This window comes from Streptomyces sp. NPDC037126 (assembly GCF_055605965.1).
The window spans coordinates 37,760-92,984 of the sequence record NZ_JBVJTD010000022.1 but is presented as its reverse complement, the minus strand read 5'-3'; the positions used below and the strand labels follow the sequence as shown (position 1 = coordinate 92,984).

Here is a 55,225-nt window from a genome sequence, read left to right as displayed (position 1 = left end):
ACGGCGCACGCGGCACGTATCTGTGGGCCAACGGTCAAGTCCCCACGGAGGAACCGTGACCACCACGCTCGCAGGCGGACGTGCCGCCCGCCGACAGACGATGCGCCGCATCCGCCCGCGCCGCAGCCCGGCCGTTCCGCTGCTGCTCGCCCTGTGGGCGGGCGCCGCGGCCGTGCTGTGGCTCTGGTGGCACAACACGCCGTCCATCGCCGACGACACCAGCAGGATCCTCAACGCGGGCCGCATCACAGGGCTGTTGGCCGGCTATCTCATGGCACTCGTCGTCCTCCAGATGGCGCGCGTCCCGGCGCTGGAGCGGCGGGTCGGCTCGGACCGGGTGGCCCGCTGGCACGCGATGAGCGGCCGCTACACGCTCTGCCTGATCGTCGCGCACGTCTTCCTCACCATGTGGGGGTACGCGCGGCAGGCGGGCAGGTCGCTCGGCGACATCGTCCAGCAGACCATCGACTCCATCAACCAGCTGCCCGACGTGGGCAAGGCGGCCATCGGCACGGGCCTGTTCGTGGTCATCGGGCTGACGTCGGTCGGCGTGGTCCGCCGCCGGCTGCCGTACGACACCTGGTACCACGTCCACCTGCTGACGTACGCGGCGGTGTTCCTGACGTTCTGGCACCAGATCACCACCGGCAACGACTTCGCGGTCGAGCCCGCCGCCAAGACCTTCTGGTACGGCCTGTACGGCGTGGTCACCGCGCTGGTGCTCTGGTACCGGATCCTCACTCCCATCCGGCTGAACCTCACGCACCGGATGCGGGTGGAGGCGGTCATCGAGGAGACGCCGGGCATCGTGTCGGTGCTGATCGGCGGGCGCAAGCTGCACCGGATGGGCGCGGAGGCGGGCCAGTTCTTCCGCTGGCGCTTCCTGGCCCCGGGCATGCGGTTCAGCTCGCACCCCTACTCCCTGTCGGCGGCGCCCCGCCCGGACATGCTGCGGATCACGGTGAAGGCGATCGGCGACCACAGCGCCCGGCTGCGCGAGCTGGCGCCCGGCACCCGGGTGTGGGCCGAGGGACCCTACGGCGCGCTGACCGCGCAGCGCCGCAGCCGGGGCAAGGTGCTGCTGGTCGCGGGCGGGGTCGGCATCACCCCGATGCGCGCGCTGTTCGAGACGCTGCCCGGCGCGGCCGGGGACATCACCCTCCTCTACCGGGCCAACACCACCCAGGACCTGGCCCTGTGGGACGAGCTGGCGAAGATCGCCGACGAGCGGGGCGCCCGGCTGATGTACGCGGTGAACAGCCCCGACGGCGAGCGGCCGGACATCTCCGCGGAGAACCTCGAGAAGAAGATCCCGGACATCGACCGGCACGACGTCTTCATGTGCGGCCCGCCCGGGTTCGCGCAGTCGGTGTACGAGGCACTGCGCGGCGCGGGGGTCCCCGCCCGCCGCATCCATCACGAGTCGTTCGAGATGTGACCGGGAGCTACGGACAGATGAGGAAGAGCCACCCCATTCGGCGGGTCGTGCTGGCCAGCGCGGCGACCGTGACCGGCGTCGTGCTGATGCTGGCGCTGAAGCCCGCGTCGAGTCCGGCCGCCGCGTCGGCGGCCGGCGCGGCGCCGCAGCAGACGGCGGCCGGGCAGGAGTCGCCGCAGGGCGGTCAGCAGGGCGGCGCCCAGGCCGCCGGCGCCGGCACGGTGACCGGTGACGCGACCCAGACCCAGTACGGGACGGTCCAGGTACGGCTGAGCGTCAGCAACGGCAAGATCACCCAGGCCCAGGCGGTCCAGGCGCCCAAGGGCGGACTCAGCGACCAGAAGACCGCCATGGCCGTCCCCAAGCTCAACCAGGAGGCCGTCGCGGCGCAGAGCGCGCACATCGACTCGGTGTCCGGGGCGACGTACACGAGCGCCGGGTACAAGAAGTCGCTGCAGTCGGCACTGGACAAGATGAAGAAGTCGGCGTCCGCCGGTGCGTCGTCGTCCGGTGCGTCGTCCGGTGGGTCTTCGTCCGCCGGCTCCGCCGGCTCCTCGGGGGCCGGCCAGGCGCGTACGATCACCGGAAAGGTGGCGCAGACCCAGTACGGGCCGGTCCAGGTGCGGATCACCGTCAGCAACGGCAAGATCACCCAGGCCCAGGCGGTCCAGGCGCCCAAGGGCGGACTCAGCGACCAGAAGACGGCCATGGCCGTCCCCAAGCTCAACCAGGAGGCCGTGGTGGCCGGCAGTTCGAAGATCGACGCCGTCTCGGGCGCCACCTACACCAGCACCGGCTACCGGCAGTCGCTGCAGTCGGCCCTGGACCAGGCGGGTGGCTGACGCGGTGACCGAGCCGGCCGAGGCTCCCGCCGCGGTGCGTCACGCGGAGGAGGTCATGGGGACCGTCTTCTCCATCGACGTCCGCGGCGGGGAACCCCGTGCGGTACGGGCGGCGCTCGCCGAGGCCGTCGCCGGACTGCACCGGGTCGACGCGGTGTTCAGCACCTACCGCGAGGACAGCGAGGTGTCCCGGCTGGCCCGGGGCGAGCTGACCGTGGACCGGTGCGCTCCCGAGGTGGCCGAGGTGCTGGACCTCGCGGCCGAGGCGGAGCGGGTGAGCGAGGGCTGGTTCAGCACGCGCTACCGGGGCTCGCTGGATCCCACCGGCATCGTCAAGGGCTGGTCGGCCGAGCGGGCGGCCCGGCTGCTGGCCGCGGTGCCCGGGGTGCGCGGGGTCAGCGTGAACGGCGGCGGGGACGTGCAGCTGCTGGGCACGCCGGAGCCCCAGCGGCCGTGGCGGGTCGGCGTGTCGGACCCGCTGCGCCCCGGCGGACTCGCGGCGGTGGTCTCGACGGCGGGGGTGAGCGAGCTGTCCGTCGCCACGTCCGGCACGGCCGAGCGGGGCGCGCACATCGTGGACCCGCGCACGGGACTGTCGGCGGTCACCGACCTGGTCTCGGTGACGGTGGTGGGACCCCGGCTGACCTGGGTGGACTGCTGGGCCACGGCCGCGTTCGCGATGGGGTCGCGGGCGGGTCTCGCCTGGCTGGAGTCGCTGCCCGGGGTGGAGGCCCTGCTGATCACGGCCGGGGACGAGGTGCGGTGCACCGGGGGCCTGGCCGCACGACTTGGCTGAAATTCGCACGACTTGGCTGAAATCTAAATTTTTTCCCGGAAAAAGCCATCCCGGTTCCGACCTGAGACGTATCCCATGTGAAGCAAGTTTCGGGAGGAAAGCTATGGCTATCTTCAGCAGGCTCATGCCCGCCATGCGCCGGGACCACGGCCGCGGTGGCGGCTCGGGGCACGGCCACGGCGATTTCGGTCGCGGCGACTTCGGTCGCGGCGACTTCCGCGGTGGCAGCGGTCACGGCGACCGGCACGGCCACGGTGATCACGGCCACGGTGATCACGGCCACGGCGGTCACGGCGGCCACGGCGGCTACTGATCGACCACGCAGGCCGAGCGGACCGGACACGGAGGAACCGGTCCGCTCGGCCGCTCCCCTGAGAAACGCGTCCCATGGTGCAAGTCCTGCGGCGGCTGCTGTCGGTGGGCGAGACCACCGACGCCGTCGTCGCGGCCGCGCCCACGGTGTCGCCCCGCGACGTGTTCCTGCGGTTCTGGCCGTACACCCGGGGCGGCCGCCGCTGGCTCGTCCCCCTCCTCGCCTTCAGCCTGGCCGGCCCGGCCGTCGACGCCGGGGAACTGTGGCTGTTCAAGACGGTCGTCGACGAGGTGCTCGTCCCCCGGGACGTGCGCCCCTTCCTGTGGATCGCACCGGCCTACCTGGGCCTCATCGTCTGCTCCGGCGTCCTGCGGTTCGCGGACGAGGTCACCTCCACCTGGGTCGGCGAGCGCTTCCTGCTCTCCCTGCGCACCGACGTCTTCCGGCACGTCCAGGGGCTGTCGCTCGGCTTCTTCGAGCGCCGGCGGCTCGGGGACGTGCTGTCCCGTGTCACGGGCGACGTCGACGCGGTGGAGACGTTCCTGCTCTCCGGCGTCGCCGACGCCCTGTACTACGTGATCAGCCTGAGCGTCTTCCTCGGGCTCCTGTTCTACCTGAGCTGGGATCTGACCCTGCTCGCCCTGGTCATCGTGCCCCTGTTCTGGGGAGCCGCCCGGCACTTCTCGCGGCTGACCAAGGAGGCTTCGCGGGAGCGCAGGCGGCGCAGCGGCTCGCTCAGCGCGGTGGCCGAGGAGGTCCTGGGCAACGTCGCGCTGGTGCAGGCGTACAACCGGCAGGGCTGGGAGGAGCGCCGGTTCGAGCGGGAGAGCCTCGGCAGGTTCCGGGCGGTGATGGCCTCGGCGCGGATCAGGGCCGTCTACGGCCCGATCGTCGAGTTCGTCGAGGTGGCCGGCGGCATCGCCGTGCTGTGCCTGGGCACCTGGAAGCTGAGCCAGGGCCAGCTGACCCTGGGCGGGATGCTGGTCTTCCTGGCACTGATCGGCAAGCTGTACGGCCCGGTCCACGGCCTGTCCGGGCTCGGCACCACCTTCTACGCGGCCTCCGCCTCGGCCGAGCGGATCATCGAGCTGCTGGACCAGCGGCCGCAGGTCACCGAGGCCACGGGCGCCCGGCCGATCTGCCGGGCGCGGGGGGCGGTGGAGTTCGACGGCGTCTGGTTCCGCTACCCCGAGGCCTCCTCGTGGGCCCTGTCGGACGTGTCCTTCCGGGTGGCGCCCGGGGAGACGCTGGCACTGGTCGGCGCCAGCGGGGCCGGCAAGTCGACGATCGCCAAACTCCAGCTGCGCTTCTACGACCCCGAGCGGGGGGCGGTCCGGCTCGACGGCACCGATCTGCGCGACCTGCGCCTGTCCGACGTGCGGGAGAGCGTCGCGGTGGTGCTCCAGGAGACCCTCGTCTTCCACGGCACCGTCCGGGAGAACATCGCCTACGGCCGGCCGGAGGCGTCGGAGGCGGACATCGTCGAGGCGGCACGCGCGGCGGACGCGCACGAGTTCATCGAACGGCTCCCGGACGGGTACGACACGCTGGTCGGCCAGCGCGGCCGGACCCTGTCCGGCGGGCAGTGCCAGCGCCTGGCGATCGCCCGCGCGATGATCAGGGACGCGCCCGTGCTGCTGCTGGACGAGCCGACGACCGGGCTCGACGTACGGTCGGGCCGGCGGATCATGGACCCGCTGCGCCGGCTCATGGCCGGCCGGACCACCGTCGTCATCTCGCACAACCTGCTCACCGTCCGCGACGCCACCCGCATCGTGGTGCTGGACCGCGGCCGGGTGGTCGAGGACGGCCCGCACGGCGAGTTGCTGGGGCGCGACGGGACGTACGCGCGGCTGCACCGCCTCAACTCGGGCGCGGTGCTGTCGTGAGCGCCCCGGAGCCCCTCGCACCGGGCGCGAGACCCGTGCCGGGATACGAGATCCTGGCGCATCTGGCTCGCACCGGCTGGCTGGACGTCCACGACGCCTGGAGCGAGGAACGGGACTGCCGCTGTGTGATCAAGGTGGTGCGCCCGGACCGCTCCGGCGAGGAGCGGCTGGGCGAGCGGCTGCTGCGCGAGGGCCGGTGGCTGCGGGACTTCGCCCATCCGCACCTGGTCCGCGGCTACGAGGTGCTGGAGTCGCCCGAGCCGCTGGTCGTCCTGGAGACGCTGACCGGTGAGACCCTGTCCCACCTGGTGGGCCGGCTGCGGCGCCGGCCGGCCGCGGCCGACGTGGCGCTGCTCGGGGTGCAGCTGTGCTCGGCGGTCCACTACCTGCACGGCCGGGGCGTGCTGCACCTGGACCTCAAGCCGGCCAACGTGGTGGTGGACCGCGGCCTCGCCAAGGTGCTGGACCTGAGCACCGCACGGCCTCCGGGACCGGCGCCCGCGGGCGTGGGAACGGTCCCGTACCTCTCCCCCGAGCAGGCCCGGGGCGGCACGCTCACGGCCGCCGCCGACGTGTGGGGCATCGGTGTCACGCTGTTCGAAGCGGCCACCGGTGAGCCGCCGTACGAGTGCGCGGGGCAGGTGACGGAGACAGAGACCCCCACCACCGGGGACGGTGCCGCCGAGTGGTGTCCGCAGCTGGAGCTCGCGGCCCCGCCGGTGGCGTCCCGACGGCGCCTGCCGCCCGCTCTCGCCGCGGCCGTCGACGCCTGTCTGCGGGCCGACCCGTCGTCCCGGCCCACGGTCGCCCAGCTGTCCGCGGTCCTGCGGGGGACGCTGCCCGGCTGAGACCGTACCCGGAGGGCGCTCACGCCTCCCGGACCAGCATGTGCGCCTCACGGGTCAGCACCCGGCCGGTCTTCAGGTGGGCCGTCGCCAGGACGGTGCCGTCGGCCCTCGTCAGGCGGGCGCCGGAGAGCGCGTGCGGGTCGACGGCGGTGGCGGCGCCCCACTGGCCGCGGCCGTTGCGCACGGGGAAGTCCCCGATGCGCACGCTGGTGCCGTCCGCGTGGTCGAGGAGGCAGTTGACCCGGCCGTTGAACCCGGAGCCGTGCCCGGTCGCGTCGACGGTCACGAAGATCCAGCCGGGGGTGCCGGGGCGGGCGTAGACCTCGCCGACCGGACGGGCGCCCGGCGTCGCCGGGGTCATGTCCCCGACCAGCATCGGCTCGGACTCCACGGCGGGCGGGGGCGAGGCGGTGACCGCCTCGACGGCGTTCCCGATGCCCCAGCCCGCGAACCCGGCGGCGATCGCGCAGGCGGCCGCGAGCGACGCGAGGCGCACCCGGGCCCTGCCTGCGCGGCCGCGCAGGCCCAGGCGGCCGAGGCCCCGCAGCTGGGCGGACCTGCGTCCCTCCGGTGCCGCGGCCTGCTGGGCCAGGCTGCGCGCCACCCGGCCCTCGAACCCGGGCGGCGGCTCCTGGTCCGGCAGCAGACCGATCAACCGGTCGCCGACCAGGGTCAGTTGCCGAACGGACTCCCGGCAGTCCGCGCACTGGTCGAGGTGGGCGATCGCCTCCGCCCGCTCACGGCCGGGCAGCACGCCCAGCGCCAGCTCGGCGCCGATCTCCCTCAGCTTCTCGCAGTTCGCGTCACTGGTCATGGTCGCCTCGGTCCGGAGCCGCCAGTGTGGTGCGCAGTTTCGCCATCGCCGCCCTGATCCGTGTCTTGGCGGTGCCGAGCGGGATCTGCTCGGTGTCGGCCACCTGCTGGGCCGTCATCCCGTAGATGCCCGCCATCATCAGAGCCCGTGCCTGTTCTCTCGGCAGCCGGGACACCGCGGCCCGGAGCTGGGCGGAGGCCTCGTCGGCCAGCGCCCACTGCTCGGGGGTCTCGGTGACGACGCCCAGGAGGCCATCGAGGTCCTCGGGTGCCACCGGCTCCGTACGCCGTGCGCGTACGGCGTCGATGGCGAGGTTGTGCGCGATCGTGCTCAGCCAGGTGGTGACCGAGCCGCGGCGCGAATCGTAGATCTGCGCATGCCGCCAGGCGCGTTCGAACGTCTGCTGGGCGACGTCCTCGGCGAGCTGCTGGTCCCCGGTGACGGCCATCGCGACTCCGAAGACCCGGTGCTGGAACCTCCGTACGAACACGACGGCCAGTTCCGGATCTCCGGTGGCCAGGCCTGACAGCAGGGCTTCGTCCGGGAGCCGGCCCACAGGTGAACGCAGACCAGACACACTTCTGTATACGGCCGACGGCCTCCAGGAGATTGCCCGTCCGCCTGCCCGCCCGTCGCGGAAGATCACATTCCTATTCTCCGCCGACGGGCCGGGCCCCGCATGCCGGTCAGTGACCGTTCTGCGCGAGCCGGAGCAGATGGTCCGCCAGCGCCTGTCCTCCGCTCGGATCGCGGCTGATCAGGAGGAGGGTGTCGTCACCGGCGATGGTCCCGAGGATGTCGTGCAGTTCGGCCTGGTCGATGGCCGAGGCGAGGAACTGGGCGGCCCCCGGCGGGGTGCGTAGCACGACCAGGTTGGCCGAGGCCTCGGCGGAGATCAGCAGCTCCTGGGACAGGCGCCGCATCCGCTCCTCCTTCGCCGACTCCCCCAGCGGGGCGCGCGGGGTGCGGAAGCCGCCCTCGCTCGGCACCGCGTAGATCAGGTCCCCGTCGGTGTTGCGGATCTTGACGGCGTTCAGCTCGTCGAGGTCCCGGGAGAGCGTCGCCTGGGTGACGCTCAGCCCGTCGTCCGCGAGCAGCTTCGCCAGCTGGCTCTGCGACCGCACCGGCTCCCGGTTGAGGATGTCCACGATCCGGCGGTGCCGTGCGGTGCGGGTCTGCGGTACGGCGGGCCCGGCACCTGTCAGCTGATCTTGGTCCTGCGCCTGGCTCATCGTCGTCTCATTCTCCGGATCGTCCGTCCCCGCCTGCGTCGAGGATGCCCGGCAGCGCCCTGAGGAAGGCACCCACCTCGGCGTCGCCCAGGTTCAGCGGCGGCATGAGCCGTACGACGTCGTCGGCGGGCGCGTTCACCAGGAACCCGGCCTCCTGGGCCGCCTGCTGCACCTGCGGCGCGTGCGGCCCGGTGAGCACGATACCCAGGAGGAGGCCCGCGCCCCGGACATGGTCGATCATCGGGTGGTTCAGCGCCTCGATCCCGTCGCGCAGCTTCTCGCCCTGCCGCTTGACGTTCTCCAGCAGTCCCTCGCCCGCGATGGTGTCGAGCACGGCGAGGCCGGCGGCGCAGGCGACCGGGTTGCCGCCGAAGGTGGTGCCGTGCTGTCCCGGCCGGAGCAGGTCGGCCGCGCGGCCGAAGGCCACCGTGGCACCGAGCGGCAGTCCGCCGCCGAGCTGCTTGGCGAGGGTGACGACGTCGGGCAGCACACCCTCGTGGGCCTGGTACGCGAACCAGGTCCCGGTGCGGCCGACGCCGGTCTGCACCTCGTCGAGGACCAGCAGGGCGCCGGTGGCGGCGGTGATGGCGCGGGCGGCCTTGAGGTAGCCGGCCGGGGGCACCACGACCCCGTTCTCGCCCTGGATCGGCTCGATGACGACCAGGGCCGTCTCCTCGGTGACCGCGGCGGCCAGGGCCTGCGCGTCACCGTAGGGCACGTGGGTGACGTCGCCGGGCAGCGGCCGGAACGGCTCCTGCTTGGCGGGCTGCCCGGTGAGGGCGAGGGCGCCCATCGTGCGGCCGTGGAAGCCGCCGTCGGTGGCGACCATGTGGGTCCGGCCGGTCAGCCGGCCGATCTTGAAGGCGGCCTCGTTGGCCTCGGCGCCGGAGTTGCAGAAGAACACCCTGCCCTCGCGGCCGAAGAGCTGGAGCAGCCGTTCGGCGAGCGTCACGGTCGGCTCGGCGATGAACAGGTTGGAGACATGGCCGAGGGAGCCGATCTGCCGGGTGACGGCCTCGACGATCGCCGGGTGGGCGTGACCCAGGGCGTTGGTGGCGATGCCGCCGACGAAGTCGAGGTAGGAGCGCCCTTCGGCGTCCCACAGCGTCATGCCCTCACCGCGTACGAGGGGCAGCCGCGGGGTGCCGTAGTTGTTCATGAGCGCGCCCTGCCACCGCGCGGTCAGTTCCTCGTTGCTCATGACGCCCCCTGTTCGTCCGGCCTGTCGTCGGGCACGACCATCGTGCCGATGCCCTCGTCGGTGAAGATCTCCAGCAGGATCGAGTGCTGCACGCGGCCGTCGATGACACGGGCGGTGTGCACGCCGTTGCGCACGGCGTGCAGGCAGCCCCGCATCTTCGGCACCATGCCGGAGCTCAGCTCCGGCAGCAGCTTCTCCAGCTGGGAAGCGGTGAGGCGGCTGATCACCTCGTCGGAGTTCGGCCAGTCCTCGTAGAGGCCCTCGACGTCGGTGAGGACCATGAGGGTCTCGGCCCCCAGTGCCGCAGCGAGTGCCGCAGCCGCCGTATCAGCATTGACGTTGTAGACATGTCCGTCGTCCTGACTACGGGCGATGGAGGAGACGACCGGGATGCGGCCGTCGGCGAGCAGGGCCTCGATCGCGCCCGTGTCGATCTCGGTGATCTCGCCGACCCGCCCGATGTCGACGGGTCGGCCGTCGATCTCGGGCTGGTGCTTGGTGGCGGTGATGGTGCGCGCGTCCTCGCCGGTGAGGCCGACGGCGAGCGGCCCGTGCTGGTTGAGCAGGCCGACCAGCTCGCGCTGGACCTGCCCGGCGAGCACCATCCGTACGACGTCCATGGCGTCCTCGGTGGTGACGCGCAGGCCCGCCTTGAACTCGCTGACGATGCCGTGCCGGTCGAGCGCTGCGCTGATCTGCGGGCCGCCGCCGTGGACGACGACCGGTTTGAGCCCGGCGTGCCGCAGGAAGACGACGTCCTGGGCGAAGGCGGCCTTCAGGTCCTCGTTCACCATGGCGTTGCCGCCGAACTTGATGACGACGGTCTTGCCGTGGTGCCGGGTCAGCCAGGGCAGCGCCTCGATGAGGATCTGCGCCTTGGGCAGGGCGGTGTGCTTGCGCGTGATTCCGGTGCTCATGAGGAGTAGGCGCTGTTCTCGTGGACGTAGTCGGCGGTCAGGTCGTTGGTCCAGATCGTCGCGGTCGCGGAGCCCGCGGCGAGGTCGGCGACGACGTGCACCTCGCGGTAGCGCATGTCGACCAGCTCGCGGTCCTCGCCGACACCGCCGTTCTTGCACACCCAGACGCCGTTGATGGCGACGTTGAGCTGGTCCGGCTCGAAGGCGGCGCGGGTGGTGCCGATCGCGGAGAGCACCCGGCCCCAGTTGGGGTCCTCGCCGTGGATGGCGCACTTGAGCAGGTTGTTGCGGGCGATGGAGCGGCCCACCTCGACGGCGTCGTCCTCGGTCGCCGCGTTGATCACCTCGACCTTGATGTCCTTGCTGGCGCCCTCGGCGTCCCGGATCAGCTGCTGGCCGAGGTCGTCGCAGACGGCGCGCACGGCCTCGGCGAACTCGTCGTACCCGGGGGTGACGGCGGAGGCGCCGGAGGAGAGCAGCAGCACGGTGTCGTTGGTGGACATGCAGCCGTCCGAGTCGACGCGGTCGAAGGTCACCTTCGTGGCCGCGCGCAGCGCCCGGTCCAGCGCCTCGTCGCCGAGGTCGGCGTCGGTGGTGAGGACGACGAGCATGGTGGCGAGGCCCGGGGCGAGCATGCCCGCGCCCTTGGCCATGCCGCCGACGGTCCATCCGTCCTTGGTGACGACGGACGTCTTGTGGACGGTGTCCGTGGTCTTGATCGCGATGGCGGCCTTCTCGCCGCCGTGCTCGGAGAGCTGGGCCGCGGCCGTCTCGATGCCCGGGAGCAGCTTGTCCATGGGCAGCAGCACGCCGATGAGGCCGGTGGAGCAGACGGCGACCTCGACGGCGCCCCGGCCGAGCACCTCGGCCGCCTTCTCGGCGGTGGCGTGGGTGTCCTGGAAGCCCTGGGGTCCCGTGCACGCGTTGGCACCACCGGAGTTGAGCACGACGGCGGAGACCTGGCCGCTCCTGAGGACCTGCTCGGACCAGAGCACGGGCGCGGCCTTCACACGGTTGGAGGTGAAGACGCCCGCGGCGGCACGGCGGGGCCCGTCGTTGACCACGAGGGCCAGGTCCGGGTTGCCGTTCTCCTTGATCCCGGCGGCGATCCCCGCCGCCGTGAATCCCTTGGCTGCCGTGACACTCACGGTGCGACTCCGATCGTGGAAAGTCCGGTGGACTCGTCGAGCCCGAGGGCGATGTTCATGCTCTGCACGGCACCGCCCGCGGTGCCCTTGGTCAGGTTGTCGATGGCGCTGATCGCGATGATGCGGCCCACGGCCCCGTCGTACGCGACCTGCACCTGAACGGCGTTGGAACCGTGGACGGACGCCGTGGCGGGCCACTGGCCCTCGGGGAGCAGGCGGACGAAGCGCTCGTCGCCGTAGGCCTTCTCGTAGGCGGCGCGCACGGACTCGGCGGTGACGCCCTCCTTCGCCGAGGCGCTGCACGTGGCGAGGATGCCGCGGGGCATCGGCGCGAGGGTCGGCGTGAAGGAGACGGAGACCCGCTCCCCCGCCACGGCGCTGAGGTTCTGGATCATCTCGGGCGTGTGCCGGTGGCCGCCGCCGACGCCGTAGGGCGACATGGAGCCCATGACCTCGCTGCCCAGCAGGTGCGGCTTGGGTGCCTTGCCCGCGCCGGAGGTGCCGGACGCGGCGACGATCACGGCCTCGGGCTCGGCCAGCCCGGCCGCGTAGGCCGGGTACAGGGCGAGGGTGACGGCGGTGGGGTAGCAACCGGGCACCGCGATGCGCCTGGACCCCTCCAGCGCGGAGCGGGCACCCGGAAGTTCGGGGAGGCCGTAGGGCCAGGTGCCGGCGTGCGGGGAGCCGTAGAACCGCTCCCAGTCGGCCGCCTCCCGCAGCCGGAAGTCGGCGCCCATGTCGACCACGAGGACGTCGGGGCCGAGCTGCTCGGCGACGGCGGCGGACTGCCCGTGCGGTAGTGCCAGGAAGACGACGTCGTGGCCGGCCAGTACCTCGGCCGTGGTCTCGGTCAGCACGCGGTCGGCCAGCGGCAGCAGGTGCGGCTGGAGCGCGCCGAGCCGCTGCCCGGCGTTGGAGTTCGCGGTCAGGGCACCGATCTCGACCTCGGGGTGCGCGAGGAGCAGCCGCAGGATCTCTCCGCCCGCGTACCCGCTCGCTCCGGCCACCGCCGCACGTACCGCCATGTCCATCCTCCTCTAGATGGCACGACTATACGTATCGCTGCATGTTTATGCAATCGTCTCGGGCTCGGCTCCGGGCAGCATGACCCAGCGGGACACCACGAAGGTCACCGGGATCGCGGCCGCCGAGGCGATGAGGGGGGCGAAACGGCTTCCGGCGTGGAGGACGTCGACGATCACGTAGACCCCGACGGTGGTGATGAGGAAATTGGCGGCGTTCGTCAGCGGGAAAAGCAGGAATTTCCGCAGGGTCGGGCGGATCCGGTAGGTGAATCGCGCATTGAGGAAGAAGGATCCGCACATGCTGATCAGAAACGCCAGGACATGCGCGCCGAGATAGGGCAGCCACATCAGGAACAGCAGGTAGAGACCGTAGTAGGTGGCCGTGTTGACCACACCGACGACGGCGAAGGTGATGATCTGTCGCGATATCAAGGAATGAGGTCTTTCGTCCGTTCGACGTTGGTCGCCTTCACCAGGAAGTGCGGACGACCCTTCACCTCGTAGTAGATGCGTCCCGTGTACTCCCCGATCACTCCCAGCATGACCATCTGCACACCGGCGAGGGCGGTGACGGCGGTGATGATGGTCACATAGCCGGGCGTCTGGACCCCGTGGACGAGCGCGGCGACCACGATCCAGGCCGTGTAGACGCCGGCGCACAGCAGCAGGCCCATGCCCAGCCACAGGGCGGCGCGCAGCGGCCGGTTGTTGAAGGACAGCACCCCGTCGAGGCCGTAGTTGAGCAGGCCGCGCAGGTTCCAGGAGCTGCGGCCGGCCTCGCGCACGGCGTTCTCGTACTCGAAGGTGGTGCTCGGGAAGCCCACCCAGGCGAACAGGCCCTTGGAGAAGCGGTTGTACTCGGTGAGGGCCAGCACCGCGTCCACCACGCGGCGCGACAGCAGGCGGAAGTCCCCGACGCCGTCGACGAGTTCGACATCGACCAGGCGGTTGACGAGACGGTAGTACAGGCGTGCGGTCACGGTCCGGGACAGGCCGTCGCCGGTGCGGGTGCGGCGGGCGATGACCTGGTCGTGGCCCTGTTCGCGCAGCTGGACCATGCGCCTGATCAGCTCCGGCGGATGCTGGAGGTCGGCGTCCATGACGACCACGGAGTCGCCGGAGGCGTGCCGCAGACCGGCGAGCAGGGCCGCCTCCTTGCCGAAGTTGCGGCTGAAGGAGACGTACCGCACCCGCGCGTCCAGCCCGGCGAGGTGTTCGAGGACGGTGAGGGTGCGGTCACGGCTGCCGTCGTCCACGTACACGAACTCCATGTCGTGGCCGAGCGGCAGCAGCTCCTCGGCGACCTTCTGGATCTCCTCGTGGAAGCGCTCCAGGACGGCTTCCTCGTTGTAGCAGGGCGCGACGATCGATATCAGCATGGCGGGTCCCCCCAGGGGCGCGGTCAGTGAGCGGCTGTCACGCGCTCGCGCGGTGGTGTGGTCGTGGGCGGCGCCGGGGCGCGCCTACGGCGGACGGCGGTGAGGGCGGTGAGCAGGACGAGGGCGACGAGCGAGAGGAGGCCGACGGTCGTGCCCAGCCGCAGGCCGGGTGGGTGGAAGGTGCAGGTCAGGCTGGTCGAGGTGCCGTCCAGTGGGACGGCGAGGAGGCCGTGGTACTGCCGGGCGGGCCGCTGTGTGCCGTCGCCCGTGGCGCACCGCCAGCCGGCGATGCGGGGCGTGGCGACGACGGCGATCCCCCTGCTTCCCGCGGGCAGCCGGGCACTCAGGGTGCCGTCGGAGACGGTCACCTCGGTGGCCCCGGTGGCTTCGAGGCGGGCGGCGGCCGTGCCCAGCCGGGCGGTGTCCAGGCAGCCGACCGCACCGGGCGGGATGCGGCCCGCCCGGTCCGGGGTCAGTGCGATGCGCACCTGTCCGGAGGCGGGGGTACGGCCGAGCGGTTCCATGGCGGCCCGGTTGCGGCCGTACGCGAACCGGAAGGGCACGCCGGCGCCGCCGCCCGCGAGCCGCGCGCTGCCGGAGAAGTCCGGTGCCCACAGGTTCACCTGGGTTCCGGCCGGGCAGCGCGCCGTGACCGCCGGCGCGGCCGCGGTGTTCCCGGAGCCCACGGAGCGGCCCGGGACGGGCTTTCCGGAGTCGTCGCGCACGACGGTGCCGGGCACGGTGTAGACGCGGCTGCCGAGCAGCAGTTCCTGGTTGCGGTAGGGCGAGGGCCCGAACGGGGTGTCGTCGGGCGTGGCCCGCACGGTCACCAGGGGCGGCACGCTGCGCCGGGTGACGGTCGGCGGGACGTCGTCCTGCGGCAGACGGGTCTGGTGCGGGTCCGGCGGGTTGTGCAGCCGGGCGCCGACGGAGAAGAGCACGTCCGTGACGGCGTTGTCCAGGCTCTGCACGCTGCGGCCGCGCGAGGTCCAGCCGCCGCCGAGCGCGGTGAGGGTGCGGCTGAGGACGTCCGAGGTGAGGCTGCTGTAGTACTGGGCGCCCTGGCCGCCGACCAGCAACGGGTCGTTGCCGACGGTCTGTTCGCGGCCGGGGTCCGTGCGGTAGCGGGGCCAGCCGTCGGCGCGGGCGATCGCCGCCGCCTGCCGGTCCTGCCGCTCGCCCCAGGGCGCGTAGTCGTCCAGGTGCCCGAGGCGCAGTCTGGTGGCCGCGGCGGAGGTGGCGGCGGTCTCGCCGACCTGCGCGCCGAGGAGGAGCACGACGGCCAGGCCGGCGAGGCGTCCGCGCTGCCCGGTGCGGGCCAGCAGGTACAGCCCGGCCAGGGTGCCGCCGACGGCGAGCAGCAGCACCGGCCAGGTGTGCGGGCGCACCAGGTCGCTGCGGCTCGCGACGGCGGTGACCAGGGCGAGCAGCGCGGTCGCGGCGCCGAGGGCGCGCCGGTCGGGAAGGCCGTACGCCAGGGCGTGCCAGGCGCCGATGACCAGCAGCCCGCACAGGACGAAGGCCTGCCGGTAGGAACTGCCCTGCGGGGTCGCGAAGGCGTGCCAGGCCAGGCTGGTGGGCGCCCACTGCATGGACAGGGCGACCGCGAGGGCCGGCGCCGTCCAGCCCGCGCGGACCCGGGCCGGGACCGCGCGGTGGAAGGGCAGGGCGAGGGCGAGCAGCAGGGCCGTGGTGCCCACGTAGAGGGCCGGGGTGCCGAAGCCGTACGTCGTCGGCAGCAGCCGGGCGAGCAGGTCCTGACTCGGTACGGGGCTGAAGTGCCCCTCGCGGCCCGGGTAGGCGTGCCGGGTGCCGAAGTAGACGACGGTCACCAGGGGGGCGGCGAGGCCCACGCCGAGGACGGTGGTCAGGGCGGCGCGGCCGGCGGCCGCGAGCGCCTGCCCGCGGGACGGGCGGGCGAGCAGCAGGCGGACCAGCAGCACGACGCCCGCGCCGAGGGTGGCCATGTAGGCGGTGTAGAAGTTGGCGGTCCAGGCGAGGGCGACGAGCAGCACGGCGGGGAGCCGGCGCCGGCCCGCGAGGGCCCACTCGCCGGCCAGGCACAGCAGGGGCAGGGCGATCAGGCCGTCGAGCCACATCGGGTTGTAGTCGGCGTCGGCGACGGTCCAGCCGCACAGCGCGTACGAGGCGCCGAGCAGGCCCGCCGCCCACCAGCGGCCGGGGCGCAGGGTGAGCAGCAGCCAGGCCATGGCGGCCGCGGCGCAGGCGATCTTGAGGACGGTGATCACGTACACCGCGAGGTCGATCTCGTCCCGGGGGAAGAGGGCGACGAGCAGCGCGAAGGGGCTGCCGAGGTAGGTGCCGAGGTCGGGCAGGAAGCTGGAGCCGTATCCGGACTGCCAGTTGACGAGGAGTCCGCCGTCGGCCCTGCCGTGCAGCAGGTCCCACAGGTGGGCATGGAAGGGCACGTACTGGTTGCCCAGGTCGTTGACGCTGCGGGTGCGGGGGCCGAAGGGGTAGCTGCGGGCCAGGACGTCACCGGCGCACAGGGCCGTGACGGTGACGGCCGCCGCCAGCAGGGCTGCGGCCCGGCGTGCCGCACCGGGCGTGGTCGAGCGGTCCATTTATCGGAAGGCCCCCAGCGAATTCACTCCGTCGATTTTCGCCGACTTAGACGGGGCGCGTTTCCGATTGGTTGTGTGCTCACCGAAAAGTGACGCGGTTCATTACCGGCCGACCGTGGAATTATGGATTTCATGGACTCCGGGGAAACCGGAGCTTTCCGGAAAGTGATTCCGAGGTTAATCGGCTCGGCGGTGCGACACGGCAGCGGGATACGATCATGTCGACGGGCGCGGAGAGGAGCACCGATGGACGACGGCTGCCGGCCGGTGGCCGACGTGCTGGCGTACCTGGCCGGGCGCTGGCGCGTGGAGCGGGACGTACGGGATCTGGCGAGCGGTGACCTGGGGCGCTTCGAGGGCGTCACCGTCTTCGGCGCGCTGCCGGACGGCGGGCTCCTGCACGAGGAGTCCGGCACCTTCGCCTGGCAGGGGGTGGCGCGGCCCGCGAGCCGGACGCTGCGGTTCCTGCCGGGGGCCGCGCCGGGCACGGCGGACGTGCGGTTCGCCGACGGCCGGCCCTTCCACCCGCTGGACCTGACCTCGGGGCGGTACGTCGCCGAGCACCCCTGCGCGGCCGATCTCTACCGGGGCGAGTTCACCGTCCGGGACGCCGGCCGCTGGCGCTCGGTGTGGCGGGTGGGCGGCCCGGCGAAGGACCTGGTACTGACCACCGACTACGTGCGCGAGGGCTGAGCGGCGCCACCGTCGAGGCGGAGGTTCCAGCGGCCCCCGCGACCGGTGACCGTGGTCGAGGACAGCGGGCGGACGTCGATGTTCCAGTAGCTCGCGGGCGGTGCCTTCAGGGCGTACACCAGCGCGGCGCGGACCACGGACGGCTCGGCGACCGCGACGATCCGGCCGCCGTCGCCCACCGGCCGGGTGTCCAGCCAGGCGCCGACGCGGGAGATGAAGGCCAGCAGGGACTCGCCGCCGTGCGGGGTGGCGCGCGGGTCGGCGAGCCAGGTGTCCACCGCCTCCGGCTCCCGGGCCATCGCCTCGCCCAGGGTCAGCCCCCGCCAGCGGCCCATGTCGCAGTCCCGCAGCGCGAGCTGGACCAGCGGCGCGTACCCCAGCGCGTCGCCGGTGGCACGGCTGCGCGGGGTCGGCGAGCAGTAGCGCAGCTCGGCCGCCGCCAGCGGCAGCAGGCCCCCGGCGGCGCGCTGCACCTCGTCCCAGCCGGCCTGGTCCAGCGGCCGGTCGTCCTCGAAGCGCTCCGCGAGCAGGGGGGCGCTGCGCGCGGCGGCGACGAACGTCACCCTCAGTGGCATGCGGTGATGGTGTGCCGCCCGTGTGCCGAGGTCAAGGGCTGCCGGTTGTGAGCTACCGGGGGTGAGCGGCCGCTCACAGGATGCGGAGGCCTTGGTTCCGCCGAGCCGACCGCGGCGCCGCCGGTGGGACCTGGCATGCTGCCCGCATGACCGGGATCACCACGGCCGCCGACTACGGGTGGCTCGACGAGCGGTACGAGGACCTCCTCCAGGCCTACTGCGTCACCCTGGTGCGGGGGATCACCCCCGGCCGGCTGCTCGGGGAGCTGGGCGCGGAGCCCGACGGGACGGTGACCGGCGTGGCGGAGCTGTCCGAGCCGTCGTACGACGCGTGGGACGAGTACGACGGCGACGAACTGCTCGTCGGTGTCGCGGCCGTCGGCGACTGGACCCTGATGGTCGAGTACAACGGCTACGTGGGCAGCACCACGAAGGTCATGCTGCCGCTCTCCCGCGGCCGTACGGTGGTCTCCCACTTCCGCAACGTCAACGCGGTCGACCACTTCCGCTGGTTCGAGGACGGCACCGAACGCCTGCACTTCGAGCCGCTGTTCCCGGCGCAGCGGGACGGCAGCGCCCCGGACGCCCTCGTCACCGAGATGCGGGAGGCCGGCTTCGACCTGAGGGCCGAGGACGAGCGGGACATCACCGGGCACACCGAGGCCGTCTTCGCGCTCGCCCAGCGGATCACCGGGGTGCGCCTGACACCGGAGTTGTTCGAGTCTCTGGAGTTCACCTGCGCCCTGGTGACCCTGCCCTAGAGCACCTCGTCGCAGGCCGCCCGCAGCCGCCGCACCCCCTCGGCGATCTCCCCGGTGCCGGCGACCGCCGCGAAGCTCAGGCGCAGGTGGGGGGCCGGGGGTTCGGCGCTGAAGTAGGGGCGGCCGGGGGTCAGGGCGACCCCCGCGCGAAGGGCGGCCGCGGTCAGTGCGGACTCGTCGGCGCCGTCGGGCAGGCGGAGCCAGAGGTGGTAGCCGCCGGAGGGGATGTGCGGCAGGGCCAGCTCGGGCAGGTGCCGGGCGAGCGCTGCCGTCATGGTGTCGCGGCGCAGCCGCAACTCGGCGGAGAGGGCCCGCAGATGGCGGGGCCAGGCCGGGGAGCCGACGAGTTCCAGCGCGGCCTCCTGCAGCGGGCGGGGGACGAAGAAGCTGTCCACCACCTGGATGGCCCGCAGGCGTTCCAGCACCGGCCCGTGCGCGGCCAGGGCGCTCACCCGGAAACTGGGTGAGGTCGCCTTGGTCAGCGAGCCGACGTGCACGACCACGCCGTCCGGGTCGTCGGCGGCCAGCGGGCGGGGCAGCGGGCCCGCGCCCTCGTGCACCAGGCGCCGTACGAAGTCGTCCTCGACGACGAACGCGCCGGCCTCGCGGGCGATGCGCAGCACCTCGGCGCGCCGGTCCGGGGCCAGGACTGCGCCGGTGGGGTTCTGGAACAGCGGCTGGCAGACGAACACCCGGGCGCCGGTGGCGTGAAAGGCGTCCGCGAGCAGGCCGGGGCGTACCCCGTCGGGATCCACCGGGACCGGGACCGGGCGCAGGCCGGCCGCGCGGGCGAGCGCCAGCATGCCCGGATAGGTGGGCGACTCGACGAGGACCGGGGCGCCGGGCGGGGCGAGCGCGCGCAGCGCGGTGGCCAGCGCGGCCTGGCCGCCCGCCGCGACCAGCACCTCGGCGGCCGTGACGGATCCGCCGACCCCGCGCGCGAACCACTCCCGCAGCTCCGGCAGCCCCTCCAGCGGGGGCCGCGCCCAGGCGCCCGGCCGCCGTCCGGCCCGGGCGAGCGCGGCGGCCATGGCCCGCTCGGGCTGCAGGGAGGGGTGCAGATAGCCGCCGTTGAACTCCAGCACCCCGGGCGGCGGCACGGCCAGCGAGACGGTGACCCCGGAGGCGTCCACCGTGCGCGGTACGAGGTCGGCGGCGCCGTCGGCGCTCAGTGCGACCTCCTGCCAGGAGGTGTCCCCGGCCGGCTCGGGGGCCGTGCGCGGCCGGGCCCGGAAGGCGCCGGCGCCCGGCCGGGTCACCACGAGTCCCTCGGCGGCCAGCTGGGCGAGGGCCCGGGAAACGGTCACCGGGCTCACCCGGAACCGCTCGACCAGCGCCCGACTCGACGGGAGCTTTCCACCCGGTGAGTAGCGGTTGAGCTCTTGCCTGAGCTGTTCTGCCAGTTCCCCGACACTGCTACGCTGGTTCATGAGAGCACACAGTAGCGCTACTACCACCAGGCCGATAGCGGTCACCGCTCCCCGGGAGCGGCACGGACTCGGCACCGGGCTGGCCGCCCTCGGCGTCGCCTCCTTCTCCCTGACCTTCCCGGCCACCGCCTGGGGCCTGCAGGGCTTCGGCCCCTGGTCGCTGGTGGCCGTGCGCAGCGTCCTCGCGGCGCTCGTGGCGGGCGGCTGCCTGCTGGCCCTGCGGGTACGGCTGCCCGAGCGGCGCCATCTGCCGGGACTGGCCGTCGTCGCGTCCGGCGTGGTGCTCGGCTTCCCGTTGCTGACCACGCTCGCCCTGGAGACCTCCAGCACCGCGCACGCGGCCGTCGTGGTCGGGCTGCTGCCGCTGACCACGGCCGTGTTCTCGGCGCTGCGCACGGGCCACCGCCCCTCGCGCCGGTTCTGGCTCGCGGCGGTGGCGGGCGCGGTGGCGGTGCTCGCGTTCACCGTCGCCCAGGACGGCGGCGCGCTCACGGCGGCGGACGGCTTCCTCTTCGCGGCACTGCTGGTGTGCGCCGCCGGGTACACCGAGGGCGGCCGGCTGGCCCAGGTGATGCCGGGCTGGCAGGTGATCGGCTGGGCGCTGGTGCTGTGCCTGCCGCTGAGCCTGCCGGCCGCCGCGGTGGCGCTGGCGCACGAGCCCGTGCACCTCACCTGGCACGGCGTCGCGGGCGTGCTGTGGGTGGCGCTGGGTTCGCAGTTCCTCGGACTGGTCGTCTGGTACCGGGGCATGGCGGCCGTCGGCGTCCCCCGCGCGAGCCAGTTGCAGTTGGCCCAGCCGCTGCTCACACTGGTGTGGTCGGCGCTGCTGCTGGGCGAGCACTTCACGGCGGCCGCTCCCCTGACCGCCGTCGCGGTGCTCGTGTGCATCGCCGTCACGCAGCGGTCGTGATCGTGAGGAGGGCCTGCAGATGCACGCATCCAAGGGGGACCGTCTTGTCCAGCACGGCAGGGTGGTCGGGCAGCACGACCAGGTCAGCGAGATCGTCGAAGTGATGGGCCAGGAGGGCAACCCGCCCTACCGGGTCCGCTTCCAGGACGGGCACGAGGCGATCATGTCGCCGGGCCCGGACTGCCAGGTCAAGCATAAGGACGACAAACAGCGGTAGGTCACCGCGGTGGTGCCGCCGGGCGCTCGTAGTGGTCGGCGACCACGCGGGCCATCGCCCCGACGGGGTCCGCGGCCACGTCCCCGGCGGCGAAGAACACATGCCCGCGCACCTGCGGGTGGCGGGCGGCGAGGGTGAGGTGCCGGGAGAGCTCGACCGGGTCCTGCCAGGCCGAGGGCTCCTTGGCGCCCCCCGCCCGGTACAGCGCCTCGCCGATGTAGAGGTGGGTCCGGCTGCCCTCGGCGACCGAGGCCCACCAGTCGACCAGAGTCGCGTAGTCGGCGCCGGGCGCGCCGATCTCCCAGTACAGCTGGGGCACGATGTAGTCGATCCAGTGCTCGCGGACCCATCTGCGGGTGTCCGCGTACAGGTCGTCGTAGGTCTGCACGCCCGCGTCCGTGTCGGAGCCGAGGGGGTCGGTCGAGGCGTTGCGCCACACCCCGAAGGGGCTGATCCCGAACCGGGTGCCGGGCCTGACCCGGGCGATGCCCGCAGCCATCTCCTTCACCAGCTGGTCGACGTTGTGCCGCCGCCAGTCCGCCCGGCCGGTGAAGTCGCCGCCGTAGCGGTCGTAGGCGTCGTCGTCGCCGAAGGTCTGCCCGGCCTCCGGGTAGGGGTAGAAGTAGTCGTCGAAGTGGACGCCGTCGACCGGGTAGCGGGCGACCGCGTCGAGCATCGCCCGCTGCACGAAGGCGCGGACCTCCGGCAGGCCGGGGTTGTAGTAGAGCCGGCCGCCGTAGGACACCACCCAGTCGGGGTGCTTCCGGGCCGGGTGCGTCGCGGCGAGACGGCCCGGGTCGGTGTGGTTCGCGATCCGGTACGGGTTGAACCAGGCGTGCAGGTGCAGGCCCCGCGCGTGGGCCTCGCGCACGGCCGAGCCCAGCGGGTCCCAGCCGGGGTCCCGGCCCTGGGTGCCGGTGAGGAACTGGGACCAGGGCTCGTACGGCGACGGCCACAGGGCGTCGGCGGTGGGCCGCACCTGGAGCAGCACCGTGTTCAGCCGGTCGCGGGCCGCCCGGTCGAGGAGCGCGACCAGCTCCTTGCGCTGGGCGGCGGCGCTCAGGCCCGGGCGCGAGGGCCAGTCCCGGTTCTCGACGGTCGCCATCCACACCCCCCGCATCGCGCTCACCGCGGGGGCGCCGTGCGTCCCGGTGGTCGCCGCGCCGCCCGCCGCGCCGGCACCCCGCGTCCGGCCGGCCCCGTGGGCCCCGCTCGCCGGCGCCGGCCCCGTCCCGCACGCGCCCGTACCCAGGGTCGACAGCGCCGCCAGCGTGAAGGCCCGCCGTGACATGCGTCCCATCCGCACTACCCCATATGCTCCGGATCCGCACGGTCACGGATCGTTACGAGCCCATGGATTCCCCCACCCGAACGATCGATCATCGATACTTGGCGGTAACGTGCACGATCGGAGCAGGCGCCCGACCCGGAGGTCTGCCGAGCGAGCCGAGAACCAGCGAAGGGGACGATGTGACCGACATCGAGCGCGTCGGAGTCGTGGGCTGCGGCCAGATGGGTGCGGGCATCGCCGAGGTGTGCGCCCGCGCGGGACTGGACGTCAAGGTCGCCGAGACCACCGGCGAGGCCCTGGAGATCGGCCGTACCCGGCTGCTCAACTCCCTGGCCAAGGCCGCCGAGCGCGGCAAGATCAGCGAGGAGGAGCGGGACGCCACGCAGGCGCGCCTCACCTTCACCACCGACCTCGGCGAGTTCGCCGACCGGGACCTCGTGATCGAGGCGGTCGTGGAGAGCGAGGCGGTGAAGACCGAGATCTTCCAGGTGCTGGACCAGGTGGTGACCCGGCCGGACGCGATCCTGGCCTCCAACACCTCCTCGATCCCGCTGGTGAAGCTGGCGGTGGCCACCTCCCGCCCGGACCACGTCGTCGGCGTCCACTTCTTCAACCCCGCCCCGGTGCAGATGCTCGTCGAGCTGATCCCGGCGCTCACCACCTCCGAGGGCACCCTCAGCCGTGCCCAGGCCTTCGCCGAGAAGGCGCTCGGCAAGCACGCCATCCGCGCCCAGGACCGCTCCGGCTTCGTGGTGAACGCGCTGCTCGTGCCCTACCTGCTGTCCGCGATCCGGATGTTCGAGTCGGGCATCGCGAGCCGCGAGGACATCGACAACGGCATGGAGATGGGCTGCGCCCACCCGATGGGCCCGCTGAGGCTCTCCGACCTGATCGGCCTGGACACCATCGTCTCCATCGCCAACTCGATGTACGCCGAGTACAAGGAGCCGCTGTACGCCGCTCCCCCGCTGCTCCAGCGCATGGTCGAGGCGGGCCGGCTGGGCCGGAAGACCGGCTCGGGCTTCTACACCTACGGCTGATTACCGTCGGCGACGCCCGCGGGCCCGGCACCGGACACCGGTGCCGGGCCCGTCCGTTTCACACTCCGTGTGCGCGCCGGGCACGCATATGCCCCTCGCACACGCTCCCCACGCGCCCACCAGGCGAGTTCACTCTTCATGCGCATGCAAGGGATGCGGAACAATCCCGTTCGACTACGGAAAGGAGTGGACCCGTGACCGCCGATCCGGAGCATCCCGTGGTCCATGGAGAACTCGCAGAGTTACGGCGCCGCCTCGACGTGGCCTACGCCCGCGTCGAGGGCGGACTGGCGCTGCTCAGTCACCGCACCGAGGAGACCGCCAAGGAGCTGGACGAGCTGAACTCCCGGATGGTCTCGCTGGAACACGCTCGCTGGCCGCTGCCCTCGCTCGCGGCGCTGACGGCGCTCGGCGCGCTCGTGGTGACGGTCTGGCAGGCGCTGGCCGCCCACTAACCCTCGGCGAGCCTGAGGTGGTGCAGCAGGAGTAACGCGGCCGCCATGTTGGCGGCCGGGACCTCCCCACGGGCGATCAGGTCGGGGACGAGCTTGAGGGGGACCCATTCCCGGCGGTCCGACTCGAAGTCGTCCACGGGGTGCCCGAGGTACTCGCCCCGCTCGGACCAGTAGATGTGGTGCCGGGCGTCGGTGAGGCCGTTGGACGGCTCCACGGTCATGAGGTGGTGCAGGGGTCCCGGCCGCCAGCCGGTCTCCTCCTCCAGTTCCCTGGCGGCCGCGCTCGCGATGTCCTCGCCGTCCTCGACGACGCCCGCGGGGAGTTCCCAGCCCCAGCTGTCCGTGATGAAGCGGTGGCGCCACAGCAGGAGGACCTCGTTGGCCTCGTTGACCACCGTGGCCACGGCCACGGGCCGCAGCCGGATCAGGAAGTGGTCGAGGTGCCGGCCGTCCGGCAGCTCGACATCTGCGAGATTGACGCTGAACCAGCGGTTTTCATACACAGTTTGTTCGTTCTGTTTCGTCCACTGCACGGTTCTGCCACCTTCCGCCGAGTAAGTGGCAATATCGCAGCAGCGACTGTGCGGTCACAGGGGGCCCTACAGCGGTACGCGCAGCGCCCCGTCGATGAGTTCCGCGGCCTCGGTGGTCCCGGCCGAGCCGCAGCGCGCGAGGTGCTCGCGTACCGCGCGAAGTCTGTCGCGCAGCCGCTGGGACTCCATTCCGCGCGCCTGTTCGGCCATCTGCACGGCCGTGGCCACGGCTTTGTCCGCGTTGCCCTGGCGCAGTTCGATGGTGCTGAGCATGGCCAGCCGGTGCACCCGCCCCCGGTCGTGGGCGGGGTTGTCGACGGCGGCCGCCGCGTGCTCCCGGGCGGCGGCGAGCTCGCCGAGGCTCAACAGCGCCTCGGCCACCTGCACATTGACCAGACCGGGCTGGACGTAGCCCGTCTCGTCCGGTTCGTATCCGCGCCGGATGCGTTCGGCGGCGCTCTCCGCACGCCGGATGCACGACAGGGCGCTGCTCGAGTCGCCGAGGTGGGCGTATGCCTTGGCCTGCATCGCGTACAGGTCGGAGGCGAGCGCCGGGGTGATGTGCTTGCCCGCGGCGCGCAGCGCGGCCTCGGCGAAGGCCACCGCCTGCCGGTACTCCCGCATGAACAGCGACTGGTTGACCAGCAGGGCTATCACGTAGGCGCCGAGTCCCCGGTCTCCGCTGGCCTTTGCGAGCCGGAGCGCCTGGTGGAAGTAGCGCTGGGCGAGGCCGTGCGCGTCCGAGTCATAGGCGCAGATGCCGGCGACGGCGACCAACCCGCCGGTGGCTCGGTGCAGTTGGCGTCCGGTGGCGTCGGTGTAGCTGCCGCGCAGCAGCGGCGCAGCCTCGGCGTTGAGGAAGCCGACGATGCGGGTGCGGGTGGCGATGCCGCCGGCCTTCCGGTACATCTGCTCGTAGTGCGCACGGGCCGCGCGCAGCATGGCGATGTCGGTCGCCGTGACCCGGTGCCGGCCGCCGCGGGAGACGTCGACGTCCTCGGGCGGGTTCTCCCACTCCCACACCGGCATCACGGCCGGGGTGCCGGTGACGGCGGGGGCGCCCAGCACGTGCGGGCGCTGCTGTTCGTCGGAGCGCCACAGGGCGGTGGCCCGCTCCACGAAGCCGGACAGCGAGCCCGCGTGCGCGACGCTGGGCTCCCCCGGCACCCCGAGGCCGATGTCGTCGAGGGTCACCGGCCGGTGCAGCCGCCCGGCCAGCACCTCGCAGATCAGGTCGGGCACCTGGCCGCGGGGCCGCTGGCCCTTCAACCAGCGGGCCACGGCCGTGTGTTCGTACCGGAGCGCGAGGCCCCGTCGCCGGCCCGCCTGGTTCACGTGGGCCGCGAGACCCGCGTGCGAGATCCCCGCCTCGTCCAGGATGGCGTCGAGCAGAGTGTTGGGCTGCATGGGATGCCCCCCGAGTGCCTGGTGCCGTCAGCGTAGTGCTTCCGCCTTCACACGGGGTGTGAACGGAGTGCCCGCATCCGGGGTGTGCGCGCGCTGTTGCGCAGAGTGTCGGGCCGGTTGACTGAACTGCCTCGTATGAGGCCCCGCCAAGCCACCGGCTCCCCCTCGAAAAGCGGTGGCTTGGCGGAGTTGACGCCCGAACGTGCGGCTAGCGGTGGCCGGTCGGCTGCGGGTGGATCGTGGCGGGTCGGGTGGCGTCCCGCGCTCCGGGTCTCGGTCCCCGGTCGTTGCGCAGCACGAGGAGCGCGACGTCGTCCGCGGGTCGCCGGCCGGTGTGATCGAGAAGAGCGGTGAAGACGGTCCGCAACACCGTCTGCGGGGTGACCGGATGGTTGCTACGACCTCCCTCAGCACCCTCGGCAGGGAGAAGAAGCGGCCCCTGGCGTCCCTCGCGTCCTCCACCCCGTCCGTGAAGAGGACCAGCGACTCGCCCGCGAGAAGGCGCCCCCGCGCGTGGGGCGCCAGGTCCGCCGGGAGCGGGAAGGGGCCGAGCGGCGGCAGCGGGTCCGCGCGGGTCAGCGGCTCGACGGTGGTGCCGCTGAGCAGATAGGGCCAGGGATGGCCGCAGTTGAGGGCCCGCACCTCGCCGTCCGCGCCGATCTCCAGGAGCAGGACGGTGACGAACTCCTCGGCGATCGGGTGGTCCGGGTCCCGGGCGCCCGTCGAGGGGTGTTCGGCGCGGGCCCGCTCGCGCAGGTGCCGGCCCAGGGCGCGCTCCAGCCGGCGCAGCACACCGCCCAGTTCGGGCTCGTCGTGGGCGGCCTCGCGGAAGCTGCCGAGGAGCGCCGCGACGGTGCCGAGGGCGGCCAGGCCGTGCCCCCGCACGTCGCCCATCACGACCCGGACGCCGTGCTCGGTGGCGATCGCCTCGTAGAGGTCGCCGCCCACGCTCGCGCCCCGGTCGGCGGACAACTGGGCCGCGGCGGCGTTCAGTCCGTCCAGGCGCGGCGGCACCGGCCGCAGCACGACGCTCTGCGCGGCACGCGCCGCGCGCCGGGCGAGCCGCAGCTCCCGCAGCAGGGTGCGGCGGACGTGGTGTATGAGACCCGTACCCACGGCGAAGAACACGGCGCTGGTGACGATGTGCGCGCCGAGCCCGCTCTCCCGGGCCAGCGGGCAGCCGAACTTGTAGGTGACCGCCACGGCTCCCCAGACCGTGGGCAGTACGGCTTCTCGCCCGGTGGGCGCCCGTGCCTTGATGCGGATCATGCCTCTGGTCCCCCATATGGGCCCTGACACAGCAGACGGACCGACCCCGAAAGGCCGGTCCGATTCTGTCTAGCGCACGGTCCGAGAAGGCCTGATCACCTCGGATGACCACCCGAATGAGTGAGCATCCGCAGGTCAACCTGCATTTATGCGGCTCGGGGAGGGGGAGGCGCCCCCGGCCGGGGACGCCTCCGCCGGGGGTCAGCCCCTGAGCACGGCCCCGGTCCGCTCGCCCGCCAGAGCGACCGCCGCGTCCCGGGCCGCGGACGCCTCGTCCACGGTCAGCGTCCGGTCACCGGCGCGGAAACGCAGCGCGTACGCCAGCGACTTCCTGCCCTCGCCGAGCTGCTCGGCGTTCTCGTACACGTCGAACAGCCGGATGGACTCCAGCAGTTCGCCGGCCCCCGCACGAAGCGCCGCCTCGACCTCGGCCGCCGGAACGGGCCTGTCCACGACGAGCGCGACGTCCTGCGTGGCGACCGGGAACGTGGAGATGCCGGGCGCCTGCACGGTGCCGTCGCCGCCCGCCTCCAGCGCGTCCAGGTTCAGCTCCATCGCGCAGGTGCGCTCGGGCAGGCCCAGGGCCTTGAGGACCCGCGGGTGCAGCTCTCCGGCATGGCCCACGACCGTCTCCGTGCCGTCGGCCACGACCACCAGCTCGGCGCAGCGGCCGGGGTGCCACGGACCGTACTGGCCCTTGCGGACGACCAGTTCGGCACCGGCCTCCCGGGCGACCGCGCGGCCCGCCTCGACGGCGTCCGCCCAGTCGGCCGGACGGCCCTTGCCCCACCAGCCGGCCTGCTCGTGGGCGCCCGCGAGGACGACCGCGACGTGGCGCGGCTGCTCGGGGAGCACGGAGTTCAGCTCCGCGATCTCCTCGTCGGTGGGACGCCGGTCGACGGGCAGGTGCGTGGCGGACCGCTGCTCCGCACGCGGGTGGAAGACCAGACCCGTCTCGAACAGGGCCAGATCGTGCGAGCCCCGGCCGTCGTTGCGCCGCAGGGCGCCGAGCAGGCCCGGCAGCAGCGTCGTACGCAGCGCGGGCTCCTCGTCGCTGAGCGGGTTGACCAGCTTCACGACGCGGCGGGCCGGGTCGTCGGCCGCAAGGCCGAGCTGGTCGAAGACCTGCTCGCCGACGAACGGGTAGTTCGGCGCCTCGACGTAGCCCGCGCCGGCCAGCGCGCGGCCGACCCGGCGGTGCAGCCGCTGGCGGTGGGTCAGACCGCGGCCCGAGGGGAGCTTGGGCAGCGTGGAGGGCAGGTTCTCGTAGCCCTCAAGGCGGATGACCTCTTCGGCCAGGTCGTTCGCGTCGGCCAGGTCGGGCCGCCAGGAGGGGACGGTGACGACCAGCTCGTCCTGCCCGATGACGTCGCAGCCGACCTGCTGGAGCCGGCGTACGACCGTCTCGCGGCCGTACTCCACGCCCGCGACCCGGTCCGGGTGGTCGGCGGGGACGGTGATGGTGTGCGGCGCGGACGGCGCGACGACCTCGGTGACGCCCGCCTCGGCGCTACCGCCCGCGAGCAGCACCAGCAGGTCCACGGTGCGCTGCGCGGCGGCGGCCGCGGCCTGCGGGTCGACACCGCGCTCGAAGCGGCGGGACGCCTCGGACAGCAGCTTGTGGCGGCGGCCCGTGCGCGCGACGGTGACGGGGTTGAAGTGGGCGGCCTCGATCACCACGTCGGTGGTCGCGTTCGCCCCGTCCGCGGCCGTGTGGTCCGCGATCTCCGTGTTGGCGCCGCCCATCACACCGGCCAGGCCGATGGGGCCACGGTCGTCGGTGATGACCAGGTCCTCGGCGTGCAGCTTGCGCTCGACGCCGTCGAGGGTGACGAGCTTCTCGCCCTCCCCGGCCCGGCGCACCCCGATCGTGCCCTGGACCAGGTTGCGGTCGTAGGCGTGCAGGGGCTGGCCCAGCTCCATCATCACGTAGTTGGTGATGTCGACGGCGAGCGAGATCGGGCGCATGCCGACCTTCTGCAGCCGGCGCTGCAGCCAGATCGGGGAGCGGGCCTCGGGGCTCAGGCCGGTGACCGTGCGGGCGGTGAAGCGGTCGCAGCCCGCGGCGTCGGAGACCTTGACCGGGTAGCCGTAGGCGTTCGGGGCCGGCACGTCGATCAGGGCCGGGTCGCTCAGCGGCAGGCCGTAGGCGATGGCGGTCTCGCGGGCGACACCGCGGATGGACAGGCAGTCGCCGCGGTTGGCGGTGACGGCGATGTCCAGGACCTCGTCGACCAGTTCCAGCAGCTCGACGGCGTCCTTGCCGACCTCGGTCTCGGGCGGCAGCACGATGATGCCGTGCGTGCCGTCGTCGCCCATGCCCAGCTCGTCGGTGGAGCAGATCATGCCGTGGGACGTCTTGCCGTAGGTCTTGCGGGCGGCGATGGAGAAGCCGCCGGGCAGCGTGGCTCCCGGGAGGACCACGACGACCTTGTCGCCGACCGCGAAGTTGCGGGCGCCGCAGACGATCTCCTGGGGCTCGCCGGTGCCGTTGGCCTGGCCGACGTCGACCGTGCAGAAGCGGATCGGCTTCTTGAAGCCCTCCAGCTCCTCGATGGTCAGCACCTGGCCGACGACCAGCGGGCCCTTGAGGTCGGCGCCGAGCTGCTCGACGGTCTCCACCTCCAGGCCTGCCGAGATGAGCTTGGCCTGGACGTCACGGCCGGTCTCGGTCGCCGGCAGGTCGACGTACTCCCGCAGCCAAGAAAGCGGGACCCGCATCAGATCTCCATCCCGAACGGCCGGGTGAACCGGACGTCACCCTCGACCATGTCTCGCATGTCCTCGACGTTGTGGCGGAACATCAGCATCCGCTCGATGCCGAACCCGAAGGCGAAGCCGCTGTACTTCTCCGGGTCGACGCCGCAGGCGGTCAGCACCCGCGGGTTGACCATGCCGCAGCCGCCCAGCTCGATCCAGCCCTCGCTGGAGCAGGTGCGGCAGGGACGGTCGGGGTTGCCGACGGACTCGCCCTTGCAGACGTAGCAGAGCATGTCCATCTCGGCGCTGGGCTCGGTGAAGGGGAAGAAGTTCGGCCGCAGCCGGGTCTTCATGCCTTCGCCGAACAGCGACTGGACCATGTGGTCCAGGGTGCCCTTGAGGTCGGCCATGGTCAGGCCCTCGTCCACGGCGAGCAGCTCGACCTGGTGGAAGACGGGCGTGTGCGTGGCGTCCAGCTCGTCGGTGCGGTAGACGCGGCCCGGGCAGATCACGTAGACCGGGAGCTCGCGCTCCAGCAGGGAGCGGATCTGCACCGGCGAGGTGTGGGTGCGCAGCACCACGCCGGACTCGGTGCCACCGCCCGTGCCCTGCACGAAGAAGGTGTCCGCCTCGCCGCGGGCCGGGTGGTCCGGGCCGATGTTGAGGGCGTCGAAGTTGAACCACTCCGCCTCGACCTGGGGGCCCTCGGCCACCTCGTAGCCCATGGCCACGAAGATGTCCTCGATGCGCTCCGAGAGCGTCGTCAGGGGGTGGCGGGCGCCGGCCGGTACGCGGTCGTACGGCAGCGTGACGTCGACGTCCTCCTCGACGAGCACCCGGGCGTCGCGCTCGGCCTCCAGCTCGGTCTGGCGGGCGGCGAGCGCCTTGTTCACGGCGCCGCGGGCCATGCCGACGCGTTTGCCGGCCTCGGCCTTGGCGTGCGGGGGCAGGGCGCCGATCTCGCGGTTGGCGAGGGCCAGCGGGGAGGCGGGGCCGGTGTGGGCGACCTTGGCCTCATGGAGCGCGTCGAGGGAGCCCGCGGCGGCGAAGGCGGCGAGCGCCTCGTCCCGCATGCGCTCGATCTCTTCCGGTTTCAACGCCTCGACCTCGACAGGGTCGTACGACTTATTGGGTGCCGACATCTCTTCCCGTGCTTCCGATTGTCCCCCAGCTGACGCTGGGGGGTGCCCCCTGGCGGATGGGTCCCCGTCACCGACTCCGAGTGCCGTGTGAAGGACACAAAGGTGCCAAAGGCCGAGTCTAACGGGGTGGGGGTGGACGAATGGCCCGTGGGCCGCTAGGCGAGATACGCCGGCGCGCTCACGGGCAGGGTAAATCGGAACTCTGCGCCGCCGCCGGCGGCCCGGCCGACCGTGATCGTGCCGCCGTGGGCCTCGACGATTCCCTTGACGATGTACAGCCCGAGCCCCGTGCCACCGCGCTTGCTGCCCCGCCAGAAACGGGTGAAGACGCGGTTCATGGACTCCTCCGGGATGCCGGGCCCCTCGTCGCTCACCGTGACCGACGTGCCGGTTTCCTCGCCCTCGCGGGGGGACGCCGTGGGCGTGACGTCAATGGTGACGGTTCCCTCGCCGTGCCGCACGGCATTTTCCAGCAGGTTGCTGAGCACCTGGTCGATCTTGTCGGGGTCGGCCCACAGGGCGGGCAGCGGCTGCTCCAGGCGCAGCAGGAAGCGGTCGGCGGGCTGGCCGGCGGCGACGTAGGCCTGGATGTGCCGGGACACGGCGGCGCCTATGTCGACGGGCTGCCGGCGCACCTCGAGCCGTCCGCTGTCGATCCGGGAGATGTCGAGCAGCTCGGCGATGAGGCGGGTGACGCGGTCGGCGTCGGCGTCGACGGTCTCCAGCATCAGCCGCTTCTGGTCGTCGGTGAAGCGTTCCCACTTGGCGAGGAGCGTGGCGGTGAAGCCCTTCACGGAGGTCAGCGGGGAGCGCAGCTCGTGGGCGACGGTGGCGATCAGTTCGGCGTGGCTGCGCTCGGTGCGGCGGCGCGCCTCGGTGTCCCGCAGCGAGACGACCACGCGCCGCACGGGCCCGAGGGGTTCGGCGCGCACGTAGCGGGCGCAGACCAGCACCTCCCGGCCGCCGGGCAGCAGCAGGTTGCGCTCGGGCTGCCGTACCCGGATGGCGAGTCCGCCGTAGGGGTCGGTGAGCTGCCACCAGCGCCGCCCCTCCAGGTCCTCCAGCGGCAGCGCCTTCTCCAGGGGCTGCCCGAGGGCGTCCGCGGGCCGTACGGCGGTGATGCGCGCGGCGGCGGCGTTGAAGCAGACGACACGGCCGCGCTCGTCGGCGACCACCAGGCCGTCGGGCAGCTGGTCGGGGTCGATGCCGGTGTCCTCGCCGCACCGGGGCGCGGGCGCACGCCGCGCGTCCCGTCCCTCCGGCGCGGTGCTCGTGCCGGCCACACTCATCCCCGTACCCCACCTCTCAGACGGCGCAGGGCCCCGAGTTGGTCACCCTACTACGGCAGGCCCTAGCTCTGGGTGACGGAGCGGCACCCTCCGGGGGCGCGCTGCGCCCGGGCCGACGCGTAGAGACATACGGCGGCGGCCGTGGCGAGGTTCAGGCTCTCGGCCTTTCCGTGGATGGGGACGCGGACGACGGCGTCGGTGAGGGCGCGGGTCTCCTCCGGCAGCCCCCAGGCCTCGTTGCCGAACACCCAGGCGGTGGGTCCGCCCATGGTGCCCCTGTCCAGTTCCTCGTCCAGGTCCCGGTCGCCCGCGCCGTCCGCGGCGAGGATGCGCACGCCGGCCTGCTGGAGCCCGGCCACGGCCCGCTCGACGGGCACGCCCACCGCGACGGGCAGGTGGAACAGCGATCCCACGGAGGCGCGGACGGCCTTCGGGTTGTACAGGTCGACGGAGGCGTCGGTGAGGACCACGGCCTCGGCGCCGGCCGCGTCGGCGCACCGGAGCACGGTCCCGGCGTTCCCGGGGTCCCGTACGTGGGCGAGCACGGCGACGAGCCTGGGCCGGGCGGCGAGGACGTCCTCGAAGGGGGTGTCCAGGAACCGGCAGACACCGACGAGCCCCTGCGGGGTGACGGTGGTGGAGATGTCGGCGATGACGTCCTCGGCGGCGAGGTGCACCCGGGCCCCGGCGTCCCGGGCCGCCCCGACGATGTCGGCGTACCGCTCCGCGGCCTCGACCGTCGCGAACAGCTCGACGAGTGCGGGGCCGCCGTCCACGCGGTGCCCGGCGGCCTCCCTGACGGCCTGCGGCCCCTCCGCGAGGAACAGCCGGTCCTTGCCGCGGAAGTTCCGCTTGGCGAGCCGGCGCGCCGCGGCGACGCGGGCGGACCGGGGCGAGATGAGCTCGGGGGAGACGGGGGGCATCCTCAGACCTTCGAAAACTCGTGGCCCCCCGGAAGGGGCGCGGGGAACTGCGCGACGGGCCACGACGGACGCGCGGCCGGACGAGCGCCCGGGGGTCGGCAAACGACTGGACCCGCAAGCCGTTACAGCCTGCGGGTCCAGTGAGCGTCGGCTAGAGCCAGCGCGGCGTCACGCGGCCTTCGGGGCGTTGACGTCGCTCGGCAGCGCCTTCTGCGCGACCTCGACGAGCGCGGCGAACGCGTTCGCGTCGTTGACGGCCAGCTCCGCCAGGATCTTGCGGTCGACCTCGACGTTCGCGGCCTTCAGACCCTGGATGAAGCGGTTGTAGGTGATGCCGTTGGCGCGGGCAGCGGCGTTGATGCGCTGGATCCACAGCTGACGGAAGTCGCCCTTGCGCTTCTTGCGGTCGTTGTAGTTGTAGACCAGCGAGTGGGTGACCTGCTCCTTGGCCTTGCGGTACAGGCGCGAACGCTGACCGCGGTAGCCGGAGGCCTGCTCGAGGATCGCCCGGCGCTTCTTGTGGGCGTTGACTGCCCGCTTGACGCGTGCCACTTGTTAACTCCTTGTAGCGGGGTCGTGGGGGTACTCACACGACCCGGAAACGTTTGGGTCCCGGTCCAGACGTACGGCGCTCGAGGAAGCGCCGGGACGTCACTTGCCGAGAAGCTTCTTGATCTTCGCGGCGTCGCCCGGGGCCATCTCGGCGTTGCCGGTGAGGCGACGCGTCACGCGGGACGACTTGTGCTCGAGCAGGTGGCGCTTGCCGGCGCGCTCACGGAGCACCTTGCCGGAGCCGGTGACCTTGAAGCGCTTGCTGGCACCGCTGTGCGACTTGTTCTTCGGCATAGCGCCGTTCTCTCCTCGTCGGTGGCGCTCCGATGCCCGGTCGCGAAAACCGGGCACGGTGGAGCGTCGCTCTAGTTTCGGTTACATCCACGGGGACGCGGGGTCCCCCGGGATCACGCCTCGGCAGGCTCCTCGGACGGCGCCTCAGCCTCGGCAGGGTTCTGCGACTTACCGGGGTTCGCCTTCGCCTCGGCCTTGCGGGCCTCCTGCGCCTGACGGGCCTCGGCCATCGCCTCGGTCTTCTTCTTGTGCGGACCGAGGACCATGATCATGTTGCGGCCGTCCTGCTTCGGATTCGACTCCACGAAGCCGAGGTCCTGGACGTCCTCCGCGAGACGCTGCAGCAGTCGGTAGCCCAGCTCGGGCCGGGACTGCTCGCGACCACGGAACATGATCGTGATCTTGACCTTGTCGCCCTGCTTGAGGAACCGGACGACGTGACCCTTCTTGGTGTCATAGTCGTGCGGGTCGATCTTCGGCCGGAGCTTCATCTCCTTGATGACCGTGTGCGCCTGGTTCTTGCGCGCCTCACGGGCCTTCATGGCCGACTCGTACTTGAACTTCCCGTAGTCCATGAGCTTGCACACGGGCGGACGGGCGTTCGCCGCGACCTCGACCAGGTCCAGGTCGTACTCCTGCGCAAGCTCCAGTGCCTTGGCCAGCGGGACAATGCCCACCTGCTCGCCACTGGGACCGACAAGTCGCACCTCGGGAACGCGAATCCGGTCGTTGATGCGGGGCTCGGCGCTGATGGATCCTCCTCGGTAGCACCACGCGACCGCCTGGCGGACAGCCGCGTAACGTCTCTGTTAGTGAGACCTAACCGCGCCGAAGCAGAAAAAATGCCCCGGCCGATCACAGGCGGGGCTCCAATGACACCGGAGCACCGCCGCGGTGAACGCGGGGCGCACTTTCGGGCGACTCCATCGTCCGTACGGAACGATGGTGGCCGCCTGACCGGGTGACCCGCCGTCCCGGGGGACGGTCAGGTGGGAGATCGGAGCCTCCACTTGTGGGCCGGGCACAGCGTGTCCGGCCGGTCGTCAACAAGGTTAGCAGGATCGCTTGACAAGGCCTAATCGAGAAGGCCATGGGATGACCGCTTATCGTGTGGGGCATGAGTGAGACCCCTCCTGAGAACCCCGACTTCGACGCGATGACCCGGGACATCGCCGAGGTCCCCGCCGTCGAGGTGATCGTCACGGTCGCCGTCAACCTGATGAGCGCCGCCGCCGTGAAGCTCGGGCTGAGCGAGGAGGGCGAGAAGTACAAGGACCTCGACGAGGCGCGCAAGCTGATCACCGCCCTCGCCGGCCTGCTCGACGCGGGCGTGACCGAGATCAGCTCCTTCCACGCGTCCCCGCTGCGCGACGGCCTGAAGTCGCTGCAGCTGGCGTTCCGCGAGGCGTCGATCGTCCCGGACGAGCCGGGCCAGGGGCCGGGCGAGAAGTACACCGGCCCCGTCTACGGCTAGTTCACCCGCGCACGTACAAGGGCTCGCCCGGAGGCGTGGTCCCGGCCGGCAGCAGTGCCAGGTCGAGGCCGCGCACCAGGCGGGCCCTCAGTGTCTCGTCGGCGGCCAGCCGCTCGGTGACCGCGCGGGCGGCCTCGGCGGGCGGGGCGGCCGGGTCCAGGACGAGGGCCAGGGTCCCGTCGGCCCGGCCGGGGCCGAGATGGGCGCGCAGCACGGCGGGTTCCGCCGCCACGGCGGACCGTACCGCCTCGACGACGGCGGGGTCGGTCAGCGGGTCGGTGCTGGTGCGGCCCTCGGCGAGCGCGAGCAGCACCGGTCCGGTCAGCTCGAAGGGCACCGGTCCGGCGAGGTCGAGCACGACGGTGTCGGCCTTCTCGTGGGCGGCCGCCTGGAGCGCCTGGTGCAGGGGGACGGCGACCGGCCGGGCCTCGGGATCCCAGCGGGCGAGCGAGTCGGTCGAGGTGAAGGCGGGCAGAGCGGTGCGGTCACCGGCCTTCAGGGTCGGGACGGCCATGTCGCTGGTCTTCTCGCGGCGCAGCCCGTTCTCGTCCTCCTCGACCTCGCCCAGCACGGCGACTACGGGCACGAGCAGCCGGGCACCCCTGAGCGCCTCCAGCACGGGTGCCAGGGCAGCGCGGTCCTCGGCCCAGGCGGCGAGCGCGGCGCTCAGCCGGGGGTCGGCGGAGCCGTCGTCGTCGGAGAAGCCGGGGTCGGGAATGTTCTTGTTCGCCACGGTCACCGACCCTATAGGGGGAAGCGGCGGTGCTCGTCGCGGGCCCGGGCCCGCGGGCGGCACGCCTTCACGGGAATCTCAGCGATCCCTCAAGGCCCCTCTCAGCTCCGTCCGACGCGGCGCACAGTTCCCGCCCCGAGCATCGCGGCCATGGAGTCCCCCGGGGCCCGATCCCGCCGCCGTGCGCGCCCGTCCCGGCGCCCGCTTCTCCGCACCGCGCTCGCCGTCGTGGCCGTGGCCGGGGTCACGGCCGGGGGCACCGTACTGTGTGACGGCGCGGGCGCGCCCCGGGACAGCGGCCGTATCGTCGTCGGCGGCGACCTCGGCCACCTCCTCGGCCGGGGCGGACGAGGAGGCATCGGTGGAACCCGTGACCGAGGCCGCGGCGGTGGACCGTACAGCACTGCTGGCCGCGGCGATGGCGTCGCTGACCGTGCCGTCGGGAGCGGAGGTGTCGGCGGCGGTGCTGGCGCCCGGCTCCGGCGAGAGCGCGGTGTACGGCGCGGCCGCGTTCGACACGGCAAGCATCGTCAAGGTCGACATCCTGGCCACGCTACTGCTCCAGGCACAGGACGCGGGGCGGACGCCGACGGCGGCGGAGCGGGCGTACGCCACGAAGATGATCGAGAACAGCGACAACGCGTCCGCGACGGCGCTGTGGCACACGATCGGGCGGGCGGCCGGGCTGGACGCGGCGAACCGGCGCTTCGGGCTCACGGGCACCTCGGGTGGCTCCGGCGAGCTGTGGGGGCTGACGCAGACGACGGCCGCGGACCAACTGGTGCTGCTGCGACAGGTGTTCGGCGAGGACTCGAAGCTGAGCGCGGCCTCGCGGGCCTACGTCCGGGGGCTGATGGAGTCGGTCGAGGCGGATCAGCGGTGGGGGGTCCCGGCGGCCGCGGACGGCGGTTCCCCGGCGCTGAAGAACGGGTGGCTGCCGCGCAGCACGACCGGGCTGTGGGACGTGAACAGCATCGGCCGGGTGACGGTGGGCTCGCGCGCGTACCTGCTGGCGGTGCTGTCGAAGGGGACCGTGAGCCAGGCGGAGGGCATCTCGCTGGTCGAGGCCGCGGCCAAGGCCGCGGTGTCGGCGTTCGCCACGACGCCGTAGGGGCGCGGAGGTTGAGGCCGCGCGTCGGGGTTCGCCGCAGCGTCATGGGGGCGCGGAGGCCGTATGTCCGCGTTCGACGCACTGCCTCGTAAGGGCGTGCGGCGGTCGGGGTCGCGTGTCCGGGTTCGGCACCGTGTCGTAGGGGCGTGTGTTCGTCGGCCGGTTCCGCGCGGTCGGGGCGGGTGTCAGATGCCTCGTCTGCGGCCCCGCCACAGGATCACGCCGGCCACCAGGAGGACGCCGCCCACGCTGCCCGCGAGGGGGCCCGCCCAGTCGGACGCGCTGCTCGTGGTGGCGGCGTCCGGTCCCGGCCCGAAGTACTTCTTCGCGTACGCCGCCGGGCGCAGCGTCTGCGGCCTGAGTCGGTCGGCCGCCTTCAGCGCCGCCACCGGGTCGATCATGCCGAAGCCCCGGGAGTCGTCACGGCCGCCGGCCGGCGCGTCCCGGGCGGTGTCCTCCAGGAGCTTCTTGATCTGGGCCGGGCCGAGGTCCGGGTGGGCGGACTTGATCAGTGCCGCCGCGCCGGAGACGAACGCGGAGGCCGCGCTCGTGCCCCAGCCCTCGTAGTACTTGTGGTCGGGGTCGGCGATGACGACGTCGACGCCGGGCGCGCTGACCGCCGCGTACCAGCGGCGGGTGGAGAAGGAGGCGCGGGTGCCGTAGCGGTCGACGGCGGTGGCGGCGATGACGCCGGGGTAGGCGGCCGGGTAGGAGACGTGGTCGCCCTTGTCGCCGCCGTTGCCCGCGGAGGCGACGACGACCACGCCCTTCTTCAGGGCGTACTGCACGGCCTCGTCCTCGCTGGGTTCGGGGTGCGCGGAGTCGGAGTCGTCGCCCAGGGAGAGGTTGACGACGTCGGCGCCGTGGTCGGCGGCCCAGCGGATGCCGTCCGCGAGGGCGTTGCCGCGGGTGGTGCGGGCCTTGGTGCGGGCGGAGTCGCCGTCCTCCAGGATCACGCGGACCGGCAGGATCTTCGCCTCGGGGGCGACGCCGACGACACCGTCCGAGTCGCCCGGGCCGTGGCCGTGTCCGGCGATGATGCCGGCCATGGCGGTGCCGTGCCGGGCCCAGTCGCGGTCGCCCGGTCCTGCGCCGAAGCCGATCATGTCCTTGGCGGGCAGGACGTTGCCGGCCAGGTCGGGATGGTCGGCCTCGACCCCGGTGTCCAGCACGGCGACGGTGACGCCGCGGCCCTTGGTGGTCCGCCATGCCTCGTCGAGGTTGAGGGCGGACAGGCCCCACTGCTGGGCGCGGATGCCGTCGGCGTGGGCGGCGGACGGCAGCAGGGCGAGGGAGCCGGCGAGCAGCAGGCTCGCCGCGGCCCCGGACACGCGCGCGCGGCGGGGGCGGCGTATCGATCGCCTCATGAGGGCTTCTCCGTGGCCGAGCCGGTGGTGCGGTGCAGGCTCCGCTCGATGCGGTCGGCCAGGCCCTGCGCCTCGTTGCCGAGGCCCGCCTGGGCCGGTGCCGTGGTGACGCCGGCGCGGACGGCGTCCGCGGCGGGCTGGGGGGTGGCGACGCTGCGGCCGTCGGCCCAGCCGGAGACGGCGTACACGACGACGGGGGCGTCGGTGAGGACGGAGATGGTCCAGGACGCGCGCTGGTCGTCGCCGAACCCGGCCGCGGCGGTGCCCTTGGCGGCGTAGGGCCGGGGCATCAGGTCGGTGCGCCGGTCCAGCCGCTCGGAGCGGAAGCGGGCGGCGAGCGCGGACATGGCGGCGGGGTCGGCCTTGGTGAACAGCAGGCCGACGGTGGTTACGTAGCTCTGGGTCGCGTCGGTGTAGGTCGCGCGCAGGAGCCGCTGGCAGCCGACGGGGGCGAGGACCTTGTGCAGCAGCGGGTCGAAGGCGTCGGCGCAGCCGCTGTCCGGGGCGACGGCGATCCGGGTCCAGGTGCGGTCGGCGCCGCCGGGGCCGGCGCCCGGGCCCACGACCGTGGGCGGGAACAACTGGTCGACGGGCACGCTGTGCCAGAACGTGGCGGCGGCGCTGAACCCGTGTCCGGGGGTGTCGCCCCCGTCGTCGCCGGTGAGCCAACTCCCGGTGACGGCACCGCCGATGAGACCGAGACCCAGCACCAGGCAGGCGGCCGCGACGGCGGTACGCGGCCGCACCCGAAGCCCCCTCCGCTCATGGAACACCTCGGGCTCCCCGAACGACACGACAGGCCGCACACCCGCGGTGGCACTCCAGGACAGAGCCGGATCGGGCACGGCGGGGTCGGAGGCCGGAGAACTCAGGACCCGAGCCGACGGCACCGGGGACGACGCAGGGGCCGTGGGGCGGGCCGGGGCCCCGGGGGGCGGGGACGGCGGGCGCACGGGGTGAGCCGCGGCGCCGGAGTCCGGCGACGGCGGGGACACGGGGTGCGCCGGGGTCCGGGACGACGGCGGGCTCGCAGGGCGGGGCGGGGCGCCAGGGGGCCAGGCTGCCGTCCGGCGTGCGGGCCGCGTCGGGCCGCCGGACTCCGCGGCGGAGTCGAGGCCGCCGCGCGGGTCACCGGCCGAGCCGGCGGTCGCCGTCCGCCCGGTGGCGGGGCCTGCGGTCGCGGCTCGCCGCGGTGCCGAGGCCGGGCGGATCGGGCGGAGCCGGGCCGTCGTCTCGGAGGGCGTCTCCGCCGGGGCTCCCGCCCGCCGCGACTCCCGGTCAGGACCCCGAACAGGCCGTGCGGGAGCGGCGGGTTCGCCGCCGTCGGAGCGAACGGAACCGGCAGCACCACTGGCACGCCCGGGGCCCAGGGCGTCATCGGCACGTCCCGGCCCGGCAGCGCCGACACCGGCGCGCGTGGGACCGGCAGGACTTGCGCCACCGGAACGCGTGGGCCCGGCAGGACCGGCGGCGCCGGAACGCGTCGGACCGGCCGCGCCGACGGCCCCGGCCCGCGCGGAACCGGCTGCCCCGGTGCCGACGGCACGTCCGGGACCAGCCGCACCGACGGCGTCGGCGCCCGTCGGACCGCCGGGGGCGACACCGGAAGCACACCCCAGAGTCGCCGCACCGGCTCCATCGGCGCGCGACGAACCGGCCGCGGGGGCCCCGTCGACACGCGGTGAGCGGGTCGTGCCGGTGCTCTCGGCCTGCCCGGGGCCCGTGCGGGGTGGGGTGTCCGGGAAGCGGGCCGAGGCGGGCGGGGGCGGGGGGCTCACGGGGTCGGCGACCTCGGGGACCACCGGGTGCCGCGGGGCGCGGCCCTGCCGGGCGGCTCGTGCGCGGGGGGTGAAGACGGAGGGTTCGTCGTCGGGGTCCTCGGCCGGTGCCGCGTCGGGCCGAGGCGTGCGGGACGCCGTCGTGGCCGGGCCGGTCGGTCGGTCCGGTGCGAACGGGACCGGTTCGGCTGCCGTCGGTTCGGGCTCGGGCGGGGACGAGGGGCGCGGTGGGACGGGGGCGTGCCGCGCTTCCGTGCTCATGCACCCCCCGTTTCCTCGTGCCCGGGCCGTCTCCTCGTACGCGGGCCGTCGCACCTGCCCGGCCGCGCCCGGCGCAGAAGTTCGTCCGGGCACGCATACCCGTACGGCCGCAGCGGCATCCCGGTTCACCTGGTGGGCCGGGTGTGTTCCGCCGTACGTGCGCGTCACTCTACGGGTTGCCGGGTGCGGAGACGGAACCAGTCCGGGGGCCCGGGGCATCTGCCCGGAACGTCCCCCTACCCTGCGGTAATCGTGTCTGGCAGGCTTCCGTCATGACTGCGCGCGCCGCCGACCGGGCCCGTTACGACCGGGCCACCGCCCATCTCGACGCCCCTCTCGCGATCGTGGATCTCGAGGCCTTCGACGCCAACGCCACCGACCTGGTCCGCCGCGCCGCCGGCAAGCCGGTCCGCGTCGCCAGCAAGTCCGTGCGCTGCCGGGCCCTGCTGGAACGCGTCCTGGCCAGGGACGGCTTCCAGGGGATCATGTCGTTCACCCTGGCCGAGTCGCTGTGGCTCGCGCGCTCCGGGTTCGACGACATCCTGCTGGCGTACCCCTCCGCCGACCGGTCCGCCTTCGCGGAGCTGACCGCCGACCCCAAACTCGCCGGCGCCGTCACCGTGATGGTCGACGACCTCGCGCACCTCGACCTCATCGACGCCGCCCGCGACGGCGGTCGCGAAGTGGTACGAGTCTGCCTGGAGTTGGACACCTCGCTGAAGCTGCTCGGCGGCCGGGTGCGGGTGGGCGCGCGCCGCTCACCGCTGCACTCCCCCGCCCAACTCGCCGAGCTGGCCCGCGCGGTGGACCGCCGCCCCGGCTTCCGGCTGGTGGGGATCATGGCGTACGAGGGGCACATCGCGGGAGTCGGTGACGCGGTCGCCGGGCGGCCGCTGCGCTCCCGTGCGATCCGGCTGATGCAGGCCACCGCCCGGCGGGAACTGGCCGGGCGCCGGGCGGCCGTGGTGCGGGCGGTGCGTGCCGTCGTACCCGATCTGGAGTTCGTGAACGGCGGCGGGACGGGCAGCGTGCAGCACACCGCCGCGGAGGACTCGGTCACCGAGATAGCGGCCGGCTCCGGGCTGTACGTGCCGCGCCTCTTCGACAACTACACGTCGTTCAGGGGCCGGCCGGCCGCCCTGTTCGCCCTGCCGGTCGTCCGCCGGCCCGGCGTGGGTGTCGTCACCGTGCTGGGCGGCGGCTACCCCGCGTCCGGGATGGCCGGCCCCGACCGGCTGCCGGTGCCGTACCTGCCCGAGGGGCTGGGGTACGACCCGCAGGAGGGCCCCGGCGAGGTGCAGACCCCGCTGCTCGGCTCGCCCGCCGACGACCTCCTCGTCGGCGACAAGGTGTGGTTCCGGCACGCCAAGGCGGGCGAGCTGTGCGAGCGGTTCGAGGTGCTGCACCTCGTCGAGGGCGACGAGGTGACGGCGGCCGTGCCGACCTACCGCGGCGAGGGCCGCACGTTCCTCTGACCCCGCCTACAGCGGGGTGACGTAGGCGCCCGAGATCCCGCCGTCCACCAGGAAGTCGGTGGCGTTGACGAAGGAGGAGTCGTCGCTGGCCAGGAAGGCGACGGCGGCGGCGATCTCCTCGGCCTCGGCGAACCGGCCGACCGGGATGTGCACCAGGCGGCGGGCGGCCCGCTCCGGGTCCTTGGCGAACAGCTCCTGCAGCAGCGGGGTGTTGACCGGGCCCGGGCACAGGGCGTTGACCCGGATGCCCTCCCGGGCGAACTGCACGCCCAGTTCACGGGACATGGCGAGCACGCCGCCCTTGGACGCGGTGTACGAGATCTGCGAGGTCGCCGCGCCCATCCGTGCCACGAAGGACGCGGTGTTGATGATGGAGCCCCTGCCCTGGCGGCGCATGTAGGGGATGGCGGCCTTGCAGCACAGGTAGACGGAGGTGAGGTTGACCTCCTGGACGCGCTTCCAGGCCTCCAGCCCGGTCTCCAGGATGGAGTCGTCGTCGGGCGGCGAGATGCCGGCGTTGTTGAAGGCGACGTCGACGCTGCCGTAGGTGTCGTACGCCGTCCTGAACAGCGCCTCGACCTGCTCGGGGTCGGTGACGTCGACCTTCACGAAGAGTCCGCCGACCTCGTCGGCGGCGGCCTTGCCGCGGGCCTCGTCCACGTCGGCGCAGACCACGTGGGCACCCTCGGAGGCGAGGCGGCGGGCGGTGGCGAGGCCGATGCCGCTGCCGGCTCCGGTCACGACTGCGGTACGGCCGACGAGGCGGCGGCAAACACTGTTGTCGGTCACTGTGCGGGGCCCTCCGTGCTGATGAAGACGTTCTTGGTCTCGGTGAAGGCGGTCAGGGCGTCGGGGCCGAGCTCGCGGCCGAGGCCGGACTGCTTGTAGCCGCCGAACGGGGTCCAGTAGCGGACGCTGGAGTGGGAGTTGACGGACAGGTTGCCCACGCGGACGGCCTGGGAGACGCGCAGGGCGCGGCCGAGGTCCCGGGTCCAGACGGAGCCGGAGAGGCCGTAGGGGGTGCCGTCGGCGAGGCGGATCGCGTCCTCCTCGTCGGTGAAGGGCAGGAGTACGGCGACCGGGCCGAAGATCTCCTCGCACGCCGCCGGGCTGTCGTGCCGCTCCCCCGTGAGGACCGTCGGCGGGAACCAGAAGCCGGGTCCGTCGGGCGCGCTGCCGCGCAGGGCGGGCGCGTCCTCGGGGACGTAGGACCGTACGCGGTCCAGCTGCTGACGGGAGATCAGCGGGCCCATCTGCGTCTTCTCGTCGGCCGGGTCGCCGACGACCACGGCGGCGAGCGCCCCGGCGAGGAAGTCCCGCGCCTCCTCCAGCACGCTCTCCTGGACGAGGATGCGGGTGCGGGCGCAGCAGTCCTGGCCGGAGTTGTCCAGGAAGGAGAAGGGGTCGAGGGCGGCCTCCAGGTGCGCGTCGGCGAAGACGACGTTGGGGCTCTTGCCGCCGAGTTCCAGGGTGACCGGTTTGACCAGGCGGGCGCAGCGCTCCATGACCTCGCGGCCGGTGCGGGAGGAGCCCGTGAACACGATCTTGGCGACGTCCGGGTGGTCGACCAGGGCGCGTCCGGCGGTGTGGCCGTGGCCGGGCAGCACCTGGAAGAGGTGCTCGGGCAGGCCGGCCTCCAGGGCGAGTTCCGCCAGCCGCAGGGCGGTGAGCGGGGTCGTCTCGGCGGGCTTGAGGACGACCGCGTTGCCCGCGGCGAGTGCCGGGAAGGAGCCCCAGGCGGCGATCGGCATGGGGAAGTTCCAGGGGGCGATCACGCCGACCACGCCCAGGGGTTCCTGGAAGGTGACGTCCCAGCCGCCGGGCACCGGGATCTGCTTGCCGAGGAGGCGTTCGGCGCCGCCGGCCGCGTAGTGCAGCAGGTCGCGGGCGTTGCCGGCCTCCCAGCGGGCGTTGCCGAGGGTGTGGCCGGCCTCGCGGACCTCCAGCCGCGCGAGTTCCTCGACGTGGGCGTCGACGGCGTCGGCGAAGCGGCGCAGCAGCCGGGCCCGGTCGGCGGGCGGGAGCGCGGCCCAGCGCGTCTGGGCCCGTGCGGCGCGTGCGACCGCGGCGGCCACGTCCTCCTCGGTGGCCGCGGCGACGGTGGCGACGACCTCCTCCGTGGCGGGGTTGAGGACCTTCAGCTCGTGCGGGTCGGACACGTGTTGACCTTTCACAGGCGTTCGAAGGAGCGGCGCAGCTCCCAGTCGGTGACCGCGGCGTCGAAGGCCTCCAGTTCGACGCGCGCCATGTTGCGGTAGTGGGCCACGACCTCGTCGCCGAAGGCGGCCTTGGCGATCGGGCTGTTCTCCCAGAGCTCGGCGGCCTCGCGCAGGGTGGTCGGGACGTGTACGTAGTCCGCGGTGTAGGCGTTGCCGGGGCAGGGTTCGGGGAGTTCGAGCTTCTGCTCGACGCCGTACAGGCCGGCGGCGACCAGTCCGGCGACGGCCAGGTAGGGGTTGACGTCGCCGCCGGGCAGGCGGTTCTCGAAGCGCATGGAGCGGCCGTGGCCGACCACGCGCAGGGCGCAGGTGCGGTTGTCGTGGCCCCAGGCGACGGCGGTGGGGGCGAAGGAGCCGGGCTGGAACCGCTTGTAGGAGTTGATGTTGGGGGCGTAGAGCAGGGAGAACTCGCGCAGGGCGGCGAGCTGCCCGGCGAGGAAGTGCCGCATCAGCTCGGACATCCCGTCGGGCCCGGCCATCGCGTTGGCGCCGTCCGCGTCCGCGAGCGAGAGGTGGATGTGGCAGGAGTTGCCCTCGCGCTCGTTGTACTTGGCCATGAAGGTGATCGAGACGCCCTCCTGGGCGGCGATCTCCTTGGCGCCGGTCTTGTACAGGGCGTGCTGGTCGCAGGTGGTGAGGGCCTCGTCGTAGCGGAAGGCGATCTCGTGCTGGCCGGGGTTGCACTCGCCCTTGGCGGACTCGACGGTGAGCCCGGCGCCCGCCATGTCGTTGCGCAGGCGGCGCAGCAGGGGCTCGATGCGGCCGGTGCCGAGGATGGAGTAGTCGATGTTGTACTGGTTGGCGGGCGTGAGCCCGCGGTAGCCCGCGTCCCAGGCCTGTTCGTAGCTGTCCTTGAAGACGATGAACTCGAGTTCCGTGCCGACCTGGGCCGTGTAGCCGAGTTCGGCGAGCCGGTCGAGCTGGCGGCGCAGGATCTGGCGGGGTGCGGCGGCGACCGGTGAGCCGTCGTTCCAGGCGAGGTCGGCGACGAGCAGGGCGGTGCCGGGGTGCCAGGGGACGCGGCGCAGGGTGGCGGGGTCGGGGTGCATGGCGAAGTCGCCGTAGCCCCGGTCCCAGGAGGACATCGCGTAGCCGTCGACGGTGTTCATCTCGGTGTCGACGGCGAGGAGGTAGTTGCAGCCCTCGGTGCCGTGGCTCAGCACCTCGTCGAGGAAGAAGCGAGCGGCGAACCGCTTGCCCTGCAGCCGCCCTTGCATATCGGGGAAGGCCAGGACGACAGTGTCGATCTCACCGCTCGCGACAAGGGCGTGCAGTTCCTCGACACTGAGCGGGGGTGTGCGGTCTGCCACGGGAGAGCCTCCTTCGGCGCCTTCGCGCGTCTTCGGCCGGGCCGGGAGCCATAAGGTATTGCGCAGAACCATTGCTTGGGAAGGGGGTACGGCCGGATGGCGTGGGAGACGGAGGCCCACGGGGTGGGCGACCGGCTCGCTCCGGTGCTGCGGCCGGTCCGGGCGGGCAACGGCTTCGAGGAGGCGCTGGAGCAGATCCTCCAGGTCGTACGGCTCGGCCTGGTGCCGGGCGGCGAGCGGCTGCCGGCCGAGCGGGAGCTCGCGGAGCGGCTCGGGATCAGCCGGGTGACGCTGCGCGAGGTGCTGAAGGTGCTGCAGGACCAGGGGCTGGTGGAGGCCCGGCGCGGGCGCTACGGCGGAACCTTCGTGCTGCCGCGCGCCGACGCGGGCGGCGAGGACGAGCTGCGGCGGCGGATCACCGAGGTCGACGTCGAGGACGTGCTGCGCTTCCGCGAGGTGCTGGAGGTGGGCGCGGCGGGACTGTGCGCGGCGCACGGGCTCACCGGGGAGCGGGCGGAGCGGCTGCGTGAGGCGCTGGCCCGCACGCACGACGCCCCGCTCGCCGACTACCGGCGCCTGGACACGCTGCTCCATCTGACCCTCGCCGAGCTGTGCGGTTCCCCGTCGCTGACGGCGCAGTACGCGGCGGTCCGGGCCACGGTGAACGAACTGCTCGACTGCATCCCGTTGCTGGTACGGAACCTGGAGCACTCCCAGCGGCAGCACACCGCGCTGGTGGAGGCGGTCCTCGACGGGGACGCGGACGGGGCGCGGGAGATGATGCGCGAGCACTGCGCGGGTACGGCGGCACTGCTGCGGGGCTTCCTGACCTGAGCCGGCTGATGCAAAGGTGTGACAGTGAACCTTTGGATGGGTCCCTGGACTGCTAGGAGGGCGGCGTGAGCGGACGGCCTTTGATCGGTGTGAGCACGTATCTGGAGACCGGCGCCCGGTGGGGCGTGTGGGAGCTGGAGGCCGTGCTGCTGCCCGCCGGCTACCCGCGTCTGGTGCAGCGGGCCGGGGGCGTCGCCGCCCTGCTACCGCCCGACGAGCCCGAGCGGGCCGCGGCGGCGGTGGCCCGGATCGACGGGCTGGTGATCGCGGGCGGGCCGGACGTGGACCCGGCCCGGTACGGCGCCGCCCGCGACCCCCGTACCGGACCTCCCGCCACGGCACGCGACACCTGGGAGCTCGCCCTGATCCGGGCCGCGCTCGACGCCGGTCTGCCGCTGCTGGGCGTCTGCCGGGGCATGCAGCTGCTGAACGTGGCCCTCGGCGGGACGCTGGTGCAGCACCTCGACGGGCACGCGGAGGCGGTGGGCGTGTTCGGCGGCCACCCGGTGAAGCCGGTGCCGGGGACGGTGTACGCCGGGGTCGTCCCTGAGGAGACGACCGTCCCGACCTACCACCACCAGTCCGTGGACCGCCTCGGCGCGGGTCTCGTCCCCTCGGCCCACGCGGCGGACGGCACGGTCGAGGCCGTCGAACTGCCGCCGGAGCATGGGTGGGCGCTGGGCGTCCAGTGGCACCCGGAGATGGGCGAGGACCTGCGGGTGATGCAGGCGCTGGTCGCTGCCGCGGGCTGAGCGTTTCCCTGCGGCTTGCGGTTCTCTGGCGGGTGCGGGGGCGTGGACGGCGGGCTTGCGGACCGTTGCCGGGTGCGGGTGCGTAGGGCTTGGTCGCGCAGTTCCCCCCGCCCCTTCCGGGGCGGAACCCGGCCGTGGGACAGCGGGGGCCCGACGCGCCGGTGGGCTTGCGACCGCTGACGGTCGCGGGTGCGTAGGGCTTGGGCGCGCAGTTCCCCCCGCCCCTTCGGGGGCGCTCGTCGCCGCGGCTCGTTGTGCCGCCGGTCGGGGAGGGACGGTCTCGCCCCAGCTCAGCCCCGGGTCAGTGAGAGCAGTTCTCGGGCCGGGCCCGTCGGGCGGTGGCCTGTCGGCCAGACCGCGCGGAGGTCGCGGCGGAGCGAGACGTCCTGGACCGGGATGCTGACGAGCCGGCGCATCGCCAGTTCCTCGCCCACCGCCAGCTCGCTGAGGACGGACGGCCCCGCCCCGCTGACCGCCGACGCCTTCACCGCCGTCGTCGAGGACAGTTCGATCAGCGGGCGGGCAAGGCCGCCGAGGGCCGCGTCCAGGACCTGCCGGGTGCCGGAGCCGCGCTCGCGCAGGATCAGCGGGGTGGCCGCCAGCTCGCCGGCCGTCAGGGGGCGCCGGCGGCGGGCCCAGGGGTGACCGGGGGCGGTGACGACGATCAGCCGGTCCTGGGCGATCACCGCCGAGTCCAGTCCGGTCGGAATGGTCAGGCCCTCCACGAAGCCGAGGTCGGCCTCACCGGCCAGCAGCAGTTCCGCGACCTTCGCCGAGTTGCCCGCGAGCAGCGACACCGCCGTGTCGGGGCGCTCGGCGTGCAGCGCGAGGAGCCAGCCGGGCAGCAGGTACTCGGCGATGGTCATGCTCGCCGCGACCCTGAGCCGGGAGTCCCGCCGGTCCCGCAGTGCCCGCGCCCCCGCGTCGAAGGCCGCCGCCGCCTCCACCACCCGCCGGGCCCAGTCCGTGACCAGGGCGCCCGCGTCCGTCAGCCGGGAGCCGCGCGGCGAGCGGTCGACCAGGGCCACCCCCAGCTGCCGTTCCATGGAGCGGATCCGGCTGCTGGCGGCCGGCTGCGTGATGCCGACCTCTCGTGCCGCCGCGCCCAGACTGCCCAGCCGTGCCACCGCGAGGAGCAGCTCCAGCGCGCCGAGGTCCGGCACCCGGTGCGCCAGCGATCCCGTGCCCTCGCGCCGTCCCTCCGCCTCGCCCATAAGACCAGCTTATGCCCTCATGGGGGCGTACTCCCTGGCCGATCCGGAGCCCCCGCGGGACGGTGGCCTGCTCAGCGGCGAGCTGCTCGCAGCGCCCCGGCCAGCACCCGCGGGGCCTCGGTCAGGGACGGGCCGTACCAGGTCAGATGCCGTCCGCTGACGAGGGCGCAGGGCAGGCCGGGGAAGGCCTCGGGGCCGTCGCCCGCGGTGAACCGGTACGGCTCGTCGGGCAGCACCACCAGGTCCGGGGCGGCCGCGCGCAGCTCCTCCGGCGGGACGCGGGGATAGCGCTCGGGGTGGCCGGCGTACAGCTGGTCCACGCCGAGACGGGCCAGCACGTCACCGGCGAAGGTGTCCCGGCCGAGGACCATCCAGGGGCGCCGCCAGATCGGTACGACCGCCGTGCTGCGCTCCGCCGGTTCCGGCAGCGCCGTCCAGGCCGCCTGGGCCGCGTCCAGCCAGCGCGGCCGTCCCGGCGCCCCGCACGCGGTCAGCACCCGGTCCAGCTCGGGGAAGGCCTGCGGCACCGTCCGCACCTCGGTGACCAGCACCTGGACGCCTCCGGCGCGCAGGGCGTCGAGGTCGGGGACACGGTTCTCCTCCTCGTTGGCGAGCACCAGGTCCGGGGAGAGGGCGAGGATCCGCTCCACGTCGGGGTTCTTGGTGCCACCGATCCGGGGGACGTCCAGGCCGGCGGGGTGGCTGCACCAGTCCGTGACGCCGGCGAGCGTCCCGGGCAGCGTGACGGCCACCGCCTCGGTGAGCGACGGCACGAGGGAGACGACCCGCACTACCGGGACCGGTCCTGGACCGCCTCGATGTGCTCGGCGACCGCCACCACGACGACCCGGGTGTCCGGGACCGTCGCCCGCCAGCGGTGGCGGACCCCGCCGGTCAGGTACATGGTGTCGCCGCGGCCGAGGCGGTAGGCACGGCCCTCGGCCTCGATCTCCACGGCGCCGTCGGCGACGTACATCAGCTCGTCGTTGCGGTGCTGGAACTCGCGGCCCGCGTCATGGTCGCCGGTGAACTCGGAGGCGTGCAGCTGGTGGTGGCCGCGCACCAGGGAGCGCGTCCTCGGGTCGAAGTCGCCCTCGGAGGCGGGCTCGGCGCGGACGACGTCCACGCTGGCGGCCGGGTCGGCGGCGGCGAGGAGCTCGACGGCGGTGGTGCGCAGGGCGTCGGCCAGCTTCTCCAGGGAGCTCTGGCTGGGGCGGGCCCGGTCGTTCTCGACCTGGCTGAGGAAGGGGACGGACAGCCCGGTGCGCTCGGCCACGACCGCCAGGGTCAGTTCCAGCGCACGGCGGCGCCGCCGGACGGCCGCGCCCACCCGCACGGGTTGCTGCTCTTTGTGGTCGCCCATCGCTGCCGGCTCCCTCCCTCGCTCGTCGCACCGCTCTTCCCGGGTGCCCGTCGGCGGGGCACGCCCGGCACCGGGTTCCCATCGCGGGGCACGCCGCTCATGATGACTTCACTGCACCCTACGCATGTTCGGCAAACCGTTTCACGCGCCCGTCACATCCCCCGGGTCCGGCGAGCGCGCACCCTCACGGTTCTCGCCAGTGCCAGGGGGCTCCGGACGCCTCCGCAAATACTTCCTCCCTGGGGATGAACATGCCCACCAGGGGGAGTCGTGACCCTGGGTGATTGGCCGGATCCTTCCCGTAGGGGAAATGCCGCGAGGGGCGGGCCGCGCCGGGTGCCCTGCGGCGTTCGGCGCTGCCCGCCCCCTGGTGGCGGCCGGGAGGGTCAGGTCACCCGGCCGCCCGGCCGCCGGCGCCCTTGGCGACCGGCGCCCACTTGTCGACCAGGCCCGGGTTGCGGCGCAGCCAGGTGCGCACGGCGTCCTGCTCCTTGCCCTTGCCGGCCTTCTGGATCTCCGCCTCCAGGCCCGTGAGCTGTTGCTCGGTCATGGAGAAGTCCTTCAGCCAGCGGCCGATCTCCGGGTTGTCCCCGGCGAAGCCCTTGCGGGACAGGGTGTGCACGCCGTCGCCCTTGCCCCAGGCGCCCTTGGGGTCCTTGAGCTTCTTCAGGTCGTAGTCGCTGTAGGCCCAGTGCGGCGACCACAGGGTGACGACGACCGGCTGCTTCCTTGCGTAGTCGCGCTTCAGCTCGGCGAGCATGGCCGGGGTGGACCCGTCGATCACGTCGAAGCCGTCCTGCAGGCCGTACGCCTTGAGGACCTTGGTCTTGAGCAGGCCCATCATGCCCGCGCTGGGCTCGATGCCGACGATCTTCCCGCCGAACTCGGAGGCGTGGTCCTTCAGGTCCGCCAGCGAGTTCACGTCCTTCACGTAGGACGGGACGGTCAGCTCCAGTGAGGTGGGGCCGTACCACTTGCCGAGGTCGTCGAGCTGCTTACCGTACTTCTTCCAGTACTCGGCGTGGGTGGTCGGCAGCCAGGAGTCGGTCTCGAAGTCGACCTGGCCGGTGGCGAGGCCGGTGTAGAGGGGGCCGGCCGCGTACTGGGTGGTGGTGACCTTGAAGCCGCGCTCCTCCAGGATCTCCTTCCACAGGAAGGTGGAGGCGACGCCCTCGTCCCAGGGGATGAAGCCGAGCTTGATCTCCTTGCCCTTGCCGACGTCGGTGCCGGAGGCCTCGGAGGTGCCGCCGGAGGGGCCGAAGACGCCCATGCCGCCCGCGACCAGGGCGAGGACGACGACGCCGACGACCGCGACGGCCGGGCGCGGGCGGTACGACCACGCGCGCGTGGTGGCCTTCGCGGCGGCCCGCCGGCCGAGCGGCGAGAGCTGGGTGCCGAGCGCGCCGGTGACGCGGTCGAGGTAGATGGCGAGGACGACGATGCCGACGCCCGCCTCGAAGCCGTAGCCGATGTCGAGCTGGCCGATGGCCTCGTTGACGGCCCCGCCGAGGCCGCCGGTGCCGACCATGCCGGCGATGACGACCATGGACAGGCCCAGCATGATCACCTGGTTGACGCCGGCCATGATGGTCGGCAGGGCGAGCGGCAGCTGCACGCGCCAGAGGATGTCGCGCGGGGTGGTGCCGAAGGCCTCGGCGGCCTCGACCAGTTCCGCGTCGACCTGGCGGATGCCGAGTTCGGTCATGCGGACGCCGGGGGCGAGCGCGAAGATCAGGGTGGCGACGACGCCGGCGGCCGTGCCGAGCCCGAAGAAGAGCATGGCCGGGATCAGCAGGACCATCGACGGCATGGTCTGGAGCAGGTCCAGGACGGGCCGTACGGCGGCGCTGACGGTCTTGGAGCGGGCGGCCCAGATGCCCAGGGGCAGGGAGATCACCAGGGCGATCAGGGTGGCGACGAGGACCAGCGCGAGCGTGGACATGGCCTGGTCCCACAGGTCGAGCGAGTCGACCAGGGCGAATCCGGCGAAGGCGAGGACGCCGGCGAGCAGGCCGCGCAGCCACCAGGCGACGATCGCGAGGATGCCCGCCGTCAGCAGCGGCGCGGGCGCGGCGAGCACCGCGTCGATGCCGTTGTACATGCCCTCCATGACGGCCTTGACGGCGTCGAAGAGCCAGGAGAAGTGGGCGACCAGCCAGTTGACGCCGGAGTCGACCCAGTCCCCGAGGGGCAGCCTAGGCACGGACGGTCACCTTCCCCCCCTTGCCGCAGCCGGCCGGCTCGCCCTGTTCGTCGCCGACGAGGCCGACCAGGCGCCTGCGGGGCACGACCCCGACGAGGGCGCGGTCGGCGCCGAGCACGGCGACCGGGTGGGTCAGGCGGGCGCTGATCGCGCACAGCTCGGCGAACGGCGTCTCGGGGACGGCGGTCTCGCAGTCGCAGTCGGCCTCGTCGCCGCGCACGTCGGTGTCCATGACGGCGGCGGCGGTCAGCACGCGGGAGCGGTCGACGTCCTTGATGAAGGAGGCGACGTAGTCGTTCGCGGGGCGCAGCAGGATGTCCTCGGCGGTGCCGGTCTGCACGATGCGGCCGTCGCGCATGACGGCGATGCGGTCGCCGAGCCGCATGGCCTCGTTGAGGTCATGGGTGATGAAGACGATGGTCTTCTTCAGGGTCTTCTGGAGCTCCAGGAGCTGATCCTGCATGTCGCGGCGGATCAGCGGGTCCAGGGCGCTGAAGGACTCGTCCATCAGCAGCAGGTCGGCGTCGGTGGCGAGGGCGCGGGCGAGGCCGACGCGCTGCTGCATGCCGCCGGACAGCTCGTCGGGCCAGGACGCCTCCCAGCCGGCCAGGCCGCACAGGGCGAGCGCCTCGTCGGCGCGGCGTGCGCGCTCGGCGCGGGGCACGCCCTGCACTTCCAGGCCGTAGGCGGCGTTGTCGCGGACGCTGCGGTGCGGGAAGAGCGCGAAGTGCTGGAAGACCATGCTGATCTTCGTCGAGCGCAGTTCGCGCAGCCCGCGGTCGCCGAGCGCGCCGAGGTCCCGGCCGTCGAAGCGCACGCTGCCCGCGGTCGGCTCCAGCAGGCCGTTGAGCATGCGCAGCAGCGTGGACTTGCCGGAGCCCGACAGGCCCATGACGACGAATATCTCGCCTTCCTCGACGCGGAAGGAGGCGTCGATGACGGCGGCGGTGGTGCCGTCGGCGCGCAGCTCCTCCCGGTCGGCGCCCTGCCGCAGCCGCTCCACTGCCTCGTCCGGTCGTCTGCCGAACACCTTGAACAGGTGCTCCGTCTCAAGCCTGGCTGACACGCGTACCTCTCGCCTTCGGGGACATGACAGAGGCCGCGCCTCCCCACGATCGACATGGTCAAACTTTTAAGTGTTCTAGCTCACACCGCAGCTCCGGCCGGTGGGCCGCCGCCGCGGGCCGGGTGAGTGTCGGTGCCGTGCGGCATGATGCGAGCGTGACCGGACGACTCATGCTGCTCGACACCGCATCGCTCTACTTCCGCGCCTACTTCGGCGTCCCGGACTCCGTGAAGGCGCCGGACGGCACGCCGGTGAACGCCGTGCGCGGACTGCTGGACTTCATCGACCGGCTGGTCAAGGACCACCGGCCGGAGCACCTGGTGGCCTGCATGGACGCCGACTGGCGGCCGCAGTGGCGGGTCGACCTCATCCCCGGCTACAAGGCGCATCGGGTCGCCGAGGAGCACACGGGCGCGCCGGACGAGGAGGAGGTGCCGGACACGCTCGCCCCGCAGGTGCCGGTCATCGAGGAGGTGCTGGACGCGATCGGCATCGCGCGCGTCGGCGTCGCGGGGTACGAGGCGGACGACGTGATCGGCACGTTCACCGCGCGGGCCGGCGGCCCGGTCGACATCGTCACCGGCGACCGCGACCTGTACCAGCTGGTCGACGACGGGCGCGGCATCCGCGTGCTGTACCCGATCAAGGGCGTCGGCACGCTGCAGGTGACGGACGAGGCCGTGCTGCGCGAGAAGTATGGCGTCGACGGGCGGGGGTACGCGGACCTGGCGCTGCTGCGCGGCGACCCGAGCGACGGTCTGCCGGGCGTGGCCGGCATCGGCGAGAAGACGGCCGCCAAGCTGCTCGCCGAGTTCGGCGACCTGGCCGGGATCATGGCGGCGGTCGACGACCCCCGGGCGAAGCTCACGCCGTCGCAGCGCAAGCGGCTCACCGAGGCCCGGCCGTACGTGGCGGTGGCGCCGAAGGTGGTGCGGGTGGCCGCCGACGTCCCGCTGCCGGACGTCGGCACCGCCCTCCCCCGCGCCCCGCGCGATCCGGCGGGGCTCGAGGAGCTGGCGGCACGGTGGGGACTCGGCGGTTCCCTGCAGCGGCTGCTGACCACGCTCGGGGCGTGAGCGCGACCGGCAATCGCGGCACCGGACCGGCAATTTTCCGGCAAAAGGCGGTCACGAGACCGGCGCGAAAGATCCGGCCCCACGGAGAGGTGCTAACTTAGGTAAACCTAACCAATCCGCAGGAGGCCGTGATGGCAGAGCGTCCGGAACGAAAGCCGCGCAAGCTCTACACCGCACAGGTGGTACGCACCGAGCGCCTCTCCCCGCACATGCAGCGGGTGGTGCTCGGCGGCGACGGCCTTGCCGGTTTCGCGGCGGACACCTGCACCGACCACTATGTGAAGCTGCTGTTCGGCCCGGCCGGCGTGACCTACCCGGAGCCCTTCGACCTGGAGCGGATCCGTGCGGAGTTCCCGCGCGAGCAGTGGCCCGTGACGCGGACGTACACCGTGCGCGCCTGGAACCCCGAACACCGCGAGCTCACCCTGGACTTCGTGGTCCACGGCGACGAGGGTCTGGCCGGCCCGTGGGCCACCCGGGTGCGGCCCGGCGACCTCCTGCGGTTCACGGGCCCCGGTGGCGCGTACGCGCCCGACCCGAGTGCGGACTGGCATCTGCTCGTCGGCGACGAGAGCGCGCTGCCCGCGATCGCCCGCGCCCTGGAGACGCTGCCCGAGGGTGCCAGAGCCCACGCCTTCGTGGAGGTGTCCGGACCCGAGGAGGAGCAGAAGGTCGACTCCGACGTGGAGGTCGTCTGGCTGCACCGCGGGGACCGGCCGGTCGGCGAGGCCCTGCTGGAGGCGGTGCGCGCGCTGGAGTTCCCGGCGGGCCGGATGCACGCGTTCGTGCACGGCGAGGCGGGCTTCGTGAAGGAGCTGCGCCGGATGCTCCGCGTCGAGCGGCAGATCCCCCGCGAGGACCTGTCGATCTCCGGCTACTGGCGGCTCGGCCACAACGAGGACGGCTGGCAGGCCTCCAAGCGGGAGTGGAACGCCCGCATCGAGGCCGAGCAGGAGAGCCGCCCGGCGGCCGCCTGAGCGGGCACGAGCGCTGAAGCGGGGGTCTCCCTGGAGGGGGGGCGCCGCCTCCGTAGCGTTTTGTCCCTCCGAAAGGGAGGTGGGGGATTGGCGTGGTCGCGGGC

General features: G+C 73.1%; 51 protein-coding genes and 2 pseudogenes. 19 read left to right on the top strand and 34 right to left on the bottom strand.

Annotated features, from left to right (window positions below):
* Positions 1–55 precede the first annotated feature (55 nt).
* The 6 genes from ACZ7FF_RS35535 (at position 56) to ACZ7FF_RS35510 (ending at position 6,126) form a co-directional block, all read left to right on the top strand.
* On the top strand, positions 56–1,438 hold the full coding sequence (locus ACZ7FF_RS35535) for a ferredoxin reductase family protein (RefSeq protein ID WP_470817686.1): 1,383 nt from the start codon (positions 56–58) through the stop codon (positions 1,436–1,438).
* A gap of 17 nt (positions 1,439–1,455) precedes the next feature.
* A complete protein-coding gene (locus ACZ7FF_RS35530; RefSeq protein ID WP_470817684.1) occupies positions 1,456–2,280 on the top strand; it encodes an FMN-binding protein in 825 nt (274 codons plus the stop codon).
* Positions 2,273–3,076, top strand: a complete 804-nt coding sequence (locus ACZ7FF_RS35525) for an FAD:protein FMN transferase (RefSeq protein WP_470817683.1) — start codon at positions 2,273–2,275, stop codon at positions 3,074–3,076. The genes ACZ7FF_RS35530 and ACZ7FF_RS35525 overlap by 8 nt, the downstream gene beginning before the upstream one ends.
* 103 nt (positions 3,077–3,179) lie before the next feature.
* The gene (locus ACZ7FF_RS35520; RefSeq protein WP_470817681.1) at positions 3,180–3,389 is read left to right on the top strand and encodes a hypothetical protein; all 210 of its coding nucleotides are present in this window, start codon (positions 3,180–3,182) and stop codon (positions 3,387–3,389) included.
* Between the two features lie 74 nt (positions 3,390–3,463).
* Positions 3,464–5,278 (top strand): ABC transporter ATP-binding protein, encoded by a 1,815-nt coding sequence (locus ACZ7FF_RS35515; RefSeq protein ID WP_470817680.1) that lies wholly within the window; start codon positions 3,464–3,466, stop codon positions 5,276–5,278.
* The gene (locus tag ACZ7FF_RS35510; protein ID WP_470817678.1) at positions 5,275–6,126 is read left to right on the top strand and encodes a serine/threonine-protein kinase; all 852 of its coding nucleotides are present in this window, start codon (positions 5,275–5,277) and stop codon (positions 6,124–6,126) included. The genes ACZ7FF_RS35515 and ACZ7FF_RS35510 overlap by 4 nt, the downstream gene beginning before the upstream one ends.
* A 19-nt stretch (positions 6,127–6,145) precedes the next feature.
* Here the strand turns inward: ACZ7FF_RS35510 and ACZ7FF_RS35505 are convergent, their stop codons facing one another.
* The 10 genes from ACZ7FF_RS35505 to ACZ7FF_RS35460 all read right to left on the bottom strand — a co-directional run bounded on the left by ACZ7FF_RS35505 (position 6,146) and on the right by ACZ7FF_RS35460 (position 16,427).
* Entirely contained in the window at positions 6,146–6,940 is a 795-nt protein-coding gene (locus tag ACZ7FF_RS35505; RefSeq protein ID WP_470817676.1) for a hypothetical protein, read from the bottom strand.
* Positions 6,930–7,517, bottom strand: coding sequence for an RNA polymerase sigma factor (locus ACZ7FF_RS35500; RefSeq protein WP_470817675.1), 588 nt, complete (start codon positions 7,515–7,517; stop codon positions 6,930–6,932). Before ACZ7FF_RS35500 ends, ACZ7FF_RS35505 begins: the two co-directional genes overlap by 11 nt.
* A 109-nt stretch (positions 7,518–7,626) precedes the next feature.
* Positions 7,627–8,172: an arginine repressor gene (locus tag ACZ7FF_RS35495; RefSeq protein ID WP_470817673.1), complete on the bottom strand. Its 546-nt coding sequence runs from the start codon at positions 8,170–8,172 to the stop codon at positions 7,627–7,629.
* 7 nt (positions 8,173–8,179) lie between these two features.
* Positions 8,180–9,373: an acetylornithine transaminase gene (locus tag ACZ7FF_RS35490; RefSeq protein WP_470817671.1), complete on the bottom strand. Its 1,194-nt coding sequence runs from the start codon at positions 9,371–9,373 to the stop codon at positions 8,180–8,182.
* A complete protein-coding gene (gene argB, locus ACZ7FF_RS35485; protein ID WP_470817669.1) occupies positions 9,370–10,290 on the bottom strand; it encodes an acetylglutamate kinase in 921 nt (306 codons plus the stop codon). Before argB ends, ACZ7FF_RS35490 begins: the two co-directional genes overlap by 4 nt.
* Complete coding sequence (gene argJ, locus ACZ7FF_RS35480; RefSeq protein ID WP_470817667.1) at positions 10,287–11,438, bottom strand: bifunctional glutamate N-acetyltransferase/amino-acid acetyltransferase ArgJ; 1,152 nt, start codon at positions 11,436–11,438, stop codon at positions 10,287–10,289. The genes argB and argJ overlap by 4 nt, the downstream gene beginning before the upstream one ends.
* The gene (gene argC, locus ACZ7FF_RS35475; RefSeq protein ID WP_470817666.1) at positions 11,435–12,463 is read right to left on the bottom strand and encodes an N-acetyl-gamma-glutamyl-phosphate reductase; all 1,029 of its coding nucleotides are present in this window, start codon (positions 12,461–12,463) and stop codon (positions 11,435–11,437) included. The genes argJ and argC overlap by 4 nt, the downstream gene beginning before the upstream one ends.
* 45 nt (positions 12,464–12,508) lie before the next feature.
* Positions 12,509–12,895, bottom strand: coding sequence for a GtrA family protein (locus tag ACZ7FF_RS35470; RefSeq protein ID WP_470817664.1), 387 nt, complete (start codon positions 12,893–12,895; stop codon positions 12,509–12,511).
* Positions 12,892–13,842 (bottom strand): glycosyltransferase family 2 protein, encoded by a 951-nt coding sequence (locus ACZ7FF_RS35465; protein WP_470817662.1) that lies wholly within the window; start codon positions 13,840–13,842, stop codon positions 12,892–12,894. Before ACZ7FF_RS35465 ends, ACZ7FF_RS35470 begins: the two co-directional genes overlap by 4 nt.
* A gap of 23 nt (positions 13,843–13,865) precedes the next feature.
* On the bottom strand, positions 13,866–16,427 hold the full coding sequence (locus ACZ7FF_RS35460; RefSeq protein ID WP_470817661.1) for a YfhO family protein: 2,562 nt from the start codon (positions 16,425–16,427) through the stop codon (positions 13,866–13,868).
* A gap of 246 nt (positions 16,428–16,673) precedes the next feature.
* Here ACZ7FF_RS35460 and ACZ7FF_RS35455 point away from each other — a divergent pair, with 246 nt between their 5' ends.
* Positions 16,674–17,120, top strand: coding sequence for a DUF6314 family protein (locus tag ACZ7FF_RS35455; protein ID WP_470817660.1), 447 nt, complete (start codon positions 16,674–16,676; stop codon positions 17,118–17,120).
* On the opposite strand, the gene ACZ7FF_RS35450 is transcribed toward ACZ7FF_RS35455, so the two are convergent.
* Positions 17,102–17,695: a histidine phosphatase family protein gene (locus ACZ7FF_RS35450; RefSeq protein WP_470817658.1), complete on the bottom strand. Its 594-nt coding sequence runs from the start codon at positions 17,693–17,695 to the stop codon at positions 17,102–17,104. The genes ACZ7FF_RS35455 and ACZ7FF_RS35450 overlap by 19 nt on opposite strands.
* Positions 17,696–17,841: 146 nt before the next feature.
* Here ACZ7FF_RS35450 and ACZ7FF_RS35445 point away from each other — a divergent pair, with 146 nt between their 5' ends.
* Positions 17,842–18,456, top strand: a complete 615-nt coding sequence (locus ACZ7FF_RS35445) for a DUF6461 domain-containing protein (protein ID WP_470817657.1) — start codon at positions 17,842–17,844, stop codon at positions 18,454–18,456.
* On the opposite strand, the gene ACZ7FF_RS35440 is transcribed toward ACZ7FF_RS35445, so the two are convergent.
* A complete protein-coding gene (locus tag ACZ7FF_RS35440; protein ID WP_470817655.1) occupies positions 18,453–19,886 on the bottom strand; it encodes an aminotransferase-like domain-containing protein in 1,434 nt (477 codons plus the stop codon). The two genes, ACZ7FF_RS35445 and ACZ7FF_RS35440, sit on opposite strands and share 4 nt — an antisense overlap.
* On the opposite strand from ACZ7FF_RS35440, the gene ACZ7FF_RS35435 reads away from it, so the two are divergent.
* Positions 19,885–20,796: a DMT family transporter gene (locus tag ACZ7FF_RS35435; RefSeq protein ID WP_470817654.1), complete on the top strand. Its 912-nt coding sequence runs from the start codon at positions 19,885–19,887 to the stop codon at positions 20,794–20,796. The two genes, ACZ7FF_RS35440 and ACZ7FF_RS35435, sit on opposite strands and share 2 nt — an antisense overlap.
* A 19-nt stretch (positions 20,797–20,815) precedes the next feature.
* Entirely contained in the window at positions 20,816–21,013 is a 198-nt protein-coding gene (locus ACZ7FF_RS35430) for a DUF1918 domain-containing protein (RefSeq protein WP_470817652.1), read from the top strand.
* 1 nt (position 21,014) lies between these two features.
* On the opposite strand, the gene ACZ7FF_RS35425 is transcribed toward ACZ7FF_RS35430, so the two are convergent.
* Positions 21,015–22,313, bottom strand: a complete 1,299-nt coding sequence (locus ACZ7FF_RS35425) for a glycoside hydrolase family 10-like protein (RefSeq protein ID WP_470817650.1) — start codon at positions 22,311–22,313, stop codon at positions 21,015–21,017.
* Between the two features lie 170 nt (positions 22,314–22,483).
* Here ACZ7FF_RS35425 and ACZ7FF_RS35420 point away from each other — a divergent pair, with 170 nt between their 5' ends.
* Positions 22,484–23,344, top strand: coding sequence for a 3-hydroxybutyryl-CoA dehydrogenase (locus ACZ7FF_RS35420; protein WP_470817649.1), 861 nt, complete (start codon positions 22,484–22,486; stop codon positions 23,342–23,344).
* A 194-nt stretch (positions 23,345–23,538) separates the two neighbouring features.
* On the top strand, positions 23,539–23,799 hold the full coding sequence (locus tag ACZ7FF_RS35415) for a hypothetical protein (protein WP_470817648.1): 261 nt from the start codon (positions 23,539–23,541) through the stop codon (positions 23,797–23,799).
* Here the strand turns inward: ACZ7FF_RS35415 and ACZ7FF_RS35410 are convergent.
* The 10 genes and pseudogenes from ACZ7FF_RS35410 to infC all read right to left on the bottom strand — a co-directional run bounded on the left by ACZ7FF_RS35410 (position 23,796) and on the right by infC (position 34,660).
* Positions 23,796–24,332: an NUDIX hydrolase gene (locus ACZ7FF_RS35410; RefSeq protein WP_470817646.1), complete on the bottom strand. Its 537-nt coding sequence runs from the start codon at positions 24,330–24,332 to the stop codon at positions 23,796–23,798. The two genes, ACZ7FF_RS35415 and ACZ7FF_RS35410, sit on opposite strands and share 4 nt — an antisense overlap.
* A 66-nt stretch (positions 24,333–24,398) precedes the next feature.
* Positions 24,399–25,739: a transcriptional regulator gene (locus tag ACZ7FF_RS35405; RefSeq protein ID WP_470817644.1), complete on the bottom strand. Its 1,341-nt coding sequence runs from the start codon at positions 25,737–25,739 to the stop codon at positions 24,399–24,401.
* A gap of 208 nt (positions 25,740–25,947) precedes the next feature.
* Positions 25,948–27,008: pseudogene (locus ACZ7FF_RS35400) on the bottom strand (PP2C family protein-serine/threonine phosphatase).
* Between the two features lie 201 nt (positions 27,009–27,209).
* A complete protein-coding gene (pheT, locus tag ACZ7FF_RS35395; protein ID WP_470817642.1) occupies positions 27,210–29,729 on the bottom strand; it encodes a phenylalanine--tRNA ligase subunit beta in 2,520 nt (839 codons plus the stop codon).
* Positions 29,729–30,850: a phenylalanine--tRNA ligase subunit alpha gene (pheS, locus tag ACZ7FF_RS35390; protein WP_470817640.1), complete on the bottom strand. Its 1,122-nt coding sequence runs from the start codon at positions 30,848–30,850 to the stop codon at positions 29,729–29,731. The genes pheT and pheS overlap by 1 nt, the downstream gene beginning before the upstream one ends.
* Positions 30,851–31,005: 155 nt before the next feature.
* Positions 31,006–32,139, bottom strand: a complete 1,134-nt coding sequence (locus ACZ7FF_RS35385) for a sensor histidine kinase (protein WP_470817638.1) — start codon at positions 32,137–32,139, stop codon at positions 31,006–31,008.
* A 62-nt stretch (positions 32,140–32,201) separates the two neighbouring features.
* Positions 32,202–33,062 (bottom strand): TrmH family RNA methyltransferase, encoded by an 861-nt coding sequence (locus ACZ7FF_RS35380; protein ID WP_470817637.1) that lies wholly within the window; start codon positions 33,060–33,062, stop codon positions 32,202–32,204.
* A 168-nt stretch (positions 33,063–33,230) separates the two neighbouring features.
* Positions 33,231–33,614 carry a 50S ribosomal protein L20 gene (rplT, locus tag ACZ7FF_RS35375; protein ID WP_006141703.1) on the bottom strand — a complete coding sequence of 128 codons (384 nt, stop codon included), beginning with the start codon at positions 33,612–33,614 and terminating at the stop codon, positions 33,231–33,233.
* 99 nt (positions 33,615–33,713) lie between these two features.
* Positions 33,714–33,908, bottom strand: a complete 195-nt coding sequence (gene rpmI / locus ACZ7FF_RS35370) for a 50S ribosomal protein L35 (RefSeq protein WP_004933563.1) — start codon at positions 33,906–33,908, stop codon at positions 33,714–33,716.
* A 113-nt stretch (positions 33,909–34,021) separates the two neighbouring features.
* Positions 34,022–34,660 (bottom strand): translation initiation factor IF-3, encoded by a 639-nt coding sequence (gene infC / locus ACZ7FF_RS35365; protein WP_078637498.1) that lies wholly within the window; start codon positions 34,658–34,660, stop codon positions 34,022–34,024.
* Between the two features lie 365 nt (positions 34,661–35,025).
* Between infC and ACZ7FF_RS35360 the strand changes: the two genes are divergently transcribed.
* Positions 35,026–35,382, top strand: coding sequence for a DUF1844 domain-containing protein (locus ACZ7FF_RS35360; protein WP_470817635.1), 357 nt, complete (start codon positions 35,026–35,028; stop codon positions 35,380–35,382).
* Position 35,383: 1 nt separating this feature from the next.
* On the opposite strand, the gene ACZ7FF_RS35355 is transcribed toward ACZ7FF_RS35360, so the two are convergent.
* Complete coding sequence (locus tag ACZ7FF_RS35355; RefSeq protein ID WP_470817633.1) at positions 35,384–36,115, bottom strand: SseB family protein; 732 nt, start codon at positions 36,113–36,115, stop codon at positions 35,384–35,386.
* A gap of 150 nt (positions 36,116–36,265) precedes the next feature.
* Between ACZ7FF_RS35355 and ACZ7FF_RS35350 the strand changes: the two are divergent.
* Positions 36,266–37,226: pseudogene (locus tag ACZ7FF_RS35350) on the top strand (serine hydrolase).
* Positions 37,227–37,411: 185 nt separating this feature from the next.
* Here the strand turns inward: ACZ7FF_RS35350 and mycP are convergent.
* Positions 37,412–38,593 carry a type VII secretion-associated serine protease mycosin gene (mycP, locus tag ACZ7FF_RS35345; protein WP_470817631.1) on the bottom strand — a complete coding sequence of 394 codons (1,182 nt, stop codon included), beginning with the start codon at positions 38,591–38,593 and terminating at the stop codon, positions 37,412–37,414.
* The gene (locus tag ACZ7FF_RS35340) at positions 38,590–39,339 is read right to left on the bottom strand and encodes a hypothetical protein (protein ID WP_470817630.1); all 750 of its coding nucleotides are present in this window, start codon (positions 39,337–39,339) and stop codon (positions 38,590–38,592) included. The genes mycP and ACZ7FF_RS35340 overlap by 4 nt, the downstream gene beginning before the upstream one ends.
* A gap of 1,565 nt (positions 39,340–40,904) precedes the next feature.
* On the opposite strand from ACZ7FF_RS35340, the gene ACZ7FF_RS35335 reads away from it, so the two are divergent.
* Entirely contained in the window at positions 40,905–42,107 is a 1,203-nt protein-coding gene (locus tag ACZ7FF_RS35335; protein ID WP_470817629.1) for an amino acid deaminase/aldolase, read from the top strand.
* 6 nt (positions 42,108–42,113) lie between these two features.
* On the opposite strand, the gene ACZ7FF_RS35330 is transcribed toward ACZ7FF_RS35335, so the two are convergent.
* The 3 genes from ACZ7FF_RS35330 to ACZ7FF_RS35320 are packed head-to-tail and all read right to left on the bottom strand — an operon-like array spanning position 42,114 to position 45,636.
* Positions 42,114–42,896, bottom strand: a complete 783-nt coding sequence (locus ACZ7FF_RS35330) for a 3-oxoacyl-ACP reductase (protein ID WP_470817627.1) — start codon at positions 42,894–42,896, stop codon at positions 42,114–42,116.
* Positions 42,893–44,266, bottom strand: a complete 1,374-nt coding sequence (locus ACZ7FF_RS35325) for an aldehyde dehydrogenase family protein (RefSeq protein ID WP_470817625.1) — start codon at positions 44,264–44,266, stop codon at positions 42,893–42,895. Before ACZ7FF_RS35325 ends, ACZ7FF_RS35330 begins: the two co-directional genes overlap by 4 nt.
* Positions 44,267–44,277: 11 nt before the next feature.
* On the bottom strand, positions 44,278–45,636 hold the full coding sequence (locus ACZ7FF_RS35320; protein WP_470817624.1) for a glutamine synthetase family protein: 1,359 nt from the start codon (positions 45,634–45,636) through the stop codon (positions 44,278–44,280).
* A gap of 96 nt (positions 45,637–45,732) precedes the next feature.
* On the opposite strand from ACZ7FF_RS35320, the gene ACZ7FF_RS35315 reads away from it, so the two are divergent.
* Positions 45,733–46,470, top strand: a complete 738-nt coding sequence (locus tag ACZ7FF_RS35315) for a FadR/GntR family transcriptional regulator (protein ID WP_470817623.1) — start codon at positions 45,733–45,735, stop codon at positions 46,468–46,470.
* Between the two features lie 65 nt (positions 46,471–46,535).
* On the top strand, positions 46,536–47,222 hold the full coding sequence (locus ACZ7FF_RS35310) for a gamma-glutamyl-gamma-aminobutyrate hydrolase family protein (RefSeq protein ID WP_470817622.1): 687 nt from the start codon (positions 46,536–46,538) through the stop codon (positions 47,220–47,222).
* Between the two features lie 290 nt (positions 47,223–47,512).
* On the opposite strand, the gene ACZ7FF_RS35305 is transcribed toward ACZ7FF_RS35310, so the two are convergent.
* The 5 genes from ACZ7FF_RS35305 to ACZ7FF_RS35285 form a co-directional block, all read right to left on the bottom strand.
* A complete protein-coding gene (locus ACZ7FF_RS35305; RefSeq protein WP_470817621.1) occupies positions 47,513–48,436 on the bottom strand; it encodes a LysR family transcriptional regulator in 924 nt (307 codons plus the stop codon).
* A 71-nt stretch (positions 48,437–48,507) separates the two neighbouring features.
* Complete coding sequence (locus ACZ7FF_RS35300) at positions 48,508–49,227, bottom strand: helical backbone metal receptor (protein WP_470817620.1); 720 nt, start codon at positions 49,225–49,227, stop codon at positions 48,508–48,510.
* Positions 49,227–49,799 (bottom strand): helix-turn-helix domain-containing protein, encoded by a 573-nt coding sequence (locus tag ACZ7FF_RS35295; RefSeq protein WP_470817619.1) that lies wholly within the window; start codon positions 49,797–49,799, stop codon positions 49,227–49,229. The genes ACZ7FF_RS35300 and ACZ7FF_RS35295 overlap by 1 nt, the downstream gene beginning before the upstream one ends.
* Before the next feature lie 391 nt (positions 49,800–50,190).
* Positions 50,191–52,002 carry an ABC transporter permease/substrate binding protein gene (locus ACZ7FF_RS35290; protein WP_470817618.1) on the bottom strand — a complete coding sequence of 604 codons (1,812 nt, stop codon included), beginning with the start codon at positions 52,000–52,002 and terminating at the stop codon, positions 50,191–50,193.
* Positions 51,995–53,068: a quaternary amine ABC transporter ATP-binding protein gene (locus tag ACZ7FF_RS35285; protein WP_470817617.1), complete on the bottom strand. Its 1,074-nt coding sequence runs from the start codon at positions 53,066–53,068 to the stop codon at positions 51,995–51,997. The genes ACZ7FF_RS35290 and ACZ7FF_RS35285 overlap by 8 nt, the downstream gene beginning before the upstream one ends.
* A gap of 155 nt (positions 53,069–53,223) precedes the next feature.
* Between ACZ7FF_RS35285 and ACZ7FF_RS35280 the strand changes: the two genes are divergently transcribed.
* Positions 53,224–54,144, top strand: coding sequence for a 5'-3' exonuclease (locus ACZ7FF_RS35280; protein WP_470817615.1), 921 nt, complete (start codon positions 53,224–53,226; stop codon positions 54,142–54,144).
* Between the two features lie 131 nt (positions 54,145–54,275).
* Positions 54,276–55,121, top strand: a complete 846-nt coding sequence (locus ACZ7FF_RS35275; protein ID WP_470817613.1) for a siderophore-interacting protein — start codon at positions 54,276–54,278, stop codon at positions 55,119–55,121.
* Positions 55,122–55,225: the final 104 nt, after the last annotated feature.

Excerpts from the sequence above, each read along its gene's own strand:
- ACZ7FF_RS35380 (WP_470817637.1), bottom strand. The coding sequence starts at position 33,062 with ATGCCCCCCGTCTCCCCCGAGCTCATCTCGCCCCGGTCCGCCCGCGTC.
- ACZ7FF_RS35445 (WP_470817657.1), top strand. The coding sequence starts at position 17,842 with ATGACCGGGATCACCACGGCCGCCGACTACGGGTGGCTCGACGAGCGG.
- ACZ7FF_RS35360 (WP_470817635.1), top strand. The coding sequence starts at position 35,026 with ATGAGTGAGACCCCTCCTGAGAACCCCGACTTCGACGCGATGACCCGG.
- ACZ7FF_RS35520 (WP_470817681.1), top strand. The coding sequence starts at position 3,180 with ATGGCTATCTTCAGCAGGCTCATGCCCGCCATGCGCCGGGACCACGGC.
- ACZ7FF_RS35430 (WP_470817652.1), top strand. The coding sequence starts at position 20,816 with ATGCACGCATCCAAGGGGGACCGTCTTGTCCAGCACGGCAGGGTGGTC.
- ACZ7FF_RS35295 (WP_470817619.1), bottom strand. The coding sequence starts at position 49,799 with ATGGGCGACCACAAAGAGCAGCAACCCGTGCGGGTGGGCGCGGCCGTC.
- ACZ7FF_RS35490 (WP_470817671.1), bottom strand. The coding sequence starts at position 9,373 with ATGAGCAACGAGGAACTGACCGCGCGGTGGCAGGGCGCGCTCATGAAC.
- ACZ7FF_RS35505 (WP_470817676.1), bottom strand. The coding sequence starts at position 6,940 with ATGACCAGTGACGCGAACTGCGAGAAGCTGAGGGAGATCGGCGCCGAG.
- ACZ7FF_RS35515 (WP_470817680.1), top strand. The coding sequence starts at position 3,464 with ATGGTGCAAGTCCTGCGGCGGCTGCTGTCGGTGGGCGAGACCACCGAC.
- ACZ7FF_RS35455 (WP_470817660.1), top strand. The coding sequence starts at position 16,674 with ATGGACGACGGCTGCCGGCCGGTGGCCGACGTGCTGGCGTACCTGGCC.
- ACZ7FF_RS35315 (WP_470817623.1), top strand. The coding sequence starts at position 45,733 with ATGGCGTGGGAGACGGAGGCCCACGGGGTGGGCGACCGGCTCGCTCCG.
- pheT (WP_470817642.1), bottom strand. The coding sequence starts at position 29,729 with ATGCGGGTCCCGCTTTCTTGGCTGCGGGAGTACGTCGACCTGCCGGCG.
- rpmI (WP_004933563.1), bottom strand. The coding sequence starts at position 33,908 with ATGCCGAAGAACAAGTCGCACAGCGGTGCCAGCAAGCGCTTCAAGGTC.
- ACZ7FF_RS35425 (WP_470817650.1), bottom strand. The coding sequence starts at position 22,313 with ATGGGACGCATGTCACGGCGGGCCTTCACGCTGGCGGCGCTGTCGACC.
- ACZ7FF_RS35495 (WP_470817673.1), bottom strand. The coding sequence starts at position 8,172 with ATGAGCCAGGCGCAGGACCAAGATCAGCTGACAGGTGCCGGGCCCGCC.
- ACZ7FF_RS35465 (WP_470817662.1), bottom strand. The coding sequence starts at position 13,842 with ATGCTGATATCGATCGTCGCGCCCTGCTACAACGAGGAAGCCGTCCTG.
- ACZ7FF_RS35385 (WP_470817638.1), bottom strand. The coding sequence starts at position 32,139 with ATGAGTGTGGCCGGCACGAGCACCGCGCCGGAGGGACGGGACGCGCGG.
- ACZ7FF_RS35405 (WP_470817644.1), bottom strand. The coding sequence starts at position 25,739 with ATGCAGCCCAACACTCTGCTCGACGCCATCCTGGACGAGGCGGGGATC.
- pheS (WP_470817640.1), bottom strand. The coding sequence starts at position 30,850 with ATGTCGGCACCCAATAAGTCGTACGACCCTGTCGAGGTCGAGGCGTTG.
- ACZ7FF_RS35460 (WP_470817661.1), bottom strand. The coding sequence starts at position 16,427 with ATGGACCGCTCGACCACGCCCGGTGCGGCACGCCGGGCCGCAGCCCTG.
- ACZ7FF_RS35450 (WP_470817658.1), bottom strand. The coding sequence starts at position 17,695 with ATGCCACTGAGGGTGACGTTCGTCGCCGCCGCGCGCAGCGCCCCCCTG.
- ACZ7FF_RS35275 (WP_470817613.1), top strand. The coding sequence starts at position 54,276 with ATGGCAGAGCGTCCGGAACGAAAGCCGCGCAAGCTCTACACCGCACAG.
- ACZ7FF_RS35440 (WP_470817655.1), bottom strand. The coding sequence starts at position 19,886 with ATGAACCAGCGTAGCAGTGTCGGGGAACTGGCAGAACAGCTCAGGCAA.
- ACZ7FF_RS35305 (WP_470817621.1), bottom strand. The coding sequence starts at position 48,436 with ATGGGCGAGGCGGAGGGACGGCGCGAGGGCACGGGATCGCTGGCGCAC.
- ACZ7FF_RS35335 (WP_470817629.1), top strand. The coding sequence starts at position 40,905 with ATGACTGCGCGCGCCGCCGACCGGGCCCGTTACGACCGGGCCACCGCC.
- mycP (WP_470817631.1), bottom strand. The coding sequence starts at position 38,593 with ATGAGGCGATCGATACGCCGCCCCCGCCGCGCGCGCGTGTCCGGGGCC.
- ACZ7FF_RS35435 (WP_470817654.1), top strand. The coding sequence starts at position 19,885 with ATGAGAGCACACAGTAGCGCTACTACCACCAGGCCGATAGCGGTCACC.
- ACZ7FF_RS35530 (WP_470817684.1), top strand. The coding sequence starts at position 1,456 with ATGAGGAAGAGCCACCCCATTCGGCGGGTCGTGCTGGCCAGCGCGGCG.
- argC (WP_470817666.1), bottom strand. The coding sequence starts at position 12,463 with ATGGCGGTACGTGCGGCGGTGGCCGGAGCGAGCGGGTACGCGGGCGGA.
- argB (WP_470817669.1), bottom strand. The coding sequence starts at position 10,290 with ATGAGCACCGGAATCACGCGCAAGCACACCGCCCTGCCCAAGGCGCAG.